Origin of the sequence: Kitasatospora sp. NPDC004723 (assembly GCF_040609255.1) — a bacterium.
GTDB lineage: Bacteria > Actinomycetota > Actinomycetes > Streptomycetales > Streptomycetaceae > Kitasatospora.
The window spans coordinates 1-42,393 of the sequence record NZ_JBEXJT010000062.1; the positions used below are offsets into that span (position 1 = coordinate 1).

Below are 42,393 nucleotides of genomic sequence, written 5' to 3' on the forward strand. Positions count from 1 at the left end.
TGACTTTTGGCACGCTGTTGAGTTCTCAAGGAACGGACGCTTCCTTCGAGCCGCCTTCCAGCGGGCCCTCCGGGCGCTTCGTTCTTTCGTGTTTCCAGCTTATCAGATGTTTTCCGCTCCGTTTTCCGGAGTTTCATTCATCCGATTTCCCGAACTGGTCCGGGGCCACTTTTCGCGACGCCCTCCACATTAGCGCATTCCGAGTGTCACTCGAAATTCATGCTTGGAGCGTGGTGCGCTGAGTGGGGTGGCCGCTTCAGCGACTCGTTCAACACTAGGCCACCTGGAGGACATCGTCAAACCTCAAGGGGCGGGATCCGGCTGGATCCCGCCCCTCAGGGTCGAAGCCGCAGGTCAGCGGCGTCGCGTTCCGGCCATCGAGGCCATTTCGATCACTTGCTCAGCTCGGCTGCGGCCAGGTTGCGCTTGCCCCGGCGCAGGACCAGCCAGCGACCGTGCAGCAGGTCTGCCTCGGCCGGCACCGCCTCCTCGTCCGTCACCTTGACGTTGTTGAGGTAGGCACCGCCCTCCTTGATCGTCCGGCGGGCGGCCGAACGGCTCGGGGAGAGGCCGACGGCGACCAGCAGGTCCACGATCGGCTGGAGCTCGGTGACCGCGGCCTTCGGGACCTCGGCGAGCGCGGCGGCCAGGGTGGGGGCCTCCAGGTCGGCGAGGTCGCCCTGGCCGAACAGCGCCTTGGAGGCGGCGACCGCGCGCTCGTACTGGTCGGCGCCGTGCACCAGGGTGGTCAGCTCCTCGGCGAGGGCGCGCTGAGCGAGGCGGGCGGCCGGGCGCTCGGTGGTCTCGCGCTCCAGTTCCTCGATCTCCTCCTTCGAGCGGAAGCTGAAGATCCGCAGGAAGTTGGGGACGTCCCGGTCGTCCGCGTTCAACCAGAACTGGTAGAAGGCGTACGGGGTGGTCAGCTCGGGGTCGAGCCAGACCGTGCCGGACTCCGTCTTGCCGAACTTGGTGCCGTCGGCCTTGACGATCAGCGGCGTGGCCAGCGCGTGCACCGACTTGCCGTCGGCCTTGCGGATGAGGTCCGTGCCGGCGGTGAGGTTGCCCCACTGGTCGCTGCCGCCGGTCTGCAGGGTGCAGCCGTAGCGGCGGTTCAGCTCCAGGTAGTCCATGCCCTGGAGGATCTGGTAGCTGAACTCCGTGTAGCTGATGCCCGCGTCGGAGTTGAGCCGTCGGGCGACGGCCTCCTTGGCGATCATGTTGTTGACCCGGAAGTACTTGCCCACGTCACGCAGCAGGCTGATCGCGGACATCCCGGAGGTCCAGTCCAGGTTGTTGACCATGCGCGCCGCGTACGGGCCCTCGAAGTCCAGGAACCGGGAGATCTGCCCGCGCAGGCGCTCCACCCAGCCGGCCACCGTCTCGGGGTCGTTGAGCACCCGCTCGGCGGTGGGCTTCGGGTCGCCGATCAGACCGGTGGCACCGCCGACCAGGCCGAGCGGGAGGTTCCCCGCCTGCTGGATGCGGCGCATGGTGAGGATCTGGACCAGGTTGCCGAGGTGCAGGCTCGGGGCCGTCGGGTCGAAGCCGCAATAGAACGTGACCGGGCCGTCCGCGAACGCCTTGCGCAGTGCGTCCTCGTCGGTGGAAAGGGCGATCAGGCCACGCCACCGCAGCTCGTCGACGATGTCCGTCACGGTCACGATTCTCCTTCGGTCGGGCGTCCCGTCCGGTGCGGGCCCGGTTCGATCGGGTCCCGGTGCAGGACGACTCCAGCGCTGTAGAGCCTACGCGGTCGCCGCCGGCGAGTTTTCGCCGCACTGGCGCGGCCGCGCCGCGAAGGCCCGGTTCCGACGTGGTCATGCCCCTCCGTGACACCGGAAATTCCGTTGTTCGACGGCGGGGGGCCCCTTCACAGTGGTCCCACCGCCGCGCGGCGGCAGTGACGTGGGTGAGGACGGTCGTGCCGCCGTGGCACGCCCGCGGAAGGGTGGCCGAGGTGCGCAGCACGCTGGTTCTGAACGCAAGCTACGAGCCGCTGACGACGGTGTCGCTCCAGCGCGCCGTGGTCCTGGTGCTCCAGGACAAGGCCGTGGTCGAGCAGGCGCACCCACTGCGCACCATGCGCGGGACCGGGGTGACGGTACCGGTGCCGCGGGTGATCAGACTCCAGCGGTACGTCCGGGTGCCGTTCCGACAACAGGCTCCGTGGTCCCGCCGCGGGGTTCTGGTCCGCGACCAGCACCTGTGTGCCTACTGCGGGCGGCGGGCCACCACGGTGGACCACCTGCAGCCGAGGTCGCGCGGTGGCGGGGACACCTGGCTGAACACGGTGGCCGCCTGCGCGGAGGACAACCAGTTCAAGGCCGACCGGACGCCGGAGCAGGCGGGGATGAAGCTGCTCCGCAAACCGTTCGTCCCGACGCCGCAGGCGACGCTGATGATGGCGCTGGGGCTGCGCGGCTCGGACGTCCGGGAGCTGGCCGACTGGCTGCCGGCCCAGGCCGTCGCCGCGCCCGCGCCGTCCGCCGCCTGAGCGGGCGCGCGGGCCGAGCGGGCCGAGTGGCCCGAGGCGGACCACGAACTGGGGGGGAAACAAGGGGGAAAGCCGGGCCGGGGACCGACGGGGGAGGTCGGTTCCCGGCCCGGCGCGCGCTCATTCCTTGGCCCGGAAGCCCGTCGCGGTACCGAAGTTGGTCGAGTGCTCGGGGACGGCGACGATCCGGCCGCCGCCGATCAGGACGCGCCCGGAGACCAGCAGCGAGCCGGTGCCGGACGGGAAGTCGCCGCCGACCGTCTCGTGTCCGCCGTCCAGGGCGAAGCGGCTGAGGTGCGCCGGCTGCTCCCTGCGTTCGTCGACGGCGAGCACCAGCGCTCCGCCGTCCACCCCGACGGCCCGGGCGGCGCCCTTCTCCCGGGCGGGGGTCCGCCAGCGCTGCTTGCCGGTGTCCAGGTCGTGGCCGACCACCGCGACCGGCCCGCCGGCGCCGTTCGCCGAGGCGGCGGTGGTGACCGTGGTGACCATCGTGCGGTCGTGGAAGAAGACGCCGGGGGTGGCCGAGAACGTGCCGTGGGCGACGTCGAGCCGGCCGTCGGCGTCGGCGACCGGGATCTCGGCGGTGGGGTCGCCGGCCGGGCCCCAGGCGAACACCCGGTCGTCCTCGGGCTTCTCGCCGGTGGTGAGGACGACGGGCGGCTCGGCGGAGAGCACGGTCGCCGTCTTCGGCCGGTTGTTCAGGCCGCGCCACCAGGAGACCTTGCCGTCGGCGGTGTTCAGCGCGACGGCCTGGTCGATGGGGGTGGAGTCGGCGCAGCTGCTGGCGACCAGGACGGTCCCGCCGGAGACGCCGCCGGAGAGGGTGCAGAACTTCCCCTGCCCGGTGTACTGCCAGACGTCCGCGCCGTCGGCGGACTGCCAGGCGACGGCGTGGCTGTCGCCGACCGCGATCACCTTGTCGTCGGTGACGCCGACGCGCGCGCCGTAGGGGCCCTTGGTATCGGTGAGCGGCTTGGTCCAGGCCGCCCGGCCGTCCTTGGTGTCGACGGCGGTGACCAGGGCGCACGGGCTCTTCGGGTCGGCCTGCGGCCGGAACAGCACGGCTCCCAGACCGGCCCGGTTGACGGTCGGCGACAGCCCGCACGGGACGGCTCCGGCGGCGGGCGGCTCCACCGCCCAGACCGGTCGGCCGTCCGTCAGGCCGTAGGCGCGCACGCCGGTGGCGTCGGCGCGCACCACCGCGCCGTCGAGCAGCCAGCTGCCGACGAGGGTGTCGTCGCCGCCGGGCCCGCCGGCGTCGGCCCGGGCGGCCCAGGTCCGGCTGTGGGCGGAGGTGAAGCCGGGCTCGCCGGAACCGTCGGCGGAGGCGCTGCCGCCGCCTTCGGCGCTCACCATCAGGCCGGCCGCGACCAGGACGCCGAGCGCGGCCACCCCGGCGCCGGTGCGCACCAGCAGGGCGCGCCGGCCGGGGGCTGCGGTCTCGGCGGGGCCGGGTCGTACGCCACGGCGGGCGCGCCGGGAGGCCGCCGGGGCGGCGGTGGGCGCGGGTTCCGCTGCCGCCTCCACGTCCGCGGCGGGCGAGGGCTCGGGCTCGGGCGCCGGCTGGATGTAGCCGTCGGCGGTGTACTCGGCACCGGCGGGCACGTACAGCTCCTCCCCCGCCGGCTGCTGCGGCACGACGACGTAGGGCGCGTACTGCTGCTGAGGGTGCTGGGACTGCCCGTCGTGGGGGTGCGCGTCCGGGACGTAGGCGTCGGGCTGCTGCTGCCCCTGGCCGTAGGGGTGGTACGGGTCGTACGGGAGGTACGGCGCCTCCGGTCCCTGGGGGTCCGCCTGCTGGTGGCCCGCCTGCTGGGGGTACCACGGCTGCGGGTGGCCGTCACCGAGGGGGTCCTGCGCCATCCGTTCCGTCCCTCCCGACCGCCTGCGCTGCGGCAGCCAGCATCTCACGGCCCCGGCGCGGCCCGGAGGGAACGGTTCCGGCTCTGTCAGGTGTGCCCTATCGGGCGGACTCGGCGGCCAGGGCGTCGTCGATCCGGGCGGCGAGGTCGAGGTCGAGGGCGGTGAGGCCCCCGGCGCTGTGGGTGGAGAGGACGAAGCGCAGGGTGCGCCAGCGGATGTCCACGTCGGGGTGGTGGTCCATCGCCTCGGCGGTGCCGGCGACGGAAACGACGATCCGGATCCCGGCGGGGAAGTCCGGGGCGTCGGCGGTCCGGACGATGGTGTCGCCCTCGCGCCTCCAGTGCGGCAGGGCGGCCAGCCCGGCGGTGATCTCGTCCTCGGTCAGCCGTTCGCGGCTCATCGGTCCACTCCTGTCGCCGGTCGCTGTCAGTTCGTTCGGGACGTGCCCGCACAGGACGATATAGAGGCCGGGCCGTCAGGCGTCGGCGACACCTCGAAGCGCGGCCTCAGTCGGTGAGCAGCTTGACGACGGCGGCCAGGCCGACGACCACGATGACCGCGCGCAGCGCCTGCGGCGGCAGCCGGCGGCCGACCCTGGCGCCGACCAGTCCGCCGACCAGCGAGCCGACCGCGATGAGGCCGGCGGCGGCCCAGTTCACCGTCGAGGTGAAGAGGAAGAACAGCGCCGCGACGCCGTTGACGATCATCGCGAGAGCGTTCTTCACGCCGTTGATGCGCTGGAGGTCCTCCTGGAGCAGCATGCCCATCAGGGCCAGCAGCAGCACGCCCTGGGCGGCGCCGAAGTAGCCGCCGTAGACGCCGGTGAGGAAGATCCCGATGAGCAGCGGCACCCCGCCGTGCGGGTCGCCGTCGGGGCGGCGGCGGGCGGCGACGGCCCGGGCGACCCGGGGTTGCAGCACCACCAGGACGAGGGCGAGCAGGATCAGCACCGGGACGATCGCGTCGAAGGCGGCGCTGGGCAGTTCGATCAGCAGGTAGGCGCCGAGCACGCCGCCGAGCAGCGAGGCGGTGCCGAAGCGGGCGAGCCGGGCGCCCTGGCCTTCCAGCTCGCGGCGGTAGCCGATCACGCCGCTGAGCGAGCCGGGCACCAGGCCGAAGGAGTTGGAGACGTTGGCGGTGACCGGGGGAAGGCCGACGGCGAGCAGCACCGGGAAGGTGATGAGGGTGCCGGAGCCGACGATCACATTGATCATTCCGGCGCCGGCGCCTGCCGCCAGGACGGCGATCGCCTCCCAGAGCGTCATGAGCCACCTCCTGTGGGGTCCTGTCGCGGTGATCATGCCGGACGGACCGGTGGGGGTTCCAGAGGCACCCGCGATTCGGGACGTACGACACACGGCCGCGGGCCCGTCGCGCGCGAGGGCCCGCCCCCGTGCGGAACGGGGACGGGCCCTCGGACGTCCGGGACCTACCGGCCGGTCACTGGGGGTCGTTCTTGCGGTACTCGCGGAGCGGGTCGATCCGGGGCCGCGCGGAACCCTTGGTGTCGGTGTCCAGCGGGCGCGGGCCGGCGGCCGGGTCGATCGGGACCTGGGTGGCGGCCGGCGGCGCGGCCGGGGCGGCGCCGTGGGCGGCCGGCGCGCTGCCGTTGGCACCGCCGCCGTTGCCGGTCAGGCCGGTGAAGGCGCCGCCGAGGCCCTTGAGCGCGTCGCCGACCTCGCTGGGGATGATCCAGAGCTTGTTGGCGTCGCCCTTGGCCAGCTCGGGCAGGGTCTGGAGGTACTGGTAGGCGAGCAGCTTCTGGTCGGCGTCGCCCTCGTGGATCGCCTCGAAGACGGTCCGGATGGCGGCGGCCTCACCGTCGGCGCGCAGCACCGCGGCCTGGGCCTCACCCTCGGCCTTGAGGACCTCGGCCTGCTTCTCGCCCTCGGCGCGCAGGATCTGGGACTGCCGGTTGCCCTCGGCGGTGAGGATCGCGGCGCGCTTGTCCCGCTCGGCGCGCATCTGCTTCTCCATCGAGTCCTGGATGGAGGTCGGCGGCTCGATGGCCTTCAGCTCGACGCGGTTGACCCGGATGCCCCACTTGCCGGTGGCCTCGTCGAGCACCCCGCGCAGACCGGCGTTGATGACCTCGCGCGAGGTCAGGGTGGATTCGAGGTCCATCGAGCCGATGATGTTGCGCAGCGTGGTGACGGTGAGCTGCTCGATCGCCTGGATGTAGCTGGCGACCTCGTAGGTGGCGGCCCGGGCGTCGGTGACCTGGTAGTAGATCACCGTGTCGATGTTGACGACCAGGTTGTCCTGGGTGATCACCGGCTGCGGCGGGAACGGCACGACCTGCTCGCGCAGGTCGATCCGGTTGCGGACGCGGTCGATGAACGGGACGACGATGTTCAGGCCTGCGTTGAGCGTCCGGGTGTAGCGGCCGAAGCGCTCCACGATCGCGGCGCTGGCCTGCGGGATGACCTGAATCGTCTTGATCAGCGCGATGAAGGCCACCACGACCAGGACGACCAGGACGATAAGGACGGGTTCCACGGACTCTCCCCTAGACGACCAGGGCGGTCGCGCCCTGGATTTCGACGACGTCGACCTGCTCCCCCGGCTGGTAGACCTGCTCGGGGTGGAGCGCTCGGGCCGACCAGATCTCGCCGTTGAGCTTGATCCGGCCGCCCTCCGCGTCGACCCTTTCCGCGACGACCGCGGTGGCGCCCTTGAGCGCCTCGATGCCCATCTTGATCTGCGGGCCCTTCCGCAGTGCCCGGTAGGCGACGGGACGGACGACGACCAGTTGCGCGACCGAGGCCGCGACGAAGGTCAGGACCTGCCAGACCGGGTCGGCGCCCAGGCCCGCGACGCCGGCCGCGACGAGCGCGCCGATCGCGAACATGGCGAGTTCCGGCATCGCGGTGATCACCAACGGTATACCGAGGCCGACGGCGACCAGAAGCCACCAGATCCAGCTGTCCACGTGTCCATCCTAGGGAGGGAAGGGCCTTCGAGGCGGTCAGTTCCCGCAGGTGGAGGGGCGGAAACCGGTCGCGCGTGCGACCGGTTCCGGTTCGACCGAGTTCGACGGGGGTCCGGTGGACCCGGCGGAGCCCCCCGGGGTCCGCGCGGAGAGCCTGTACGGAGCCCGTACCGGACCCCGTGCGCGGAGCCCGTGCGGAGGCGGCGCGGAGCCGATCCGGCGTCAGCCGAGCGGCAGGCCCTGGGCGGACCAGCGGTCGCCGTGGCGCTCCAGGGTCAGCGGCAGGCCGAAGCACTTGGAGAGGTTGCGTGCCGTCAGCTCGGTGTCGATCGGGCCGGCGGCGAGCACCTTGCCCTGGCGGATCATCAGGACGTGGGTGAAGCCGGGGGCGATCTCCTCGACGTGGTGGGTGACCATCGCCATGGCCGGCGCGAACTCGTCCTGGGCCAGGGCGCCGAGGCGGCGGACGAGGTCCTCGCGGCCGCCGAGGTCGAGGCCGGCGGCGGGCTCGTCGAGCAGCAGCAGCTCGGGGTCGGTCATCAGGGCGCGGGCGATCAGGGTGCGCTTGCGCTCGCCCTCGGAGAGGGTGCCGAAGCGGCGGTCGGTCAGGCTCGCCATGCCGAGGCGGTCGAGCAGGGCGAGCGCGCGGGACTCGTCGGACTGCTCGTAGGTCTCCTGCCAGGTGACGGTCATGCCGTACGCGGCGGTCAGCACCGTCTGCAGCACGGTCTGCTCGGCCGGCAGCTTGTCGAACATCGCGGCGCCGGCCAGGCCGATCCGCGAGCGCAGCTCGAAGACGTCCACCTCGCCGAGCTTCTCGCCGAGGACGGTGACCTTGCCGGCGGTTGGGAAGAGGTACGAGGAGGCGATCTGCAGCAGGGTGGTCTTGCCGGCGCCGTTCGGGCCGAGGATGACCCAGCGCTCGCCCTCGGAGATGGACCACGAGACCTGGTCGACCAGCGCGCGCCCCTCCCGGACCACGGAAACGTCCACCAGCTCCAGCACGTCGCTCATGCCTACGCCTTCCCCAAAAACAGATATCTCGGCCGTCGGTGCGGGCGGGCAGCCTACCCCTGGTGGCCGGTGGCACGGAGTGGGTGCGCCGCACACGCATGGGCAAACCTACGCCACGCGGATGGCCGCCGATTCCGTAGGCTGGCCGGATGCTCGTCTCTCCTGCCGACAATCCGTACGAAGAGCCCCGTTCGGGGCGGCTGACGGCCTGGGGCAACGCCCTGCTGGCCGGTCTGGTGCCGCCCGACAACGCCGCCGCGGCCGTTCTGGGGGCCGACGAGGGCCACCGGGTGGCCGGTCTGCCCGGGGACGGGCCGGACGAGCGGCACGGGCTCACCTGGGCGCTGGGACGGCTGCGGGTGCTGGGCGTGCGGGGCCTGCGGCTGGCGCTGCCGTCGGCCGGGCACCCGCTGGGTCTGACCGGGCCGGCGCCGTTCAACGAGCGGGCGATGGCGGCCGGCGAGGCGGTGCTGGCGGTCGGGGCGCCGCTGGGGCTGGTCCCCGAGATCGAGGTGTTCGGCCCGGCCGGGGACCGGTCGGCGACCGTGCTGTGGCGCTGCTCCGAGGTGAACGACGCGCCGCCGGCGGACGTGCCGTCGCTGCACGAGGCCGAGTTCGAGCTCGCGGACGGGCTGCGCCGGGCGACCCTGCTGCTGACCCAGCTGGACGTCGCCGGGGCCGGGCCCGAGGCGCTGCGGGCGCTGGAGGCCTTTCGGCGGCGCGGCCACGGCGAGCTGCTCGCGCCGGGGTACCCGCCGCGGGCGGTGCGGGTGCTGGAGTCGGCGCGCCAGGTGGCGGCGCTGCTGTCGATCGCCTCGGGCAGCCACGGCGCGGCGGTGAGCGCCTCGGAGATCGCGGCCCGGCAGGCGGTGCTGGCGCCGCTGTGGCGCACGGCCCGCCGGGCCCAGGTGGCGGCGTACAACGCGCTGGTGGACGAGGAGCGGGCCTAGCTAGCGGGTCTCGCCGTGGCGGACGGCCCAGAGGGCGGCCTGGGTGCGGTCGGCGAGGTCCAGCTTCATGAGGATGTTGGAGACGTGCGTCTTCACCGTCTTCTCGGACAGGTGGAGGCTGCGGGCGATCTCCCGGTTGGAACGGCCGTCGGAGATGTGGCCGAGCACCTCGCGCTCGCGCTCGGTGAGGGTGCCGCCGCGGCCCTGCGGGGGGCGCGGGCCGTCGTCGGCGAGCAGTGCCTCGGCGAGTTCCGGCTGGAGCAGCACGTGGCCGGCGTGGACCGAGCGGATCGCGCCGGCCAGTGCCTCCGGGTCGACGTCCTTGTAGACGTACCCGGCGGCGCCGGCCCGCAGGGCGGGGACCATGGTGCGGTGCTCGGTGAAGCTGGTGACGATCAGGATCCGGGCCCGGCTGCCCTCCTCCTTGAGCGTGCGCAGCGCCTCGATGCCGTCGACGCCGGGCATCTTGAGGTCCATCAGCACGACGTCGGGGTCCAGGGCGCGGGCCCGGTCGACGCCCTCGGCGCCGTCGGCGGCCTCGCCGACCACCTCGATGTCGTCCTGCACCTCCAGGAAGGTGCGCAGGCCGCGGCGGACCACCTGGTGGTCGTCGACCAGCAGGACGCGGATCGCGGGCACGGTGTCAGGCACCGGGGACCTCCATCTCGACGACCGTGCCCTTTCCGGGGGCGGAGTCCAGGGTGAGCCGGCCGCCGACCGCGGCGGCGCGGTCGCGCATCGAGGCCAGGCCGAGGTGGCGGCCGGCCCGGCGGACCGAGTCGGGGTCGAAGCCCCGGCCGTTGTCGCTGATCCGCAGCACGGCGCCGCGGGCGGGCGTGCCGGCCAGGGTGACGGTGACCCGGCGGGCCCCGGAGTGGCGCAGCGCGTTGTGCAGGGCCTCCTGGGCGACCCGCAGCAGGGCGCCCTCCTGGGCCTGCGGCAGGGCGCGGACCCGGTCCGCGGCGAAGGCGATGTCGGCGGCGTGGGCGCGGTCCAGGACCTGCACCTGGGAGGCCAGGGTGGCGCTGAGGCCGTCCTCCTCCAGGGCGGCGGGGCGCAGCTCGACGACCACGGCGCGCAGTTCGTCGGCGGCCTCGGCGGCGAGCCGGGCGACCTCGGCGAGTTCCTCGCGGGCGCGGGCCGGGTCGCGGTCGACGAGCTTGGCGGCGGCCTTGGCGGTGAGGCGCAGCGAGAAGAGCTTCTGCGCGACGGCGTCGTGCAGGTCGTGGGCGATCCGGGCGCGTTCGCCGGCCAGGGTGAGTTCGCGGCTGCGCTCGTAGAGGCTGGCGTTGGAGAGCGCGAGCGCTGCGTGGGCGGCGAGTATCCGCAGGAGTTCCTCGTCGTGGTCGGTGAAGCCGCCGCCGCTGTGCTTGTTGGCGAGGTAGATCACGCCGAGGACGCCGGGCTCGTCCTCGGCGTGGTCGGGGTCGAGGATCGGCATGCCGAGGAAGGCGCCGAGTTCGGGGTGGGCGTCCGGCCAGCCGCCGAAGGCGGGGGCGCTGCGGACGTCGTCGAGCCGGACGGCGCCGGTCTCGTGGAACATCGCGGCGAGCACGCCGTGCTGGCGGGGCAGCGGGCCGATGGCCTTCCACTGCTCGTCGGTGACGCCGTCGACGACGAACTGGGCGAAGCCGCCGTGGTCGTCGGGGACGCCGAGGGCGGCGTACTCGGCGCCGAGCAGGCGGCGGGCGGAGGCGGTGATCCGGCGCAGGACCTCGCGGACCTCCAGGTGGCGGCTCATCGCGAGCAGGGCCTGGCTGACGGCCTCGATGCCGGCGAGGCAGGGTTCGCAGGCGGGCAGGGTGCCGTCGGGCGGCGGGCCGACCGGGATCCGGTCGGTGGGCAGCGGTCCGGCGTGCCGGTGGTCGCGTGGCACGGTGGGCATGACGCCAACCTACCGCCGGGTGCGGGGCCCGCGCGTCCGTCCCGGGGCCGGGCCGGGCCCGGGACTGCGGACCTAGGCCCCGCAGGGCGCCGGATGGCCCCGGGAACGCCGCGGGGGCGGCCCTCCCCGGTGGGGCGGGCCGCCCCGCGGGCGGTCGGCAGGCGGTCGGCGGGCGGTCAGCCCTTCTGCATGACCTCGGGCTCGTGACGGCGCTGCAGGCGGGTCACGACGATGCCGATGACGACCGACATCAGGATCAGGATCCCGGCGTCGAACCAGAACTGCCCGGCGTTGTGGCCCCAGATCGCGTCGTACTCGGGGTTCTGGAAGTCCTTGTTCCAGGGGCCGAGCAGATGCGAGAGGTCCAGCGTGGTGGCGACCATGCCGGTGCCCCAGCGGGCCGGCATCAGCCAGGCGAACTGCTCCAGGCCGGGCTTGGAGAAGACCTGGAAGAGACAGCCGGTGAAGACGACCTGGATGATCGCGAACATGACCAGCAGCGGCATGGTCTTCTCGGCGGTCTTCACCAGCGCGGAGATCGCCAGGCCGAACATCATCGAGGCGAAGCTGAGCAGGATCAGGCCGAGGCTCATCTCCAGGATCGGCAGGTTCTTGACCACCAGGCCCTCGGAGGGCAGCTTGCGCGGCAGGAAGCCGACGGCGGAGATGATCGCGCCCTGGATCACGCTGAAGAAGCCCAGCACGATGATCTTGGACATCATGTACGCCGAGCGGGAGAGCCCGGTGGCCCGTTCCCGTTCGTAGATCGCCCGTTCCTTGATCAGCTCGCGGACCGAGTTGGCCGCCCCGGAGAAGCAGGCGCCGATCGCCAGGATCAGCATGATCGTCGCGGCGCCGCTGTTCAGGCCGAGCTGCGTCTTGGGGTTGCGGGCCAGGCCGGGCTCGTTGGGGATCAGCACGCTGACGGCGCCGAGCACCGCCGGCAGCAGGATCGACAGCGCCAGGAAGCCGCGGTCGGAGGCGAGCACCGAGACGTAGCGGCGGATCAGCGTCCACAGCTGCGAGCCCCAGCTCTGCGGCTTCGGCGGGCGGACGGCCTCCTGCACGATCTGCGCGGACTGCACCGGCTGCGCGGCGCCGGATTCGACGTCCGCCGAGTACTGCTGGTGGTGCACCGAGCCCCGGTAGCGGCCGGCCCAGTCGTGGTCCGGGTAGTTCTCGAAGGCCTGGAAGACATCGGCCCAGGTCTCGTACCCGAAGAAGTGCAGGGCCTCGTCCGGCGGGCCGAAGTACGCCACCGAGCCGCCCGGTGCCATCACCAGCAGCCGGTCGCACAGCGCGAGTTCGGCCACCGAGTGGGTGACGACCAGGATGGTGCGGCCGTCGTCGGCGAGGCCGCGCAGCATCTGCATGACCTCGCGGTCCATGCCCGGGTCGAGGCCCGAGGTGGGCTCGTCCAGGAAGATCAGCGAGGGCTTGGTGAGCAGTTCCAGGGCGACCGAGACGCGCTTCTGCTGGCCGCCGGAGAGCGCGGTGATCCGGTTGTCGGCGCGCTTGTCCAGGCGCAGCTCGTAGAGCACCTCGTCGATCCGGGCCTCGCGCTCGCGCGGCTCGGTGTCGCCGGGGAAGCGCAGGCGGGCCGCGTACTTGAGGCCGGTGCGGACGGTCAGTTCCTTGTGCAGGATCTCCGACTGCGGCACCAGGCCGATCCGCGAGCGCAGCTCGGCGAACTGCTTGTAGAGGTTGCGGCCGTCGTAGAGGACGTCGCCGCGGTCGGCCGGGCGGTAGCCGGTGAGGGCGCGCAGCAGGGTCGACTTGCCGGAGCCGGACGGGCCGATGACCGCGACCAGGGACTTCTCCGGGACGCCGAAGCTGACGTCGTTGAGCAGGATCTTCTTGGCGCCCTTGTGCTCGACCTCGACGGTCAGGTGGCGGGCGGAGAAGGAGACCGCGCCGGTGTCGACGAACTCCTGCAGCTGGTCGCCGACGAGCACGAAGCTGGAGTGACCGACGGTCAGCCGGTCCTGCGCGTCAATGAGCTGACGCTCGACGCGCTGGCCGTTGAGGAAGATGCCGTTGTGGCTGCCGAGGTCGACGATCTCGTAGCGGCCGTCCGGCAGCTGGCGCAGCTCGGCGTGGTGGCGGGAGACCTGGAGGTCGGAGACGACGATGTCGTTGTCGAGCGCGCGGCCGATCCGGATGGTCTTCATGCCGGCGGTCAGGTTGCGGATGACCGTCGGCTGCGGGCCGCCGTCGTGGACGGCGGGCGACGGCTGCGGGAAGCCCTGCTGCTGCGGGACCGGTTGCTGCTGGCCCTGCTGCTGCGGGAACGGCTGCTGCTGGCCGTGCTGGACGGGCGGCTGCGCGTACGGCTGCGCCTGCTGCGGGTAGGGCTGCACGGGCTGCTGCGCCGGCGGGGCCTGCCACTGCTGCTGCGGCGCGGCGGCGTGCGGCTGCGGGGCGGGGCTGCGGCTGGTGGTCGCCTCGTGCCAGGCCTGGGCCTGGGCGGCGGGCTGGGCGGCCGGCGCGGAGAAGGCGAGCCGGGGGCCGTTCTCGGCGTTGCCGAGGTTGACCACGGCGCCCGGGAACAGCTGCGCCTGCAGGGTGCGGGCGCCGCCGGTGTAGGTGCCGTTGGTGCTCCCGTGGTCGTCCAGCTGCCAACCCGCCCCGTTGAACGAGATGGTGGCGTGCTGCCAGGAGACCCGCGCGTCGTCGAACTGGAAGTCCGACTGCGGATTGCGACCGATGGTGTAGGACCGCCCGGGTTCCAGGACCCGCTGCTGTCCGTTGATCTCGATGACGAGTTGCGGCACTGCTCGTCTGCCCCGCTCTCTCGGTTCCCCCGATGGTGCGCCCCGGTCAGGTGGGGGCGAAAATGATCGTGAATCTGACGGGGGAATCATTCCAGCCCGCCGGGCACGGGTGAAAGCCGCCCCCGCGGACTGTGACCAGGCGGCAACGATTCGCGGACCACCGGCGGACCACCCTCCGGCGGCCGGCTCCGCCGCCGGTCCGCGGGCCCCTCCCCGGGCGCCTCCTCCGGCCCCTCCGCGGGCCGGTCCGCGGGCCGGTCCGCAGGCCCGTCCACGACCCGGACGGGTGCCGTCGCCGCGGCGGGCTGCGGGTAGCGTGGGAGACACCATGAACGCATCGCCCTTGGCCGCCGAGCCGCTCCCCGCACCGCAGCCCCGGACCGAGGACGGGCGCACCCTGCTCGTCAAGGTGTTCGGCAAGGACCGCCCCGGGATCACCACCGGGCTCTTCGCCACCCTGGCCGGGTACGGCGTCGAGGTCATCGACATCGAGCAGGTGGTGACCCGTGGCCGGATAACGCTGTGCGCCCTGGTCACCGCCCCCGCCGCGGCCGGCGCCGAGGGCGGGCTGCGGGCCCTGGTGCACCGCTGGGCCGAGGACCAGAGGCTCCAGGCCGAGATCATCTCCGGCATCGGCGACAACCGGCCGCGCCGGGAGGGCCGCTCGCACGTCACCGTCCTCGGCCACCCGCTCACCGCCTCCGCCGTCGCCGCGCTCACCTCCCGGATCACCGAGGGCGGCGGCAACATCGACCGCGTCTTCCGGCTCGCCAAGTACCCGGTGACCGCCGTCGAGCTGGCCGTCTCGGGCGTGGCCACCGACCGGCTGCGGGCCGAGCTGGCGCAGGAGGCGGCCACCCAGCGGGTGGACGTCGCGGTGGTGGCGGCCGGGCTGGAGCGGCGGGCCAAGCGGCTGGTGGTCATGGACGTCGACTCGACGCTGATCCAGGACGAGGTGATCGAGCTGTTCGCCGCCCACGCGGGCTGCGAGGCGGAGGTCGCCGAGGTGACGGCGGCGGCGATGCGCGGCGAGCTGGACTTCGCCGAGTCGCTGCACGCCCGGGTGGCGCTGCTGGCCGGGCTGGACGCCGCGGTGACCGAGAAGGTGCGCGCGGAGGTGCGGTTCACCCCGGGCGCGCGCACCCTGATCCGCACGCTGCAGCGGCTGGGCTTCCAGGTGGCGGTGGTGTCCGGCGGGTTCACGCAGGTCACCGACCACCTGGTGGAGCAGCTGGGGCTGGACTTCGCGGCGGCGAACACCCTGGAGGTGGTGGACGGGAAGTTCACCGGCCGGGTGGTCGGCGAGATCGTCGACCGGGCGGGCAAGGCGCGCTGGCTGGCCCGGTTCGCCGAGCAGGCCAAGGTGCCGCTGGAGCAGACGGTGGCGATCGGCGACGGCGCCAACGACCTGGACATGCTGAACGCGGCCGGGCTGGGCGTGGCGTTCAACGCGAAGCCGGTGGTGCGGCAGGCGGCGGACACCGCGGTGAACGTGCCCTTCCTGGACACCGTGCTCTACCTGCTCGGGATCACCCGCGAGGAGGTCGAGGCGGCCGACGTGCTGGACGATCCGGCCGAGGACGGCGCCGCGGCGACCGTCTGACGGGGCCCTGCGTGGCGGACGCCGAGGGGCGCGCGGACACCTGGTCCGCGCGCCCTGTCACCAACCTCCGTGGTCAGTACAGCTAGTCCTGCGGCGTGAAGTACGAGACCAGCGCGGCGACGCCCGGCTCGACGTCCTTCCAGGAGCCGGAGAAGCTGAGCACCGCGATGGCGGCGGTCGGGAAGCCGCCGAGCCGCAGCCGCTCCAGCGCGTCCCGGTCGCCCTCGTCGCCGGCCAGCACCTGGGTCAGGCCGAGCACCCCCGGGTTGTGGCCGACCAGCACCAGGTCGGCGTGGTCGTCCGGGGTCTCCTGGAGGACGGCGATGATCTCCCCCGGGGTCGCCTCGTAGACCCGGTTCTCGTACACCGTGCGGCGCGAGCGCTTCGGCAGCTCGTGCGCGGCGAGCTTCCAGGTCTCCCGGGTGCGCAGGGCGTCGGAGCAGAGCACGTAGTCGGGGTTGATCCCGGAGTCGGCGAGCCAGCGTCCGGCCTCCGGGGCCTGGTGGCGGCCCCGGTCGGCCAGCGGCCGCTCGTGGTCGTCGACGCCGTTCGGCCAGTCGGCCTTGGCATGGCGGAGAACGATGATCCTGCGGGGCGTGTCGGCGCTCATACCCAGCAAGCTTGGCAGAAAAGCCGGCCGGGAGCGCGATGCTGCCCGATGCCGCCACCGGACGGGGCGGGCGGTGCCATCATGCGGGGTTCACCCGGAGGTCGTCGTCCGGCCGACCCGGGTTTCCGGTCGGCCGGGATCACGGCCGGTCCGGGTTCCGGTCAGCCCAGGTTCTGGGCGACGGTCGCGACGATGATCAGCAGCACGACGATGCCACCGATGATCGCGGCGATCTGGCCGAGCTTCTTGTGGCCGTCGGTGGGGTTCGGTTCGAGAACGGGCATGCCCGGATTCTCCCATCCCGGACACGCCCGTCCACCACCGACCCCGGTCGGGCCGGGCCGGCCGTCAGGCCGCCGCCGCGACCTGGGCCGGGACCGCCTCGTCCTCGATGTGCCGGGCCCGGGCCGCCCGCAGGCCGAACAGCATCTGGGGCACCAGCAGCACCGCCAGGAAGCCGAGCGGCAGGTACCACTCGCCGGTCGCCTGGTAGAGCCGGCCGATCAGGATCGGACCGGGGATCGAGATCAGGTAGCCGACGCCCTGGGCGAAGGCGGACAGCTGGGCCACGCCGCCGGCCGACCGGGCGCGCAGGCCGATCAGGGTCAGCACCAGCGGGAAGGCGCAGTTGGACAGGCCCACCAGGACCGCCCACAGCCACGGCGCGGCGGCGGGGGCGAACGCCAGGCCCAGGTAGCCGGCGATGCCGAAGGCCGCCAGCACCACCACGAACAGCCGCTGGTCACCGCGGCGGGCGGCCAGGTTGGGCAGCACGAAGGAGACCGGCACGCCGATCACCATGGTCAGCGCCAGCAGCACGCCGGAGGTGCCCTCGGAGATGCCGGAGTCCTGGAAGATCTTCGGCAGCCAGCCCATCACCACGTAGGCGCCGGTCGCCTGGCAGCCGAAGAAGCAGGCCAGCGCCCAGGCGGTGCGGCTGCGGGTGATCGGCAGCTTCGTCCCGGCGCCCCGGCCGTCCGACGGCCCGCCGCCCTGCGTGCGGCGGGTGAGCAGCACCGGGACCCAGAGCAGCAGGGCGAGGGCGCCGAGCGCGGCCCACACCCCGAGGCCGACCCGCCAGTCGCCGCCGAGCGCGCTGGTCAGCGGGACGGCGACGGCCGCGGCCAGCGCGGTGCCGCCGGACAGCGCCATCGAGTACAGGCCGATCATCGGCCCGACCTTGTCCGGGAAGTACCGCTTGATCACCACCGGGAGCAGCACGTTGGCGACCGCGACACCGGCCAGCGCGAGCGCGGTCAGCAGCAGGAAGACGGCGGTGTTGCCGGCGAAGGAGCGGGCCAGCACGCCGGCGGTGATCGCGCCCATGCCCGCGGTGACCACGGCGACCGGGCCGAGCCGGCGGGCCAGGCCGGGCGCGGCGAAGCCGAACAGGGCGAAGCAGAGCGAGGGGACGGCGGTGAGCAGGCCGGCCACCGTCGGGCTCATCCCGAGGTCGGCGCGGACCTGGTCGAGCATCGGCCCGAGGCTGGTGACCACGGGGCGGAGGTTGAACGCGGCGGCGGCGATCGCGAGGGCGAAGAGCCAGCCGACGGAGCTGCGGCCGGTCGGGGCGGGCCGCTCGGTCTGCGGCCGGCCCCCGGCGCGGGGGGAGGCGGTGGCGGGGTCTGCGGTGTCTGCTGCGGACGACATGCGAGTCATCATAGAATGATGGGATGAATTAGTGCATCCGTGAATTGGCATGATGGCCCGACCCATCCGACCCAAGGAGTCCTTGTGGCGCTGTCCTCGCCGAGGCGCACCCCGCTGTCCGACCAGGTGATCTCCCAGCTGCGTGCCCAGATCACCTCCGGCGAATGGCCGGTCGGCTCGCGCATCCCGACCGAGGCCGCCCTCGTCGAACAGCTCGGTGTGGCGAGGAACACGGTCCGCGAGGCCGTCCGCGCGCTCGCCCACAACGGGCTGCTGGACATCCGCCAGGGCTCCGGCACCTACGTCCTGGCCACCAGCGAGCTCGCCGGCGTGATGCACCGCCGCTTCGCCGACGCCGAACGCGCCCAGGTCGCCGAGCTGCGGGCCACCCTGGAGACCTCCGCCGCCGGCCTCGCCGCCACTCGCCGCACCGAGCGCGACCTCGTGCTCATCGACGCCGCGCTCGCCCGCCGCGAGGACGCCTGGCGCGCGGGCGACGCCGAGGACTTCGTCCAGGCCGATGCCGCCTTCCACCAGGCCGTCGTCGCCGCCGCCCACAACGACGTGCTCGCCGCCCTCTACGCGGACCTCGGCGAGGTCACCCGGGCCCATCTGCGCCACGACGTCGGCCCCGAACTCATCGCCGAGCGCTACCTCGGACACGACAAGATCGTCGACGCCATCCGCGCCCGCGACGCCCAGCGCGCCTCGCACGAGGCCGGCCGCGCCATCGGCCGCTGCAACGACCCCGAGGCCTGACCCCGCCCGCCCCCCCCCGGAGGACGGCCTCACGCCTTGCCGGAGGCCCGATTTGGCGTGCTAACGTCCCGTGAAAATTCGCGGACGGCCGTACTCCGGTCAGGTGTGCACACAACGGGGAGAACTGATGGCGGATCCGGACCTGAAACTGGGCCAGGGACCGGGCGGGGGGCCGACCAAGGTGTCGACGCCGGCCCTCGACAAGGCGGCCACCGCGCTGGACGGCATCGCCAACGACAGCACCGCGGCCGGCAAGGGGGCCGACGAGTCGACCGAGGCGGCGGCCGGGAAGCTGAGCGGCTGGGACACCGCGGCGGCGCTGCGCGGCGCGGTCAAGGAGTGGCACGAGCAGGTGTCGCAGCTCAACGGCCGGCTCAACCAGGAGGCCGGGATGATGCGCCAGACCCACACCAACTACCTGAACGTCGAGCAGGGCATCGCCACGTCGTTCACCGGGAAGGCGTGAACCGATGAGCCTGCTCGGTTACGAGGACGTCATGAAGGCCGACCCGTCCGCGATGGCCAAGGCCGCCGCCGACTGGACCGAGATGGCCGGGAAGTACCTGCAGATCCAGCACCGGCTGGAGACCGAGGTGCTCTCGGTCACCGGCAACCAGGGCCTGTGGATGGGCTCCACCGCGTTCGCCGCCAACATGCACGTGAGCGCGACCCGCCAGCAGAGCGTCGACGCGCAGACCGAGGCCAAGGCCGTCGCCTCGATCATCACCGACGCCAAGAACGACTTCGAGGCGGCGCAGAAGAAGCTGAAGCAGGCCGTCGCCGGCGCCCAGGCCGACGGCATGAAGGTGACCGGCACCGGCGCCGTGATGTTCGACGTCGGCGCGCTCGACCCGGCCACCAAGCAGGAGTACCGCCACGACCGGGACTACCAGCAGGAGCGCAGCGAGGCCGCCGGGAAGTGGGCGCAGCAGATCAAGATCGCCCTGGAGGAGGCGACCGCCGCCGACCAGCGGGCCGCCCTCCAGCTGCGCCGCGCCGCCAAGGTCGGCGACCCGACCAACCAGTTCAACGGCCAGGCCGCCGGCGGCGGCGACGAGGCGGACGGCAAGCGGGCCGCCGAGCTCGCCGCCCGGATCAAGGACGGCAAGACCCTCACCCCGGAGGAGCTCGCCGAGCTCAACAACCTGATGAAGGCCAACTCCGGCAGCCCGGTCTACGGCCAGACCCTGCTCAACGCGCTCGGCCCGGAGGGCACCCTGCTGCTCGCCGACGAGCTGGAGCTGCGGCTCAACGACCGGGACGGCAAGAATAAGGGCGAGTACGGCGAGCTGCAGACCAACCTCGCCAACACCATCGCCGGCGCCACCCGGGACAGCAACAGCAAGTTCTACCAGGACTTCCGCAAGGGCCTGCAGGAAGCCGGCGTCAAGAACATCAACGAGCGCCACTTCGGCGGCGGCGCCGAGCCGATCTACGGCTACCAGACGCTGGCCACGCTGCTCCAGCACGGCAACGCCGGGTACGGCAAGGAGTTCCTGAACGACCTCGGCACCGACATCCTGAGCGCCGAGCGCGGCGACAAGAACCGCTGGGGCATGCACCAGTTCAACGGCCCGCGCCCGGACCTGGTGTACGACCCCGTGGACGGCGTGCTCAAGCTGATGGGCCAGAACCCGGACGCCGCCACGATGTTCCTGGACCCCAAGTCGCCCGGCGCCGACGACCGCCTCAAGTACCTGCTGCGCGACCGCACGTGGCCCACCACGTTCACCAACACCCTGTACGGCCCGCCGATCCAGGACAAGGCCACCCACCAGGAGGGCCTGGCCGCCGCCCTGGAGGCCGCCGCCACCGGCGACGTCCCTGGCGAGGGCACCCACAAGGGAGGCCCGCACACCCCCGCCCAGGCCCGCGTCATGGAGGGCGTGATCTCGGCCCTGGACGGGGACGGCAAGGGCAGCGAGATCCACGACGATCTGAAGATGCCGCTCGCCAACGCCCTGTCGGACTACGTCGACGACACCCACAAGATCCTCAGCGACCACGTCAGCAGCGGCGGCGGCGGGGTCAAGGAGGTGAACGGCGAGGGCCACATCGACGGCGGCGCCGACAGCCTGGTCCGCGTCCTGCGCGGCGTCTCGGACGAGCCCGAGGCCTACGCGCTGCTCTACAGCGCCGAGCGGGCCAAGGCCGCCGAGGTCATCGGCGGCCTGCCGGCCGACCCGCGCGCGGACCGCGACGCGGTCGACGTCCCGGCCCAGCGCGTCGGCACCGCGCTCGGCGCCTACGACGCCATCCGCTCGGACGTCATCCTGGACAACAAGGACGACCGGATGGAGTGGGCCGACAAGACCAGCTCGTTCGCCTCCTCGATGAACGGCACCGTGACCGGGTTCATCCCGGAGGTCGGCGACATCGCGGGCACGCTCGTCGACATGGGCATCGAGAAGTGGGCGGACGACGTCAAGAAGGACGCCCAGGACGCCGGCAACAAGGCGTCCTCCGACCACCACTTCGCGGCCCTGAACCAGAGCAAGGAGATGTCCCTCGGCTGGGGCCGCGCCAACGGCTACACCACGGACGCCCGGGCCGACCTCGTCTACTCCAACATCGAGAACGGCCACACCAACGGGCACGCCAACGCGATGAGCGCGCTCGGACGGAACGGTCAGCAGTGAGGCTCTCCCGACGCACCTGGGCGGTCCTCGCCGGCGTGCTCGTCCTCGCCCTCGGCGCGGGCGGCTTCGCCGCGTGGCGGTACACCGGCCTGTTCCTCCCGGACCGGCTCTGCGACGGCGCCGTCGCGACCGGGGACGTCCGGGCGGTGCTGGGCGGCGGCCGGCTGGAGGTCGTCCGCAGCGAGCGGTCGAAGGACCGTGAGCGGCCGGAGGGCAGCTGCGTGATCGAGGCCCGCGACGGCGCCGACCTCACCCTGCGCACCCACGGCGTCAAGGTCGCCGACCGGCGCAGCCAGGTCGATCCGGGGATGTCGCAGCCGGACCGGGGCCCGATCGGCGCCTTCGCCAACGACACCGGCTGGCTGGTGCTGCCGGCGGGCTGCCGCAAGCCCGCCGACGGTGCGTCGGAGGACTTCCCCGACCGGGACGCCGACGTCCTCAGCGCGGACGTGCGCCACCGCGGCGAGGGCGGGGTCCGCCGGCAGGACGACCCGGCCCGGGAGACCCCGGACCAGCCGACCCGGGAGGCCCTCGCCCGGCTCGCCGGCGACTTCGGCTCGGCGGTCGCCGGCTCCTCCGGCTGCGGCGCCGCCGACGCGCCGGACATGCACCTCACCGCCGCCGGCCCGGCCGCCGTGCCCGCCGCCGACGGGCGGCTCTGCGGCCTGCCGGGCGTCGGGACCGGGAAGGACCTGCCGGAGCCGGCCCAGCGGGTCAGCGACCCGGCGGCGCCGCTGCAGTCCTGCTGGGTCTACAGCGGGACCATGGCGGAGCCGGCGATCCGCTTCACCGCCACCGCCGACACCCGCTACCCGGCCTTCGCCGCCGGGCGCAAGGAACTGACGGCGCCGCTGCCGGCCGGCTGGCGGGGCACCGGCTCGTACAGCGCCGTCCACGCGCCGTGCGGCGAGGACGATCTGTTCCTCCAGCTGTCCGGGCGCGGCGACCTCGTCGACCCCGTGGACCCCGCCGGTTACGGCACGCCGCTGTTCACCTCCTGGGCGAACGCGGTGGCGGGGCAGCGCGGCTGCGAGCCGATCGCCCCGAAGTGACCCGGCACCGGAACGCCGCTGCCCGGCACCGCTCCTCGTCGGGAGGGGTGCCGGGCAGCGGCGTGTGCGAGGGGCGTCAGGCGCCGATGGCGTGCAGGCCGCCGTCGACGTGGACGATCTCGCCGGTGGTCTTCGGGAACCAGTCCGACAGCAGGGCGACGACGCCGCGGCCGGCCGGCTCCGGGTCGCTCAGGTCCCACTTCAGCGGGGAGCGGGTGTCCCAGGTGGCGGCCAGGTCGGGGAAGCCCGGGATGGACTTGGCGGCCATCGAGGCCAGCGGGCCGGCCGAGACCAGGTTGCAGCGGATGTCCCGCTCGCCCAGGTAGCGGGCCAGGTAGCGGTTGGTCGACTCCAGGGCGGCCTTGGCCGGGCCCATCCAGTCGTACTGCGGCCAGGCGTACTGCGCGTCGAAGGTGAGGCCGACGACCGCGCCGCCGTCCTGCATCAGCGGCAGCAGCGCCATGGTCAGCGACTTCAGCGAGAACGCCGAGACGTGCATGGCGGTGGCCACGGACTCCCACGGCGTGTTCAGGAAGTTGCCGCCCAGGGCGTCCTGCGGGGCGAAGCCGATCGAGTGGACGATGCCGTCCAGGCTCGGCAGGTGCTCACGCACCTGGTCGGCGATGCCGGCCAGCTGCTCCTCGCTGGAGACGTCCAGCTCCAGGACCTTGACCGGGTTCGGCAGCTTCTTGGCGATGCGCTCGGTCAGGCTCGGCCGCGGGAAGGCGGTCAGGATGACCTCGGCGCCCTGCTCCTGGGCCAGCTTGGCGGTGTGGAAGGCGATGGAGGACTCCATCAGCACACCGGTGATCAGGATGCGCTTGCCCTCGAGGATTCCGCTCATGTCAGTGACCCATGCCCAATCCGCCGTCGACGGGAATGACGGCTCCGGTAATGTACGCGGCCTCGTCCGAACCGAGGAACCGCACGGTGGAAGCGACCTCGGCGGGCGCCGCGTAACGGCCCAGCGGCACGTCGGCGACGATCTCCGCGCGGCGCTCGTCGCTGAGCACCGCGGTCATGTCGGTGTCCACGAAGCCGGGAGCGACCACGTTGACGGTGATGTTGCGCGGGCCCAGCTCGCGGGCCAGCGAACGGGCGAAGCCGACCAGGCCGGCCTTGGACGCGGCGTAGTTGGACTGGCCCGGGGAGCCGGAGAGGCCGACGACCGAGGAGATCAGCACGATCCTGCCCTTACGGGCACGCATCATCAGCTTGGACGCGCGCTTCACGACCCGGAAGGTGCCCGTGAGGTTGGTGTCCAGGACGGAGGTGAAGGCCTCCTCCGACATCCGCAGCAGCAGGGTGTCGTTGGTGATCCCGGCGTTGGCGACCAGCACCTCGACGGCGCCGTGCGCGGCCTCGACCTCGGTCAGGGCCGCGTCCACCTGGGCGCTGTCGGTGATGTCGCAGCGCACCGCGAGCACGTCGAACTTGGCCAGCTGCTCGGGGACCTCACCCGACCGGCTGGTGATGGCGACCTTGTCGCCCGCCTCGGCGAAGGCCTGGGCGATCGCGAGGCCGATGCCCCGGTTGCCTCCGGTGACGAGAACCGAGCGGCTCAACGATCCACCTCTCTCCCTTGTGTGCGCACGCCGTGATGCCCGCGCACCACTTCGTGATGTCCACGTACATCGCAACGAGTACGCAGTGTGACGCTATCGGTCGGCCCGGCGCGGCGGCGAATCGGTCTCCGACAGCGCCGCAGCGACGGAACTGTCAGTACCCGACAATTCACGTCCAACCGGTTTTCACGCGATTCGCCCACCGGTCCGCACCGGATTGTCGTGTCCACTGAGCGGCCCGTCCGGGAACCCCGCGACGGTGCACGCCCGTTGTGCCCCCTGGTGCGGCACGACGCCGGGGCCGCCGCACCGGGGCCGACGGCGGCCCGCAGCCGGACAGCCGGCCCCGGTGACGAGCGGAGGCGGAACGCGGAATGAGCGAGGCACGGGTCGGGACCACCCACCGACGCGGACGACTGGCGGCCCTGGCCGCGCTGGCGGTCGGCGCCGGAGCGGTCGCCTGGGCGCTGCGCGACCTCCCGGCGGCATTCGGCCGCCGGCCGGACGGCGAGCGGGAGGAGCGGCTGCGCAACTCCCCGCAGTACCGCGACGGCGTCTTCCACAACGCGCCCTCCGAGCTGGCCCGGACGGCCGCGGCGTCCGGCATCGACCCGGAGACGGTGCGCCGGGTGCTGTTCCAGCGCGCCGGCCGCACCCCGAACGGCGCGGTGCCCGTCGTCCGCCCGGCCGACGCCGCCGGTACGGCCGCCGAGGGCGTGGCGGTCACCTGGTACGGGCACGCCTCCGCGCTGGTCGAGATCGAGGGCTCCCGGGTGCTGCTCGACCCGATCTGGAGCGAGCGCTGCTCCCCCGCCGCGCAGGTCGGCCCGCGCCGGCTGCACCCGGTGCCGGTGGAACTGGAGGAGCTGCCGCAGGTCGACGCGGTGCTCATCTCGCACGACCACTACGACCACCTGGACATGGCGACGGTCCGGCGGCTGGTGCGCAGTCAGTCCGCGCCGTTCGCGGTGCCGCTCGGCATCGGCGCCCACCTGCGCCGCTGGGGCGTGCCCGAGCACCGGATCATCGAGCTGGACTGGGACGAGACCTGCACCCTCGGCGACCTGGCGCTCACCCTGACCGCCGCCCACCACTTCTCCGGCCGCGGCCTGACCCGCAACACCACCCTGTGGGGGTCCTGGGTCGTCGCCGGGCCGAGCCGCAAGGTCTACTACACCGGCGACTCCGGCTACTTCGAGGGCTACGCGCGGATCGGCGCCGAGCACGGCCCGTTCGACGCCGCGCTGGTCCAGGTCGGCGCCTACGACCCGGCCTGGGCGGACATCCACATGACGCCCGAGGACGCCGTCCGCGCCCACCGCGAGCTCAACGCCGAGCTGCTGCTCCCGGTGCACTGGTGCACCTTCAACCTGGGCCTGCACCCGTGGGCCGAGCCCGTCGAGCGGCTGCTGGTGGCGGCCAAGGAGCACGGCGTGCGGCTGGCCGTCCCGCGCCCCGGCGAGCGGGTCGACGTCGACAACCCGCCGGAGCTGGAGGGCTGGTGGGAGGGCATCGGGTAGCCGGCCGCCGCACCGGAAATACGCTGGCCGAAAGCCCCTTGGCGGGAAATGATGCGGTTCGGGCGCCCCTGTCGGTACCGGGGCGCCGCACCGCCGTCCGCCCGACCAGGGAGCCCGATTGCCTCCGCTGCCCCCGACCGCCACGCCCCCGTCCCACGGCGGCGTCCCGCGCGCCGTCGACCCGCTGTTCCTCGGCTACCCGCTGACCGCCCTCGCCGACGCCGCCCTCGCCCGGGCCCGTGAACTCGGCGCCGGGCACGCGGACTTCCGCCTGGAGCGGGTCCGCAGCGCCTCCTGGCGGCTGCGCGACGCCCGCCCGGCCGGCACCTCCGACAGCGTCCAGCTCGGCTTCGCCGTGCGGGTGCTGCTCGACGGCGCCTGGGGCTTCGCCGCCGGGGTCGACCTCACCCCGGACGCGGCGGCCCGGGTGGCCGAGCAGGCCGTCGCGGTGGCCCGGCTGTCCGGCGGGATCAGCCGGGCGGCGGGCTCGGCGGAGCGCGTCGAGCTGGCCGACGAGCCGGTGCACCGGGACGCCACCTGGGTCTCCGCGTACGAGGTCAACCCCTTCGAGGTGCCGGACGCCGAGAAGACCGCGCTGCTCTCCGAGTGGAGCGCCCGGCTGCTGGCCGCCGAGGGCGTCTCGCACGTCTCGGCGACCCTGCTGACCGTCCAGGAGAACAAGTTCTACGCGGACACCGCCGGCACCGTCACCACCCAGCAGCGGATCCGGCTGCACCCGGTGCTGGAGGCCAGCTCGGTGGACGGGCGGACCGGCGCGTTCGACTCGATGCGCACCCTGGCCCCGCCGGCCGGGCGCGGCTGGGAATATCTGACGGGGGCGCGGGGGTCGTCCCCCGGTGGACAGAGCCTGACCGGCACCGGCTGGGACTGGGACGCCGAGCTCGCCGCGCTGCCCGTCCACCTGGCCGAGAAGATGAAGGCGCCGAGCGTCCGGCCGGGCCGCTACGACCTGGTGATCGACCCGTCCAACCTCTGGCTGACCATCCACGAGTCGATCGGCCACGCCACCGAACTGGACCGCGCCCTCGGCTACGAGGCCGCCTACGCGGGCACCTCCTTCGCCACCTTCGACCGGCTCGGCTCGCTGAAGTACGGCTCCGAGCTGATGCACGTCACCGGCGACCGCACCGCCGAGCACGGCCTGTCCACCGTCGGCTACGACGACGAGGGGGTGGCCGCGCAGTCCTGGGACCTCGTCAAGGACGGCGTCCTGGTCGGCTACCAGCTCGACCGCGCGATGGCCGGGCTCAAGGGCTTCGGGCGCTCCAACGGCTGCGCCTTCGCCGACTCCCCCGCCCACGTCCCGGTGCAGCGGATGGCCAACGTCTCGCTCCAGCCGGTCGCCGGCGGCCCGTCCACCGAGGGCCTGTTCGCGGGCGTCGAGAACGGCCTCTACATCGTCGGCGACCGTTCGTGGTCGATCGACATGCAGAGGTACAACTTCCAGTTCACCGGGCAGCGGGCCTACGCCATCAAGAACGGCGAACTCGCCGGCCAGGTGAAGGACTTCGCCTACCAGGCCACCACCACCGACTTCTGGGGCTCGATGGCGGCCGTCGGCGGCCCGCAGACCTATGTGCTCGGCGGGGCCTTCAACTGCGGCAAGGCGCAGCCCGGCCAGGTCGCCGCCGTCAGCCACGGCTGCCCCTCGGCGCTCTTCCGCAACGTCAACGTGCTCAACACCCAGCAGGAGGCGGGTCACTGATGACCGCGACGACGCAGCCCCACGAACTCGTCGAGCTGGCGCTCGGCCTCTCCCGCGCCGACGGCTGCGTGGTGATCGCCGACGAGGAGTCGAGCGCCAACCTGCGCTGGGCCGGCAACGCGCTCACCACCAACGGCGTCACCCGGGGCCGGCGGCTGACCGTGATCGCCACGGTGGCCGGCGCCGAGGGCACCGCCTCCGGCGTGGTCTCCCGCGAGGCCGTCGAACCCCAGGAGGTGGCCGAGCTGGTCCGGGCCGCCGAGGAGGCCGCCCGCGCGGCCGGCCCGGCCGAGGACGCGCAGCCGCTGGTCACCGTCGCCGAGCAGCCGAACTCGCCGCACTTCACCGAGCCGCCCGGGGAGACCTCGATCGAGGTGTTCGCGGAGTTCGGACCGGCCCTCGGCCGGGCCTTCGCCCGCGCCGCCGAGCAGGGCGAGCTGCTGTACGGCTTCGCCCGGCACGAGCTGGTCACCAGCTACCTGGGCAGCTCCACCGGCCTGCGGCTGCGCCACGACCAGCCGGCCGGCACGGTCGAGCTGAACGCCAAGACCGCCGACCTGTCCGGCTCGGCCTGGACCGGCGCCGCCACCCGGGACTTCTCGGACGTGGACGTCACCGCCCTGCACGCCGAGGCGACCCGGCGGCTCGGCTGGGGCGAGCGCCGGATCGACCTGCCGGCCGGCCGCTACGAGACCCTGCTGCCGCCGTCCGCCGTCGCCGACCTCATGGTGTACCTGACCTGGTCGGCCGGCGGACGGGACGCCTTCGAGGGCCGCACCGTCTTCTCCCGGCCCGGTGGGGGCACCCGGATCGGCGACAAGCTGGCCGGGCTGCCGCTGACGCTGCGCTCCGACCCGCACGAGCCGGGCCTGGAGTCCGCGCCGTTCGCGCTGGTGCACGCCAGCGAGGACGAGTCCTCGGTGTTCGACAACGGCCTGCCGCTGACCGCGACCGACTGGATCCGCGACGGCGAGCTGACCGCCCTGGTCAGCAGCCGCCACGCGGCGGCGCTGGGCGGGCTGCCGGTGCGCCCGGCGATCGACAACCTCGTCCTGGAGACGGCCGACCAGGAGGCCGCGCCGACCCTGGAGGAGATGATCGCGCGCACCGAGCGCGGGCTGCTGCTCACCTGCCTCTGGTACATCCGCGAGGTGGACCCGGCGACCCTGCTGCTGACCGGTCTCACCCGGGACGGCGTCTACCTGGTGGAGAACGGCGAGGTGGTCGGCGCGGTCAACAACTTCCGCTTCAACGAGTCGCCGGTGGACCTGCTCGGCCGGATCACCGAGGTCGGCCGCACGGAGCGCTGCCTGCCGCGCGAGTGGAGCGACTGGTTCACCCGGACGGCGATGCCGCCGGTGCGGGTGCCGGGGTTCAACATGAGTTCGGTCAGCCAGGCCTCGTAGGGCCCGGCCGGGAGGAGGATCGAGAGGCGTGGACGAGAAGCGCACGGTCAGGACCAGCAAGATGCTGTCGCGCATCCTGCGGCACGACCCCGGCCGGGTCGGGGTCACCCTGGACCCGGCCGGCTGGGTCCGGGTGGACGTGCTGCTCGGCGCGCTGGCGGCCCGGGGCACCCGGCTGACCAGGGCCGAGCTGGACCACGTGGTGGCGACCAACAACAAGCGCCGCTTCGCCTACTCGCCGGACGGCCTCTCGATCCGCGCCAGCCAGGGGCACACGGTGGCGGTCGACCTCGGTCTGGCCGCCACCGAGCCCCCGCCGGTGCTGTTCCACGGCACCGCGACCCGGAGCCTGGCGGCGATCCTCCGGGAGGGCCTGCGCCCGATGGCCCGGCAGGACGTCCACCTGTCGGCGGACGTCGAGACCGCCACCCGGGTCGGCGCCCGGCACGGCCGGCCGGTGGTGCTCCTGGTCGACGCGGCCGCGATGGCCGAGGCGGGACACGAGTTCCGGGTGAGCGCCAACGGGGTCTGGCTGACGGACGCGGTGCCTCCGCAGTACCTCGCCCAGGGCCGATAGGCGTACGCACGCGGCCCCGGTCTCGTCGTCGCCCCGCTCCCGGCGTACGGTGAGGAGGCCGCGCGACGAGGCGCGCGGGTGCGCGGACGAAGGTGGTTTGGGACATGGGCAAGAGCCCCGACGGCGGGCAGGTCTACCGGATCACGGGAGCCCGCAGCAGCCTCAGCGAGGACGTCCGCGGCCGCCAGCGCCGCTACGTGGCCTCGATGCTGCTGCGGACCGTCTGCGTGCTGCTCGCGGTGGTGCTGTGGGACGTCCAGCGGTGGCTGGCGTTCGTGGCGCTGGCGGGCGGAGTGCTGCTGCCGTACTTCGCGGTGCTGCTCGCCAACGCGGGCCGGGAGAAGGCGCCGGGCCTGCCGTCCACCTTCGACGTACCGGCGACCACCCCGCTGATGCTGGGCCCCGGCGGCAGTGGGCCTCAGGGGGCGGATGTGACGCAGGGTGCTGATGGGGCCGGACGTGTGCCCACCGATTCTTCACAGAGCCGGAACTGAGCGTCCGTTTTGAGCTATTTTCCACCGATTGCCCAGGCGGAAAGCTCAAAAGAAGCTCAGATTAATCATGCAAGACCTCCCCATACCCACCCCGCCCCGTGACATACTGCGTACGCGCTCCGCATCCCCCGTCGGAGCGACGGACCGACGCCGGGCGGCTCCCCCCGTGGCTGCCCGGCGTCGCCATGTGCGCATGCCGGGGTGCGTGACAGACTGGCGGTGACGACCACCCCGCCGACCGCCCGAGGACGACCGCCGATGCTGCTCCCCGACGCCCCCCAGCCGCAGACCCCGATCTGCTCCGCGAAGGGCTGCCGCGCGGACGCCGTCTGGGAGTTGGTCTGGAACAACCCCAAGCTGCACACCCCGGACCGCCGCAAGACCTGGCTGGCCTGCGAGGAGCACCGCGAGCACCTCTCGCAGTTCCTCGGGGTGCGCGGCTTCCTCAAGGAGGTCCTGCCGTTCACCGGTCAGGGCGACGGGACCCCCGGGGCCTGAGCCCCGACCGACCCCGGACCGCGCCCCCGGACCGCGCCTCGGCCGGCCTCAGCCGCCGATGGCCGACATCGGACGCACCGGCTGGTGGAAGTCCGGCTGGTCGATGCCGGCGCCGGCCTTCTTGCCCCACATCGCCGCACGCCACAGCGCGGCCAGCTCGGCGTCGTCCGCGCCGGAGCGCAGGGCGGTGCGCAGATCGGTCTCACCGGTGGCGAAGAGGCAGTTGCGGACCTGACCGTCGGCGGTGAGCCGGGTGCGGTCGCAGGCGCGGCAGAACGGGCGGGTCACCGAGGCGATCACACCGACCCGGCCGGGGCCGCCGTCCACCACCCAGCGCTCGGCGGGCGCCGCACCGCGACGGCCCGAGGGCTCGGGGGTGAGGGTGAAGCGGGCGGACAGCCGCTCCAGGATCTCCTCGGCGGTGATCATCGCGGAGCGGTCCCAGCCGTGCTGGGCGTCCAGCGGCATCTGCTCGATGAACCGCAGCTCGTAGCCGCGCTCCAGGCACCAGGCGAGCAGGTCCGGCGCCTCGTGCTCGTTGACGCCGCGCATCAGCACCGCGTTGAGCTTCACCGGGACGAGCCCGGCGGCCTCGGCGGCGGCCAGGCCGGCCAGCACGTCGTGGTGGCGGCGGCGCCGGGTGAGGGTCTGGAAGGTGGACCCGTCAAGGGTGTCCAGCGAGACGTTGACCCGGTCCAGGCCGGCCGAGCGCAGCGCCGCCGCGGTGCGGGCGAGGCCGATGCCGTTGGTGGTGAGCGACAGCTCGGGGCGCGGGTCGAGGGCCGCGCAGGCCTCGACGATGCCGACCAGCCCGGGGCGCAGCAGCGGCTCCCCGCCGGTGAAGCGGACCTCCTGGACGCCGAGGTCGCGCACGGCGAGGGTCACCAGCCGGACGATCTCCTCGTCGGTGAGCAGCTCGGGCTTGGCCAGCCACTGCAGGCCCTCCTCGGGCATGCAGTAGGTGCAGCGCAGGTTGCACCGGTCGGTGAGGGAGACCCGCAGGTCGACGGCGCGGCGGCCGAAGGTGTCGAGCAGCACGGCGGTCCCTTCCCGAGTGAGGTGCCGCCAGGGCGGCCGGCCCGGCCTCCGTCACGGCGGGGCCGGGCCAGCTTAGTCACCGCCCGTCCGTCAGTGGGCGCCCAACCCGGTGAGCGAGCGCACCTCGAGTTCAGCGTACTTCGCCGGGTCGGCCCCGCGGCGGGAGAGCACGGTGCCGATCCAGCCGGCCAGGAAGCCGGCCGGGATGGAGACCAGGCCGGGGTTCTCCAGCGGGAACCAGTGGAAGTCGGAGTGCGGGAAGAGCGAGTTCTTCGCGCCCGAGACCACCGGGGAGAAGACCACCAGCACCACCGCGGTGACCAGGCCGGTGTAGACCGAGCTGACCGCGCCGGCGGTGTTGAAGCGCTTCCAGAACAGCGAGTACAGCAGGGTGGGCAGGTTCGCCGAGGCGGCCACCGCGAAGGCCAGGGCGACCAGGGCGGCGGTATTGAGCTTGTCGGCGAACAGGCTGAGCACGATCGCCACCGCGCCGATCCCGGCGGCCGCCCACTTGGCGACCCGCACCTCCTCGCGCTCGGAGACCTTGCCGCGCCGGAAGACGTTGACGTAGAGGTCGTGGGCGAAGGAGGCCGAGGAGGCGAGGGTCAGTCCGGCGACGACGGCGAGGATGGTGGCGAAGGCGACCGCGGAGATCACCGCGAGCAGCACCGCCCCGCCGGTGGTGCCCGCGCCGCCGCCGAGCTGTTCGGCGAGCTGCGGGGCGGCGGTGTTGCCGGCCGCGTTGGCGGCCTTGATCGCCTTGGGGCCGACCAGCGCGGCGGCGCCGAAGCCGAGCGCGAGGGTCATCAGGTAGAAGCCGCCGATGATGCCGATCGCCCAGAGCACCGACTTCCGGGCGGCCTTGGCGGTGGGCACGGTGTAGAAGCGGACCAGGATGTGCGGCAGGCCCGCGGTGCCGAGCACCAGGGCCAGGCCGAGGCTGAGGAAGTCGAGCTTGCTGGTGCCGGTGGCGCCGTACTTCAGCCCCGGTTCGAGGAAGGCGTCGGCCTTGCCGCTGGCGTCGGCGGCGGCGCCGAGCAGGGCGGAGAGGTTGAAGTGGTACTTGGCCAGCACCAGGACGGTCATCAGCGCGGTGCCGGCGATCAGCAGCACCGCCTTGACGATCTGCACCCAGGTGGTGCCCTTCATGCCGCCCATGGCGACGTAGAGGACCATCAGCGCGCCGACCGCGACGATCGTCCAGCGCTTGGCGCCGTCGCCGCTGACCCCGAGGAGCAGGGCGACCAGGCTGCCGGCGCCGACCATCTGGGCGAGCAGGTAGAAGATCGACACCACGATGGTGGAGATGCCGGCGGCGGTGCGCACCGGGCGCTGGCGCATCCGGAAGGCCAGCACGTCGGCCATGGTGTAGCGGCCGGAGTTGCGCAGCGGCTCGGCGACCAGCAGCAGTGCGACCAGCCAGGCGACCAGGAAGCCGATGGAGTAGAGGAAGCCGTCGTAGCCGAACAGCGCGATGGCGCCGGCGATGCCGAGGAAGGAGGCGGCGGACATGTAGTCGCCGGAGATGGCGAGGCCGTTCTGGAAGCCGGAGAAGGCCCGGCCGCCGGCGTAGAAGTCGGCGGCGTCCTTGGTCTGCCGGCCGGCCCAGACGGTGATGCCGAGGGTGGTGAGCACGAAGATCCCGAACAGGGTCATCGTGAGGCCGCGGTGGTCGGTGGCGGAGCTGGCGAGCAGGTTCATTCGGCGGCCTCCCGGGGCGCGTGGACGACCGCACCGCGCGCCTCGCGGATCGCGGCCGCGCCGGGGTCGATCCTCCGGTCGGCGTAGCGCGCGTACCAGGCGGCGATGGCGAAGGTCGTGGCGAACTGCATCAGCCCGAGCACCAGGGCGACGTTGACGTGCCCGACGACCTTGGTGCCCATCAGGGCGGGGGCGTAGCCGGAGAGCAGCACGTAGAGCAGGTACCAGAGCACGAAACCGATGGTGACCGGGAACGCGAAGTTCCGGAACGAGCGCCGGAGGGTTCGGAACTCCGCGCTCTCCTCGATGAGTTGGGTTTCGCTGGGGATGGTGTCGATCGGCGGCGATTCCACTCTGACTCCTCACTCCTTCGGCGTAGTGGTCGCATCAGTGGAAACGATCGAACGTGAGCGAAGTCACAGGTCCGATGCGCGCCGCGCAATGCTAGGAGGACGGGACGTCACCCGGAAGGGTTTGACAGTGTTCAGCCATTCGTTCGCTCTTTCGCAGCAGCCAATTGACCGAAAACCACCCGTCCGGGGTGCATCCGGGACATACCGAAGGGGTGGCCCCGGTCAACCGGAGCCACCCCTGGCGGTGCGTCAACAGCGGTGCGTCAGAAAGCCACCCGCACCTTCAGCGCCGATCGGTCGTCCATCGCCCGGTAGCCGTCCGGGACGCCGTCGAGGTCCACCGTGCGGTCGAAGACCAGGCCCGGCTCGATGGCGCCGGACAGGACGTCCGGCAGCAGCTCGGGGATGTACGCGCGGGCCGGCGCGACCCCGCCGTTGAGCGAGACGTTCCGGCCGAACATCTGACCGATGTCGACGCCGGCGCTGCCGCCGTGCGGCACGCCCACGTAGCCGACAGCGCCGCCGTCCCGGGCGATCGACACGGCGGTGCGCATCGACTCCTCGGTGCCGACCGCCTCCAGCACGGCGTGCGCGCCCTGCCCGCCGGTCAGCTCGCGGACCGCCTCGATCGCCGCCTCGCCGCGCTCGGCGACCACGTCGGTCGCGCCGAACCGGCGGGCCAGGTCGGTGCGCGCGGTGTGCCGGCCCAGCGCGATGATCCGCCCGGCGCCCAGCCGGTGGGCGGCCAGCACCCCGCACAGGCCCACCGCGCCGTCGCCGACCACCGCCACCGTGGCGCCCGGGCGCACCCGCGCCGAGACCGCCGCGTGGTGCCCGGTCGCCATCACGTCGGAGAGCGCCAGCAGCCCCGGCAGCAGCTTCTCGTCGCCCTGCGCCTCCTTGGGCAGCTTCACCAGGGTGCCGTCCGCGAACGGGACGCGCACCGCCTCGCCCTGCCCGCCGTCCGAGCCGACCTGGCCCCAGAAGCCGCCGTGCGGGCAGGAGGTCTGCAGCCCCTCGCGACAGAAGTCACACGTGCCGTCCGACCAGACGAACGGCGCCACCACCAGGTCGCCCGGCCGCACGCCCCGCACCTCGGCGCCGGCCTCCTCCACCACCCCGAGGAACTCGTGCCCGATCCGCTGCCCGGCCACCCGTGCGGCGACCCCGCGGTACGCCCACAGGTCGCTGCCGCAGATGCAGGCGTTCACCACCCGCACCACCACGTCGGTCGGCTGCTGGACCACCGGGTCCGGCACCTCCTCGATCCGGATGTCGTTGGGACCGTGGATGACCGTGGCGCGCATGGGGGTTCGTCCTTACCAGAGGTGCCCGCACCGGTACCGCGGGCGACCGGAGAACAATCGACCGGATGTACGACGACTGCACCGTCCACTCTATTCCGACCGGTCCCGGCCGACCCTCCGGACGACCCCCGCCACCGGCGAACCGCCGTCCGCGGTCACCGGCGGGCCTTATCCTGTTGGACCATGTACGCGATCCAGCCCGAGACCCCCGGCGCAGCACCCCGGACCGCCGCGGTCCCGGCCCAGCGCTCCGCCGCCCCCGCCGGCGGCTACGCGGTGGTGGACGTCGAGACCACCGGCCTCGGCCGCACGGACCGCGTCATCTCCGCCGGCGTCTACCGGCTGGACGCGGACGGCGACGTCGTCGACCACTGGTACACCCTGGTCAACCCGGAGCGCGACCCCGGCCCGGTCTGGATCCACGGCCTCACCGGCGACCAGCTGGCCGGCGCGCCCACCTTCCCGCAAATCGCCGACGAGTTCGCCGAGCGGCTGCGCGGCCGGGTGATGGTCGCCCACAACGCGCTCTTCGACTGGAACATGATCTCCCGCGAGTTCTCCCGGGCCGGCCTGCACGCCCCGGTCGAGCAGCGGCTGTGCACCATGGTGCTGGCCCGCGACCTGCGGCTGCCGCTGCCCAACGGCAAGCTGTCCTCGCTGGCCGCCTACTTCGGCGTCCACCAGCGGCAGGCGCACAACGCGCTGGACGACGCCCGGGTGCTCGCCGAGGCGTTCCGCCCCAGCCTCCACCTGGCCCGCTCGGGGGGCGTCCCGCTGCCGCTGCAGTCCTGCGTGGCCGTCACCGACCTCGGCGAGGACGCGCCCGCCTCCCCGGGCCGCGCCTCCTGGACCGGCGCCGCGTACCGGCAGGCCAAGAAGCGCCCGCCGTGCCCGTACCCGAACCCCGGGCGCTGGGAGGACGGCAAGCCGCTGGTGCAGGGCATGCGGGTGGCGTTCACCGGCGACACCGCCACCGACCGCGAGCTGCTGGAGGACCGCGCCGTCGAGGCCGGACTGCACATCGCCACCTCGGTGAGCCGGCTCACCAGCCTGCTGGTCACCAACGAGCCGGACAGCTGGAGCGGCAAGGCCCGCAAGGCCCGCGAGGTCGGCACACCGGTGGTCGGCGAGGACGCCTTCCTCCAACTGCTGCGCGAGGTCGCCCCGCACCCCGGTGGGTGAGCCGGTGGTGAGCAGGGCGTACGGTGCCCATGTGTACCGTTTTCTGCTCTCCCGGCGCTGGCTGATCACCCTGCTGATCGCCCTGCTGCTGATCCCCACGACCATCCGGCTGGGGTTCTGGCAGTTGCACCGCCACGAGGCGCGGGTGGACCGCAACCAGCTGATCGCCCGGTCCCTCACCGCCGAGCCCGTGCCGTTCGACACCCTGTCGGCCGCGCCCGGCTTCACCGTGCCCAAGGACCTCACCTGGCGCCCCGTGACGGCCACCGGACAGTACGACCCGGCGCACGAGTTCGTGGTCCGCAAGCGGACCGACTCCAGCGGGGACAAGATCGGCTACTTCGTGGTCACCCCGCTGGTGCTCGCCGACGGCAGGGGGAGCGTGCTGGTCAACCGCGGCTGGGTGCCCTCCGGCACCTCCGCCGCCGAGTACCCGGCCGTCCCGGCGGCACCGGCCGGCCAGGTCACCCTGACCGGCCGGCTGCGCGCCGACGAGGCCGCCTCCGGCAGCATCAAGGACCGGGCCGGCCTGCCGGACCGGCAGTTCACCCTGATCAGCAGCACCCAGCAGACCAAGGAGAACGGCGCCGCCCTGCTCGGCGGCTACCTGGAGCTCACCGCCACCGAGCCGGCCCCGGCCGAGCAGCCCGAGCTGCTCCCCGAGCCCAACCACTCCGACATCGGCCCGCACATGGCGTACGCGATCCAGTGGTGGCTGTTCACCGCGCTGATCCCGGTCGGGTTCGCGGTGATGGCGCGCCGGGAGGCCAAGGACCGCCGCAAGGAGGCCGCCGAGGCCGAGGGCGTGGCGGTCGCCGTCCCCGCCTGATCCCCTCCCCGGGAACCCTCCCCGGGGGGACCGTCAGAGCACGTCGTCCAGGTCGCGCAGCAGCCGGGCCTTGGCCCGGGCCCCGACCACCGACTTCACCGGCTCGCCACCGCGGAACACCATCAGCGTCGGCATGGACAGCACCCCGTACGCCGCCTGGGTCTGCGGATTGTGGTCGACGTCCAGGCTGACCACCGTCAGCCGGTGCGCCTCCTCCCGGGCCAGCTCGGCCAGCACCGGCGCCATCTGCCGGCACGGCGGGCACCAGTCCGCCGTGAAGTCCACCAGTACCGGCCCTTCGGCCGCCAGCACCTCGGCGGCGAAGGTCTCGTCCGTCACCGCCGCCACCCCTGCGATCTGCACCATGGCCTACCTCTCCCACTCGTCCCGGTCGTGGACCGCGGCTGCGGCCCACTCGCACTGCGGCGGCTCCGCGGCGGCCCCCGCGGCGAGCGCGTCGCGCTCCCGCTCGGCCCGGGCGTACTGCTCGGAGACCCGGGTCCTGACCTCCTGGAGCCGGGCGATGCACTCGTCCAGCTCGGACAGCTTCTTCCGGTAGACCTCCAGCGAGGCCGGGCAGGAGTCGCCGTGCGGATGACCCGCCTGCAGGCACTCGACGAACGGCCTGGTCTCCTCCAGGCCGAAGCCGAAGTCCTGCAGGGTGCGGATCTGCCGCAGCAGCCGCAGGTCCGCCTCCCCGTAGGCGCGGTACCCGTTGCCGGCCCGCCGGGCGGGCAGCAGCCCGAGCTGCTCGTAGTACCGCAGTGCCCGGGTGGTCGTCCCCGCCCGCTTCGCCAGTTCACCGATCCGCATGTCCGGACCCTGCCCTTCCGGCAGCCGTTCGAACGCCGCCGGGAACGACGGTAGACCTTGACGCGCACGTCAACGCCAGCGCCGACGCACCGGGCCGGCCGAGCCGGGCGCGCCGCGCGGGGGCCGCTGCGCACCGCCGGGGCCGACGCGGCAGGATGACTCCATGGATCTTGGACTGCAGGACAAGGTGTACGTGGTCACCGGCGCGACCCGGGGCCTGGGCCTGGCCACCGCCCGTGAGCTCGCCGCCGACGGCGCCCGGGTGCTGGTCACCGGCCGCAAGCCGGAGGCCGTGGAGGCGGCCGTCGCCGAGCTCGCCGCCCTCGGCGGCGGAGCGGAGGCGGTGCACGGGCTGGTGGCCGACAACGGCGACCCGGCGACCGCCGAGCGGCTGGTCGCGACGGCCGTCGAGCGGTTCGGCCGGCTGGACGGCGTGCTGATCAGCGTCGGCGGGCCGCAGGCCGGCCCGGTCGCCACCGCCCCCGAGGAGGCCTGGCGGGACGCCTTCGAGTCGGTCTTCCTGGGCGCCCTGCGGATCGCCCGCGCCGCCGCCGCGGAGCTCGGCGAGGGCGGCGTGATCGGCTTCGTGCTCTCCGGCTCGGTCCGCCAGCCCATCGCGGGCCTCGGCATCTCCAACGGTCTGCGCCCGGGCCTGGCGATGGCCGCCAAGTCGCTCGCCGACGAACTCGGCCCGCGCGGCATCCGGGTGGTCGGCCTGCTGCCGGCCCGGATCGACACCGACCGGGTGCGCGAGCTCGACGCCCTCGGCGGCGACGTCGAGGCCGCCCGCGCCCGGCACAGCGCCGACATCCCGCTCGGCCGCTACGGCACCCCCGAGGAGTTCGGCAAGGTCGCCGCCTTCCTGCTCTCCCCCGCCGCCTCCTACCTCACCGGGGTGATGGTCCCGGTGGACGGCGGCGCACTGCGCGGCCTCTGAGCGGCGCCGGGCGGCGTCAGACCACCCGCGGCTGCCGGCCGCGGCGACGGCGGCGCCGCCCGGTGACCTCCGGGCGGGCCGCGATCACCCGGATCCGCAGGTCGGCGGGCAGGTCCGGCAGCCCCAGACTGGTCAGCGCCCCGGCGCGCGGGCCGGTCTCGAAGTGCTCGGCGAGCGCGGCCGGATCACCGCCCGGGGTCATCCGGACGGCCGCCCGCAGCCGCGGGTGCCGCGCTCCGCGCACCAGCCGGACGCCCACCCGCTCGACCTCCGGCAGCTCGACGGCGCCGCTCTCCACCGCCTCCTCCAGCGCCCTGGTGCGCAGCCGCAGCCGCAGGCCCGGCGCCCCCGGCGTCGGCAGCGCCACGGTCGTCGGACCGCTGCGACGCAGCTGGGCCACCAGCCACCAGGCGGTGCCCGCGGCCACCACCGCCAGCCCGGTGATCACCACCGGCCACCACCACGCGGAGCCGGCCCACCGGGTGCGCGAGCTCGCGCTCAGCACCGGCTGGTCGGGCGAGGTGAGCGGCCACCAGGACGGCGGGTCGACGCCGAGGTGCCCGTAGAGGTCGAGCCCGCCGGCCAGCACCAGCGCCCCGGCCGCCAGCAGCACCAGCCCGACCACGCCCAGCAGCAGCCGGTTCACCGTTCCCCGGTTCACCCGGTGCCCCCGTCCGCCGCGGCGTCCGCCGTCGGCTTCGCCCGTCCGCGGCGGCCGGCCGTCCGCACCTCCAGCCGCAGCGGCCGGGCCAGGGTGACCGCCGCCAGCTCCTCGCGCAGCCGGCGCTGCACCGAGGCCGGGTCGGCGGGGCCGACGAGCCTGATCCGCACCCGGCGCCGGCTGACCCGCACCCGCAGGTGCTCGACGCCCGGCAGCCCGGCGGCCCGGTCGGCCAGCAGGGCCGCCACCCCGGAGCGGTCGATCACCGCCGCGGTGTCCCCGTGCGGGCGCAGCGGCAGCCAGCGGCCGAGACCGGGCGCGAGGGCGAGCCACAGCAGCCAACCGCCGAGCAGCACGCCCGCGCCGGCGCCGAGCAGCACGGCCAGGTCGTCCAGGTGCCGGGTGGCGAGCTCCTCGGCCAGCTCCGCCCGCCACTGCCGGGCCCGGTGCCCGGTCCGGACGGCGATCACGTCGTACAGCAGCGCCCCGGCCGCCACCAGCAGCACGGTGGCCACCACCGCGGCCGCCGTGGTCCGCAGCGCCCGTGGCCGCCGCACCTTCCCCACCCCCGGCTCGGAGCCGCCCTCCCCCGCGCTCACCGCGCCCCCTCCGCCACCGCCCCGGCCCGCGCCCTCACCGGGCGGCCTCCGCCACCAGGCGCTCGACCACCACCACGACCTCGCCCACCCGGGCACCGGTCAGGGTGCGGATGTCGGCGGCGACGCGGTCGCGGACGGCGCGGGCGAGGGCGGCGAGGTCGGCCGGGAAGGGGAGGTCGGCGGAGACCCGGACGGTGACGGGGGTGCCCGGGGTGGCGGGGCCGGTGACCGAGACCTTCGGCGGGCCGCCGCGCACGGTCCGGCCGTGCCAGGCGTCGGCGAGCGCCTCGCGGGCGGCGCGGGCGGCGATCCGGGCGTAGACGCGGTCGGCGATCCGCAGCCGGCCACGGGCACCGGGTTCCCGGTGGGCGGGCGCCGGGGCGAGGGCCGCCATCAGCGGCGCCGGTCGCGGCCGCGCAGCAGGTCGCCGAGCTCGCCGGGTTCGATGTCGCCCTCCAGCAGCCGGCCGACCACGAATCCGACCACCCCGAGCGCCGCCACCAGCAGAAACGCCGCGAAGCCGCCGAAGTACCCCGCGAACCCGAGGGCCATGCCCACCACCAGGCCGACGATGGCCAGGCTCATCCGTTCCACCTCGTCTTCCACCGCCGCCGACTGTTCTTCCCGGCTACTTCAGCTTGGGCCGCTGCCCGGAGGAGGGCTCCTCCTCTTCCTCCTCCTCGACGTCGGGCTCGTCGGGCAGGTGGACGTCGTTGACGGCGATGTTGACCTCGACGACTTCCAGTCCGGTCATCCGCTCGACCGCGTCGATGATGTTCTCCCGCACCTGACGGGCGAGTTCGGGGATGACGACGCCGTACTCGACGACCAGCGCGATGTCGATGGCGGTCTGCTTCTCCCCCACCTCGGCCTTGATGCCGCGCCCGACGCTGCCGCGCCCGCCGGGGACCCGGTCCCGCATCGCGCCGAAGGTGCGGGCGAGGCCGGAGCCGAGGGCGTGGATGCCGCTGACCTCGCGCGCGGCCATCCCGGCGATCTTCTCGACCACGCCGACCGCCAGGGCGGTGCGGCCGCGCTCGCCGACCGCGTGCCCGGCCTCCGAACTCGCCGGGGAGGCGGGGGCGGCGGCGTGGGCGTGCGGGGCGTTCTTGTGCAGGGTGGCGGGCGTCGGAGTGTCAGGCATGGCTCATCTCCCGTCGTGCGGCTCCAGCTATATCGCAAATCGCTCCAACTCTGGCATTTCGCCACGAATCCCGCCCCCGGAGCAGCCGGAAGGCCCGAACGCCGGGAGGCCCGGCCCGGTGGGTGCTCCCCACGGGACCGGGCCTCCCGGCGCGGCGGCGGGCGGTCAGTCGCCGAGGCCGGCAAGGTCGCGCAGCCGGCGGGCCTGCGCCGCCCGTTCGGCCGAACGCTGCTCGTCGTAGGAGCGGCCGGCGGCGCCCTGCAGCAGCGCCTTGGTCTCGATGACCGCGTTGCGCGGGGCGGCGAGCAGGGCGGCGGCGAGGTCGCGGGCGGCGGCGTCCAGCTCGGCGGCCGGGACGGCGAGGTTGGCCAGGCCGATCGCGGTGGCCTCCTCGGCGCCGACCCAGCGGCCGGTGGCGCAGATCTCCAGTGCCCTGGCGTAGCCGACGAGTTCGGTCAGCGGCTTGGTGCCGGCGAGGTCGGGGACGAGGCCGAGCGAGGTCTCCTTCATGGAGAACTGGACGTCCTCGGCGACCACCCGCAGGTCACAGCCGAGGGCGAGCTGGAAACCGGCGCCGACGGCGTGGCCCTGGACGGCGGCCACGGTGAGCACGTCGGGGCGGCGCCACCAGGTGAAGGCCTCCTGGTAGCCGGCGATGGTCTCGTCGAGCTCCTTGTCGCCGGCGGCGGCCAGCTGGAGGAAGCTGGGCTCGCCGGGGATGCCCTCGGGGGTGAACATCGCGCGGTCGAGGCCGGCGGAGAAGGAGACGCCCTCGGCGCGGAGCAGCACCACCCGGACGGTTCCGGGCAGCTCGCGCCCGATGGCGGTGAGGGCGCGCCACAGGGCGGGCGACTGGGCGTTTCGCCGCTTGGGCTGACAGAGGGTGACGACGGCGAGTTCGCCGTCGATCTCCAGGCGGACGCCGTCCTGCTCCCGGTGCGGGGTCTGCGGATCGGTGGCGGGAGCGGTCATGCGGGAACCTCCGGTGGCGAGGGTGCTTGGCTACCGGAGAGTAACAAAACTGGCGGCGCGACGGCAGGGGGTGGCCGCCGGACACCTCGCGGCGACGGGCGGCCGGGTCTGCGCGCGGTCGCGACATGACGATCGGCGGCCGGTTCGCCCGGGCCGGGGGCGGACGATCAACGGTCGTCCCCCCGGTCGGCGCCCTGCCGCCGAGTCATCCGTCCAGTGGATTGACGGAGCGTCAGGAACCAGCTCCAGCAGGAGCTTTGTTCTTGCCCCGCGTGGCACCGCCACGGCCCCGGAGAATCACCCCGGACTCGCTCAGCATGCGGTGCACGAAGCCGTAGGAACGACCGGTCTCCTCCGCGAGGGCACGAATGCTCGCCCCGGAGTCGTACTTCCTCTTGAGATCGGCCGCGAGCTTCTCACGCGCGGCACCGGTCACCCGGCTGCCCTTTTTCAGAGTCTCGGCCACCCGTGCCTCCTCGTAGCGTTGCTCGGTCAGATTCCCATGATCACCCATCCACCGCGTCCTGGCCACCCATTCGACAAGGTCCATGTCCGCAACGGGCGGTCCTGCGGTGGTGATCCGAGCGCACAAGGGCGCTCACGCTGAGTGCACGCCCCCGGGGACGCACCGCCGTTCGACGCGAAAGGGCTGATCAGCAGCGTGGGTCCGGCCACGATCGGGTGGTGGGCCGACGGAAGCTCCTCAAACGGAATGCAGGACCTCTTCATTCCCGGACACGCCGAAAGGACTAGTTTTTCTGGCCCAAAAATCGGAGGGCACGTCTACGGCCGGCCGGCCTGATCGTGCTCTCCCGGAGGCCCGGTCGTCCGTACGGACGACCGGGC

44 protein-coding genes are annotated in these 42,393 nt (G+C 73.5%); 16 read left to right on the forward strand and 28 right to left on the reverse strand.

What is annotated here, in order from left to right:
- Positions 1 to 392: 392 nt before the first annotated feature.
- Positions 393 to 1,655: a tyrosine--tRNA ligase gene (tyrS, locus tag ABZW10_RS35205; RefSeq protein ID WP_355374682.1), complete on the reverse strand. Its 1,263-nt coding sequence runs from the start codon at positions 1,653 to 1,655 to the stop codon at positions 393 to 395.
- Positions 1,656 to 1,957: 302 nt separating this feature from the next.
- On the opposite strand from tyrS, the gene ABZW10_RS35210 reads away from it, so the two are divergent.
- Positions 1,958 to 2,494, forward strand: coding sequence for an HNH endonuclease (locus ABZW10_RS35210; RefSeq protein ID WP_355374572.1), 537 nt, complete (start codon positions 1,958 to 1,960; stop codon positions 2,492 to 2,494).
- A 120-nt stretch (positions 2,495 to 2,614) separates the two neighbouring features.
- Here ABZW10_RS35210 and ABZW10_RS35215 read toward each other — a convergent pair whose 3' ends face one another.
- The 6 genes from ABZW10_RS35215 to ABZW10_RS35240 form a co-directional block, all read right to left on the reverse strand.
- Positions 2,615 to 4,357 (reverse strand): PQQ-binding-like beta-propeller repeat protein, encoded by a 1,743-nt coding sequence (locus tag ABZW10_RS35215; RefSeq protein WP_355374574.1) that lies wholly within the window; start codon positions 4,355 to 4,357, stop codon positions 2,615 to 2,617.
- A 97-nt stretch (positions 4,358 to 4,454) separates the two neighbouring features.
- A complete protein-coding gene (locus tag ABZW10_RS35220; RefSeq protein WP_355374577.1) occupies positions 4,455 to 4,757 on the reverse strand; it encodes a 4a-hydroxytetrahydrobiopterin dehydratase in 303 nt (100 codons plus the stop codon).
- Between the two features lie 106 nt (positions 4,758 to 4,863).
- Positions 4,864 to 5,622: a sulfite exporter TauE/SafE family protein gene (locus tag ABZW10_RS35225; protein WP_355374580.1), complete on the reverse strand. Its 759-nt coding sequence runs from the start codon at positions 5,620 to 5,622 to the stop codon at positions 4,864 to 4,866.
- A gap of 175 nt (positions 5,623 to 5,797) precedes the next feature.
- A complete protein-coding gene (locus ABZW10_RS35230) occupies positions 5,798 to 6,856 on the reverse strand; it encodes an SPFH domain-containing protein (RefSeq protein ID WP_355374583.1) in 1,059 nt (352 codons plus the stop codon).
- A gap of 10 nt (positions 6,857 to 6,866) precedes the next feature.
- On the reverse strand, positions 6,867 to 7,289 hold the full coding sequence (locus ABZW10_RS35235) for an NfeD family protein (protein ID WP_355374586.1): 423 nt from the start codon (positions 7,287 to 7,289) through the stop codon (positions 6,867 to 6,869).
- Positions 7,290 to 7,511: 222 nt separating this feature from the next.
- Positions 7,512 to 8,303 (reverse strand): ABC transporter ATP-binding protein, encoded by a 792-nt coding sequence (locus tag ABZW10_RS35240; RefSeq protein WP_355374589.1) that lies wholly within the window; start codon positions 8,301 to 8,303, stop codon positions 7,512 to 7,514.
- Between the two features lie 149 nt (positions 8,304 to 8,452).
- Here ABZW10_RS35240 and ABZW10_RS35245 point away from each other — a divergent pair, with 149 nt between their 5' ends.
- The gene (locus ABZW10_RS35245) at positions 8,453 to 9,253 is read left to right on the forward strand and encodes a hypothetical protein (RefSeq protein WP_355374591.1); all 801 of its coding nucleotides are present in this window, start codon (positions 8,453 to 8,455) and stop codon (positions 9,251 to 9,253) included.
- On the opposite strand, the gene ABZW10_RS35250 is transcribed toward ABZW10_RS35245, so the two are convergent.
- From ABZW10_RS35250 to ABZW10_RS35260, 3 genes are all read right to left on the reverse strand, one after another.
- On the reverse strand, positions 9,254 to 9,904 hold the full coding sequence (locus ABZW10_RS35250; RefSeq protein ID WP_355374594.1) for a response regulator transcription factor: 651 nt from the start codon (positions 9,902 to 9,904) through the stop codon (positions 9,254 to 9,256). It abuts the gene before it with no gap.
- Positions 9,897 to 10,994, reverse strand: coding sequence for a GAF domain-containing sensor histidine kinase (locus tag ABZW10_RS35255; protein ID WP_355374685.1), 1,098 nt, complete (start codon positions 10,992 to 10,994; stop codon positions 9,897 to 9,899). Before ABZW10_RS35255 ends, ABZW10_RS35250 begins: the two co-directional genes overlap by 8 nt.
- Positions 10,995 to 11,314: 320 nt before the next feature.
- Positions 11,315 to 13,912, reverse strand: a complete 2,598-nt coding sequence (locus ABZW10_RS35260; RefSeq protein ID WP_355374597.1) for an FHA domain-containing protein — start codon at positions 13,910 to 13,912, stop codon at positions 11,315 to 11,317.
- 328 nt (positions 13,913 to 14,240) lie between these two features.
- Between ABZW10_RS35260 and serB the strand changes: the two genes are divergently transcribed.
- Positions 14,241 to 15,515 (forward strand): phosphoserine phosphatase SerB, encoded by a 1,275-nt coding sequence (serB, locus tag ABZW10_RS35265; protein WP_355374600.1) that lies wholly within the window; start codon positions 14,241 to 14,243, stop codon positions 15,513 to 15,515.
- Between the two features lie 82 nt (positions 15,516 to 15,597).
- Here the strand turns inward: serB and ABZW10_RS35270 are convergent, their stop codons facing one another.
- From ABZW10_RS35270 to ABZW10_RS35280, 3 genes are all read right to left on the reverse strand, one after another.
- Positions 15,598 to 16,125, reverse strand: a complete 528-nt coding sequence (locus ABZW10_RS35270) for a histidine phosphatase family protein (protein WP_355374602.1) — start codon at positions 16,123 to 16,125, stop codon at positions 15,598 to 15,600.
- Positions 16,126 to 16,286: 161 nt separating this feature from the next.
- The gene (locus tag ABZW10_RS35275; protein WP_355374605.1) at positions 16,287 to 16,409 is read right to left on the reverse strand and encodes an SGM_5486 family transporter-associated protein; all 123 of its coding nucleotides are present in this window, start codon (positions 16,407 to 16,409) and stop codon (positions 16,287 to 16,289) included.
- A gap of 64 nt (positions 16,410 to 16,473) precedes the next feature.
- Positions 16,474 to 17,775 (reverse strand): MFS transporter, encoded by a 1,302-nt coding sequence (locus ABZW10_RS35280; protein ID WP_355374608.1) that lies wholly within the window; start codon positions 17,773 to 17,775, stop codon positions 16,474 to 16,476.
- An 84-nt stretch (positions 17,776 to 17,859) separates the two neighbouring features.
- Between ABZW10_RS35280 and ABZW10_RS35285 the strand changes: the two genes are divergently transcribed.
- From ABZW10_RS35285 to ABZW10_RS35300, 4 genes are all read left to right on the forward strand, one after another.
- Positions 17,860 to 18,534 (forward strand): FadR/GntR family transcriptional regulator, encoded by a 675-nt coding sequence (locus ABZW10_RS35285; protein ID WP_355374611.1) that lies wholly within the window; start codon positions 17,860 to 17,862, stop codon positions 18,532 to 18,534.
- A 127-nt stretch (positions 18,535 to 18,661) separates the two neighbouring features.
- Positions 18,662 to 19,000, forward strand: a complete 339-nt coding sequence (locus ABZW10_RS35290; protein WP_355374614.1) for a hypothetical protein — start codon at positions 18,662 to 18,664, stop codon at positions 18,998 to 19,000.
- A 4-nt stretch (positions 19,001 to 19,004) separates the two neighbouring features.
- The gene (locus ABZW10_RS35295) at positions 19,005 to 21,173 is read left to right on the forward strand and encodes a DUF6571 family protein (protein ID WP_355374616.1); all 2,169 of its coding nucleotides are present in this window, start codon (positions 19,005 to 19,007) and stop codon (positions 21,171 to 21,173) included.
- Entirely contained in the window at positions 21,170 to 22,225 is a 1,056-nt protein-coding gene (locus tag ABZW10_RS35300; RefSeq protein WP_355374619.1) for a hypothetical protein, read from the forward strand. The genes ABZW10_RS35295 and ABZW10_RS35300 overlap by 4 nt, the downstream gene beginning before the upstream one ends.
- Before the next feature lie 76 nt (positions 22,226 to 22,301).
- On the opposite strand, the gene fabI is transcribed toward ABZW10_RS35300, so the two are convergent.
- Together fabI and fabG are read right to left on the reverse strand one after the other, a co-directional pair.
- Complete coding sequence (fabI, locus tag ABZW10_RS35305) at positions 22,302 to 23,069, reverse strand: enoyl-ACP reductase FabI (protein ID WP_355374622.1); 768 nt, start codon at positions 23,067 to 23,069, stop codon at positions 22,302 to 22,304.
- Between the two features lies 1 nt (position 23,070).
- Positions 23,071 to 23,790, reverse strand: coding sequence for a 3-oxoacyl-[acyl-carrier-protein] reductase (gene fabG, locus ABZW10_RS35310; protein ID WP_355374625.1), 720 nt, complete (start codon positions 23,788 to 23,790; stop codon positions 23,071 to 23,073).
- Between the two features lie 374 nt (positions 23,791 to 24,164).
- On the opposite strand from fabG, the gene ABZW10_RS35315 reads away from it, so the two are divergent.
- The 6 genes from ABZW10_RS35315 (at position 24,165) to ABZW10_RS35340 (ending at position 30,011) form a co-directional block, all read left to right on the forward strand.
- Positions 24,165 to 25,310, forward strand: a complete 1,146-nt coding sequence (locus ABZW10_RS35315) for an MBL fold metallo-hydrolase (protein WP_355374628.1) — start codon at positions 24,165 to 24,167, stop codon at positions 25,308 to 25,310.
- 184 nt (positions 25,311 to 25,494) lie between these two features.
- Positions 25,495 to 27,036, forward strand: coding sequence for a TldD/PmbA family protein (locus tag ABZW10_RS35320; RefSeq protein WP_355374688.1), 1,542 nt, complete (start codon positions 25,495 to 25,497; stop codon positions 27,034 to 27,036).
- Positions 27,033 to 28,442 carry a metallopeptidase TldD-related protein gene (locus ABZW10_RS35325; protein WP_355374691.1) on the forward strand — a complete coding sequence of 470 codons (1,410 nt, stop codon included), beginning with the start codon at positions 27,033 to 27,035 and terminating at the stop codon, positions 28,440 to 28,442. The genes ABZW10_RS35320 and ABZW10_RS35325 overlap by 4 nt, the downstream gene beginning before the upstream one ends.
- A gap of 28 nt (positions 28,443 to 28,470) precedes the next feature.
- Complete coding sequence (locus tag ABZW10_RS35330; protein ID WP_355374631.1) at positions 28,471 to 29,019, forward strand: RNA 2'-phosphotransferase; 549 nt, start codon at positions 28,471 to 28,473, stop codon at positions 29,017 to 29,019.
- A gap of 104 nt (positions 29,020 to 29,123) precedes the next feature.
- Positions 29,124 to 29,513, forward strand: coding sequence for a DUF3099 domain-containing protein (locus ABZW10_RS35335; protein WP_355374634.1), 390 nt, complete (start codon positions 29,124 to 29,126; stop codon positions 29,511 to 29,513).
- 258 nt (positions 29,514 to 29,771) lie between these two features.
- A complete protein-coding gene (locus ABZW10_RS35340; RefSeq protein WP_355374636.1) occupies positions 29,772 to 30,011 on the forward strand; it encodes a hypothetical protein in 240 nt (79 codons plus the stop codon).
- A 48-nt stretch (positions 30,012 to 30,059) separates the two neighbouring features.
- Here ABZW10_RS35340 and moaA read toward each other — a convergent pair whose 3' ends face one another.
- The 4 genes from moaA to ABZW10_RS35360 form a co-directional block, all read right to left on the reverse strand.
- On the reverse strand, positions 30,060 to 31,049 hold the full coding sequence (moaA, locus tag ABZW10_RS35345; RefSeq protein ID WP_355374639.1) for a GTP 3',8-cyclase MoaA: 990 nt from the start codon (positions 31,047 to 31,049) through the stop codon (positions 30,060 to 30,062).
- A gap of 90 nt (positions 31,050 to 31,139) precedes the next feature.
- Complete coding sequence (locus ABZW10_RS35350) at positions 31,140 to 32,750, reverse strand: cation acetate symporter (RefSeq protein WP_355374641.1); 1,611 nt, start codon at positions 32,748 to 32,750, stop codon at positions 31,140 to 31,142.
- Positions 32,747 to 33,103 (reverse strand): DUF485 domain-containing protein, encoded by a 357-nt coding sequence (locus tag ABZW10_RS35355; protein ID WP_355374644.1) that lies wholly within the window; start codon positions 33,101 to 33,103, stop codon positions 32,747 to 32,749. The genes ABZW10_RS35350 and ABZW10_RS35355 overlap by 4 nt, the downstream gene beginning before the upstream one ends.
- Positions 33,104 to 33,366: 263 nt before the next feature.
- Positions 33,367 to 34,410 (reverse strand): zinc-dependent alcohol dehydrogenase family protein, encoded by a 1,044-nt coding sequence (locus ABZW10_RS35360; RefSeq protein WP_355374647.1) that lies wholly within the window; start codon positions 34,408 to 34,410, stop codon positions 33,367 to 33,369.
- Positions 34,411 to 34,593: 183 nt separating this feature from the next.
- Between ABZW10_RS35360 and ABZW10_RS35365 the strand changes: the two genes are divergently transcribed.
- Positions 34,594 to 35,592, forward strand: a complete 999-nt coding sequence (locus ABZW10_RS35365) for a DEDDh family exonuclease (RefSeq protein WP_355374650.1) — start codon at positions 34,594 to 34,596, stop codon at positions 35,590 to 35,592.
- 31 nt (positions 35,593 to 35,623) lie between these two features.
- A complete protein-coding gene (locus ABZW10_RS35370; protein ID WP_355374653.1) occupies positions 35,624 to 36,421 on the forward strand; it encodes an SURF1 family protein in 798 nt (265 codons plus the stop codon).
- A 33-nt stretch (positions 36,422 to 36,454) separates the two neighbouring features.
- Here the strand turns inward: ABZW10_RS35370 and trxA are convergent, their stop codons facing one another.
- Both trxA and ABZW10_RS35380 read right to left on the reverse strand, forming a co-directional pair.
- Entirely contained in the window at positions 36,455 to 36,787 is a 333-nt protein-coding gene (gene trxA, locus ABZW10_RS35375; protein WP_355374656.1) for a thioredoxin, read from the reverse strand.
- Positions 36,788 to 36,790: 3 nt separating this feature from the next.
- Positions 36,791 to 37,234 (reverse strand): MerR family transcriptional regulator, encoded by a 444-nt coding sequence (locus tag ABZW10_RS35380; protein ID WP_355374659.1) that lies wholly within the window; start codon positions 37,232 to 37,234, stop codon positions 36,791 to 36,793.
- A gap of 163 nt (positions 37,235 to 37,397) precedes the next feature.
- Here ABZW10_RS35380 and ABZW10_RS35385 point away from each other — a divergent pair, with 163 nt between their 5' ends.
- Positions 37,398 to 38,171 carry an SDR family oxidoreductase gene (locus ABZW10_RS35385; RefSeq protein WP_355374662.1) on the forward strand — a complete coding sequence of 258 codons (774 nt, stop codon included), beginning with the start codon at positions 37,398 to 37,400 and terminating at the stop codon, positions 38,169 to 38,171.
- A gap of 16 nt (positions 38,172 to 38,187) precedes the next feature.
- Here ABZW10_RS35385 and ABZW10_RS35390 read toward each other — a convergent pair whose 3' ends face one another.
- From ABZW10_RS35390 to ABZW10_RS35420, 7 genes are all read right to left on the reverse strand, one after another.
- Complete coding sequence (locus ABZW10_RS35390) at positions 38,188 to 38,832, reverse strand: alkaline shock response membrane anchor protein AmaP (protein ID WP_355374664.1); 645 nt, start codon at positions 38,830 to 38,832, stop codon at positions 38,188 to 38,190.
- Entirely contained in the window at positions 38,829 to 39,431 is a 603-nt protein-coding gene (locus ABZW10_RS35395; protein WP_355374667.1) for a DUF6286 domain-containing protein, read from the reverse strand. Before ABZW10_RS35395 ends, ABZW10_RS35390 begins: the two co-directional genes overlap by 4 nt.
- 34 nt (positions 39,432 to 39,465) lie before the next feature.
- A complete protein-coding gene (locus ABZW10_RS35400) occupies positions 39,466 to 39,825 on the reverse strand; it encodes a hypothetical protein (protein ID WP_355374670.1) in 360 nt (119 codons plus the stop codon).
- Positions 39,825 to 40,016 (reverse strand): hypothetical protein, encoded by a 192-nt coding sequence (locus ABZW10_RS35405; RefSeq protein ID WP_355374673.1) that lies wholly within the window; start codon positions 40,014 to 40,016, stop codon positions 39,825 to 39,827. Before ABZW10_RS35405 ends, ABZW10_RS35400 begins: the two co-directional genes overlap by 1 nt.
- A gap of 43 nt (positions 40,017 to 40,059) precedes the next feature.
- Positions 40,060 to 40,575 carry an Asp23/Gls24 family envelope stress response protein gene (locus tag ABZW10_RS35410; protein WP_355374676.1) on the reverse strand — a complete coding sequence of 172 codons (516 nt, stop codon included), beginning with the start codon at positions 40,573 to 40,575 and terminating at the stop codon, positions 40,060 to 40,062.
- A gap of 165 nt (positions 40,576 to 40,740) precedes the next feature.
- Positions 40,741 to 41,547, reverse strand: coding sequence for an enoyl-CoA hydratase/isomerase family protein (locus ABZW10_RS35415; protein ID WP_355374679.1), 807 nt, complete (start codon positions 41,545 to 41,547; stop codon positions 40,741 to 40,743).
- Between the two features lie 232 nt (positions 41,548 to 41,779).
- Positions 41,780 to 42,013 (reverse strand): helix-turn-helix domain-containing protein, encoded by a 234-nt coding sequence (locus ABZW10_RS35420; RefSeq protein ID WP_350548483.1) that lies wholly within the window; start codon positions 42,011 to 42,013, stop codon positions 41,780 to 41,782.
- Positions 42,014 to 42,393 lie beyond the last annotated feature (380 nt).

Bases quoted from the DNA above. Each gene is read 5' to 3' on its own strand.
- ABZW10_RS35215 (WP_355374574.1), bottom strand. From the start codon at position 4,357: ATGGCGCAGGACCCCCTCGGTGACGGCCACCCGCAGCCGTGGTACCCC.
- ABZW10_RS35220 (WP_355374577.1), bottom strand. From the start codon at position 4,757: ATGAGCCGCGAACGGCTGACCGAGGACGAGATCACCGCCGGGCTGGCC.
- ABZW10_RS35225 (WP_355374580.1), bottom strand. From the start codon at position 5,622: ATGACGCTCTGGGAGGCGATCGCCGTCCTGGCGGCAGGCGCCGGCGCC.
- ABZW10_RS35240 (WP_355374589.1), bottom strand. From the start codon at position 8,303: ATGAGCGACGTGCTGGAGCTGGTGGACGTTTCCGTGGTCCGGGAGGGG.
- ABZW10_RS35245 (WP_355374591.1), top strand. From the start codon at position 8,453: ATGCTCGTCTCTCCTGCCGACAATCCGTACGAAGAGCCCCGTTCGGGG.
- ABZW10_RS35255 (WP_355374685.1), bottom strand. From the start codon at position 10,994: ATGAGCCGCCACCTGGAGGTCCGCGAGGTCCTGCGCCGGATCACCGCC.
- serB (WP_355374600.1), top strand. From the start codon at position 14,241: ATGAACGCATCGCCCTTGGCCGCCGAGCCGCTCCCCGCACCGCAGCCC.
- ABZW10_RS35270 (WP_355374602.1), bottom strand. From the start codon at position 16,125: ATGAGCGCCGACACGCCCCGCAGGATCATCGTTCTCCGCCATGCCAAG.
- ABZW10_RS35275 (WP_355374605.1), bottom strand. From the start codon at position 16,409: ATGCCCGTTCTCGAACCGAACCCCACCGACGGCCACAAGAAGCTCGGC.
- ABZW10_RS35280 (WP_355374608.1), bottom strand. From the start codon at position 17,775: ATGTCGTCCGCAGCAGACACCGCAGACCCCGCCACCGCCTCCCCCCGC.
- ABZW10_RS35290 (WP_355374614.1), top strand. From the start codon at position 18,662: ATGGCGGATCCGGACCTGAAACTGGGCCAGGGACCGGGCGGGGGGCCG.
- ABZW10_RS35295 (WP_355374616.1), top strand. From the start codon at position 19,005: ATGAGCCTGCTCGGTTACGAGGACGTCATGAAGGCCGACCCGTCCGCG.
- fabI (WP_355374622.1), bottom strand. From the start codon at position 23,069: ATGAGCGGAATCCTCGAGGGCAAGCGCATCCTGATCACCGGTGTGCTG.
- ABZW10_RS35315 (WP_355374628.1), top strand. From the start codon at position 24,165: ATGAGCGAGGCACGGGTCGGGACCACCCACCGACGCGGACGACTGGCG.
- ABZW10_RS35335 (WP_355374634.1), top strand. From the start codon at position 29,124: ATGGGCAAGAGCCCCGACGGCGGGCAGGTCTACCGGATCACGGGAGCC.
- ABZW10_RS35340 (WP_355374636.1), top strand. From the start codon at position 29,772: ATGCTGCTCCCCGACGCCCCCCAGCCGCAGACCCCGATCTGCTCCGCG.
- ABZW10_RS35350 (WP_355374641.1), bottom strand. From the start codon at position 32,750: ATGAACCTGCTCGCCAGCTCCGCCACCGACCACCGCGGCCTCACGATG.
- ABZW10_RS35360 (WP_355374647.1), bottom strand. From the start codon at position 34,410: ATGCGCGCCACGGTCATCCACGGTCCCAACGACATCCGGATCGAGGAG.
- ABZW10_RS35365 (WP_355374650.1), top strand. From the start codon at position 34,594: ATGTACGCGATCCAGCCCGAGACCCCCGGCGCAGCACCCCGGACCGCC.
- trxA (WP_355374656.1), bottom strand. From the start codon at position 36,787: ATGGTGCAGATCGCAGGGGTGGCGGCGGTGACGGACGAGACCTTCGCC.
- ABZW10_RS35380 (WP_355374659.1), bottom strand. From the start codon at position 37,234: ATGCGGATCGGTGAACTGGCGAAGCGGGCGGGGACGACCACCCGGGCA.
- ABZW10_RS35385 (WP_355374662.1), top strand. From the start codon at position 37,398: ATGGATCTTGGACTGCAGGACAAGGTGTACGTGGTCACCGGCGCGACC.
- ABZW10_RS35400 (WP_355374670.1), bottom strand. From the start codon at position 39,825: ATGGCGGCCCTCGCCCCGGCGCCCGCCCACCGGGAACCCGGTGCCCGT.
- ABZW10_RS35405 (WP_355374673.1), bottom strand. From the start codon at position 40,016: ATGAGCCTGGCCATCGTCGGCCTGGTGGTGGGCATGGCCCTCGGGTTC.
- ABZW10_RS35410 (WP_355374676.1), bottom strand. From the start codon at position 40,575: ATGCCTGACACTCCGACGCCCGCCACCCTGCACAAGAACGCCCCGCAC.
- ABZW10_RS35415 (WP_355374679.1), bottom strand. From the start codon at position 41,547: ATGACCGCTCCCGCCACCGATCCGCAGACCCCGCACCGGGAGCAGGAC.